Origin of the sequence: Nocardioides aquiterrae, assembly GCF_039526625.1 — a bacterium.
GTDB lineage: Bacteria > Actinomycetota > Actinomycetes > Propionibacteriales > Nocardioidaceae > Nocardioides > Nocardioides aquiterrae.
Map to the genome: position 1 here is coordinate 1 of NZ_BAAAJE010000030.1, position 55,645 is coordinate 55,645.

Annotated in this window: 47 protein-coding genes; 33 read left to right on the forward strand and 14 right to left on the reverse strand. The window is 74.0% G+C overall.

Annotated features, from left to right (window positions below; all coding sequences use genetic code 11):
- From ABD086_RS22370 to ABD086_RS22410, 9 genes are all read right to left on the reverse strand, one after another.
- The coding region (locus tag ABD086_RS22370; protein ID WP_343910355.1) for a transglutaminase TgpA family protein at nt 1-1,635 on the reverse strand (1,635 nt) is incomplete at its 3' end.
- Nucleotides 1,632-2,792 carry a DUF58 domain-containing protein gene (locus ABD086_RS22375; RefSeq protein WP_343910357.1) on the reverse strand — a complete coding sequence of 387 codons (1,161 nt, stop codon included), beginning with the start codon at nt 2,790-2,792 and terminating at the stop codon, nt 1,632-1,634. The genes ABD086_RS22375 and ABD086_RS22370, both read right to left, overlap by 4 nt.
- Nucleotides 2,793-2,804: 12 nt before the next feature.
- Nucleotides 2,805-3,794 (reverse strand): AAA family ATPase, encoded by a 990-nt coding sequence (locus ABD086_RS22380; RefSeq protein ID WP_343910358.1) that lies wholly within the window; start codon nt 3,792-3,794, stop codon nt 2,805-2,807.
- 25 nt (nt 3,795-3,819) lie between these two features.
- Nucleotides 3,820-6,165, reverse strand: a complete 2,346-nt coding sequence (locus tag ABD086_RS22385; RefSeq protein ID WP_343910360.1) for a fibronectin type III domain-containing protein — start codon at nt 6,163-6,165, stop codon at nt 3,820-3,822.
- Nucleotides 6,162-10,448 (reverse strand): type VII secretion EssC family protein, encoded by a 4,287-nt coding sequence (locus ABD086_RS22390; protein WP_343910362.1) that lies wholly within the window; start codon nt 10,446-10,448, stop codon nt 6,162-6,164. Before ABD086_RS22390 ends, ABD086_RS22385 begins: the two co-directional genes overlap by 4 nt.
- Nucleotides 10,449-10,495: 47 nt before the next feature.
- Complete coding sequence (locus tag ABD086_RS22395) at nt 10,496-10,759, reverse strand: hypothetical protein (RefSeq protein ID WP_343910364.1); 264 nt, start codon at nt 10,757-10,759, stop codon at nt 10,496-10,498.
- 59 nt (nt 10,760-10,818) lie between these two features.
- Complete coding sequence (locus tag ABD086_RS22400; RefSeq protein WP_343910366.1) at nt 10,819-12,435, reverse strand: peptidoglycan-binding domain-containing protein; 1,617 nt, start codon at nt 12,433-12,435, stop codon at nt 10,819-10,821.
- Between the two features lie 234 nt (nt 12,436-12,669).
- Nucleotides 12,670-12,939, reverse strand: coding sequence for a hypothetical protein (locus ABD086_RS22405; protein WP_343910368.1), 270 nt, complete (start codon nt 12,937-12,939; stop codon nt 12,670-12,672).
- A gap of 57 nt (nt 12,940-12,996) precedes the next feature.
- On the reverse strand, nt 12,997-13,845 hold the full coding sequence (locus ABD086_RS22410) for a hypothetical protein (RefSeq protein ID WP_343910370.1): 849 nt from the start codon (nt 13,843-13,845) through the stop codon (nt 12,997-12,999).
- Between the two features lie 73 nt (nt 13,846-13,918).
- Between ABD086_RS22410 and ABD086_RS22415 the strand changes: the two genes are divergently transcribed.
- The 7 genes from ABD086_RS22415 to ABD086_RS22445 all read left to right on the forward strand — a co-directional run bounded on the left by ABD086_RS22415 (nt 13,919) and on the right by ABD086_RS22445 (nt 19,691).
- Nucleotides 13,919-15,016 carry a lipase family alpha/beta hydrolase gene (locus tag ABD086_RS22415; protein WP_343910372.1) on the forward strand — a complete coding sequence of 366 codons (1,098 nt, stop codon included), beginning with the start codon at nt 13,919-13,921 and terminating at the stop codon, nt 15,014-15,016.
- Entirely contained in the window at nt 15,013-15,489 is a 477-nt protein-coding gene (locus ABD086_RS22420; RefSeq protein ID WP_343910374.1) for an SRPBCC family protein, read from the forward strand. The genes ABD086_RS22415 and ABD086_RS22420 overlap by 4 nt, the downstream gene beginning before the upstream one ends.
- The gene (locus ABD086_RS22425) at nt 15,486-16,016 is read left to right on the forward strand and encodes a hypothetical protein (RefSeq protein WP_343910376.1); all 531 of its coding nucleotides are present in this window, start codon (nt 15,486-15,488) and stop codon (nt 16,014-16,016) included. The genes ABD086_RS22420 and ABD086_RS22425 overlap by 4 nt, the downstream gene beginning before the upstream one ends.
- Before the next feature lie 95 nt (nt 16,017-16,111).
- Nucleotides 16,112-16,699 (forward strand): ATP-dependent Clp protease proteolytic subunit, encoded by a 588-nt coding sequence (locus tag ABD086_RS22430; protein ID WP_343910903.1) that lies wholly within the window; start codon nt 16,112-16,114, stop codon nt 16,697-16,699.
- A 14-nt stretch (nt 16,700-16,713) separates the two neighbouring features.
- Nucleotides 16,714-17,325: an ATP-dependent Clp protease proteolytic subunit gene (locus ABD086_RS22435; protein WP_343910905.1), complete on the forward strand. Its 612-nt coding sequence runs from the start codon at nt 16,714-16,716 to the stop codon at nt 17,323-17,325.
- Nucleotides 17,326-17,479: 154 nt separating this feature from the next.
- Nucleotides 17,480-18,763 (forward strand): ATP-dependent Clp protease ATP-binding subunit ClpX, encoded by a 1,284-nt coding sequence (clpX, locus tag ABD086_RS22440; RefSeq protein ID WP_343910378.1) that lies wholly within the window; start codon nt 17,480-17,482, stop codon nt 18,761-18,763.
- A 124-nt stretch (nt 18,764-18,887) separates the two neighbouring features.
- A complete protein-coding gene (locus ABD086_RS22445) occupies nt 18,888-19,691 on the forward strand; it encodes a hypothetical protein (RefSeq protein WP_343910380.1) in 804 nt (267 codons plus the stop codon).
- 44 nt (nt 19,692-19,735) lie between these two features.
- On the opposite strand, the gene valS is transcribed toward ABD086_RS22445, so the two are convergent.
- A complete protein-coding gene (valS, locus tag ABD086_RS22450; RefSeq protein WP_343910382.1) occupies nt 19,736-22,378 on the reverse strand; it encodes a valine--tRNA ligase in 2,643 nt (880 codons plus the stop codon).
- A 77-nt stretch (nt 22,379-22,455) separates the two neighbouring features.
- Here valS and ABD086_RS22455 point away from each other — a divergent pair, with 77 nt between their 5' ends.
- The 3 genes from ABD086_RS22455 to ABD086_RS22465 are packed head-to-tail and all read left to right on the forward strand — an operon-like array spanning nt 22,456 to nt 25,105.
- Complete coding sequence (locus tag ABD086_RS22455) at nt 22,456-23,328, forward strand: GNAT family N-acetyltransferase (RefSeq protein ID WP_343910384.1); 873 nt, start codon at nt 22,456-22,458, stop codon at nt 23,326-23,328.
- Nucleotides 23,329-23,351: 23 nt separating this feature from the next.
- The gene (folC, locus tag ABD086_RS22460) at nt 23,352-24,725 is read left to right on the forward strand and encodes a bifunctional tetrahydrofolate synthase/dihydrofolate synthase (RefSeq protein ID WP_343910386.1); all 1,374 of its coding nucleotides are present in this window, start codon (nt 23,352-23,354) and stop codon (nt 24,723-24,725) included.
- Nucleotides 24,722-25,105 (forward strand): DUF4233 domain-containing protein, encoded by a 384-nt coding sequence (locus tag ABD086_RS22465; protein ID WP_343910388.1) that lies wholly within the window; start codon nt 24,722-24,724, stop codon nt 25,103-25,105. The genes folC and ABD086_RS22465 overlap by 4 nt, the downstream gene beginning before the upstream one ends.
- Here the strand turns inward: ABD086_RS22465 and ABD086_RS22470 are convergent.
- Complete coding sequence (locus ABD086_RS22470) at nt 25,094-26,419, reverse strand: aminotransferase-like domain-containing protein (protein WP_343910389.1); 1,326 nt, start codon at nt 26,417-26,419, stop codon at nt 25,094-25,096. The genes ABD086_RS22465 and ABD086_RS22470 overlap by 12 nt on opposite strands.
- A gap of 70 nt (nt 26,420-26,489) precedes the next feature.
- Here ABD086_RS22470 and ABD086_RS22475 point away from each other — a divergent pair, with 70 nt between their 5' ends.
- The 7 genes from ABD086_RS22475 (at nt 26,490) to rodA (ending at nt 33,633) form a co-directional block, all read left to right on the forward strand.
- Nucleotides 26,490-27,161, forward strand: a complete 672-nt coding sequence (locus ABD086_RS22475) for a pyridoxamine 5'-phosphate oxidase family protein (RefSeq protein WP_343910390.1) — start codon at nt 26,490-26,492, stop codon at nt 27,159-27,161.
- 9 nt (nt 27,162-27,170) lie between these two features.
- The gene (gene ndk, locus ABD086_RS22480; RefSeq protein ID WP_343910392.1) at nt 27,171-27,575 is read left to right on the forward strand and encodes a nucleoside-diphosphate kinase; all 405 of its coding nucleotides are present in this window, start codon (nt 27,171-27,173) and stop codon (nt 27,573-27,575) included.
- 307 nt (nt 27,576-27,882) lie between these two features.
- Nucleotides 27,883-28,914 carry a rod shape-determining protein gene (locus ABD086_RS22485; RefSeq protein ID WP_343910393.1) on the forward strand — a complete coding sequence of 344 codons (1,032 nt, stop codon included), beginning with the start codon at nt 27,883-27,885 and terminating at the stop codon, nt 28,912-28,914.
- Nucleotides 28,911-29,822, forward strand: coding sequence for a rod shape-determining protein MreC (mreC, locus tag ABD086_RS22490; RefSeq protein ID WP_343910395.1), 912 nt, complete (start codon nt 28,911-28,913; stop codon nt 29,820-29,822). The genes ABD086_RS22485 and mreC overlap by 4 nt, the downstream gene beginning before the upstream one ends.
- A 10-nt stretch (nt 29,823-29,832) precedes the next feature.
- Entirely contained in the window at nt 29,833-30,369 is a 537-nt protein-coding gene (gene mreD, locus ABD086_RS22495) for a rod shape-determining protein MreD (RefSeq protein WP_343910397.1), read from the forward strand.
- Nucleotides 30,370-30,382: 13 nt separating this feature from the next.
- On the forward strand, nt 30,383-32,455 hold the full coding sequence (mrdA, locus tag ABD086_RS22500) for a penicillin-binding protein 2 (RefSeq protein WP_343910399.1): 2,073 nt from the start codon (nt 30,383-30,385) through the stop codon (nt 32,453-32,455).
- Nucleotides 32,455-33,633: a rod shape-determining protein RodA gene (rodA, locus tag ABD086_RS22505; RefSeq protein WP_343910401.1), complete on the forward strand. Its 1,179-nt coding sequence runs from the start codon at nt 32,455-32,457 to the stop codon at nt 33,631-33,633. The genes mrdA and rodA overlap by 1 nt, the downstream gene beginning before the upstream one ends.
- Here the strand turns inward: rodA and ABD086_RS22510 are convergent.
- Nucleotides 33,623-34,711, reverse strand: coding sequence for a calcium:cation antiporter (locus tag ABD086_RS22510; RefSeq protein WP_343910403.1), 1,089 nt, complete (start codon nt 34,709-34,711; stop codon nt 33,623-33,625). The genes rodA and ABD086_RS22510 overlap by 11 nt on opposite strands.
- Before the next feature lie 50 nt (nt 34,712-34,761).
- Between ABD086_RS22510 and ABD086_RS22515 the strand changes: the two genes are divergently transcribed.
- The 3 genes from ABD086_RS22515 to ABD086_RS22525 all read left to right on the forward strand — a co-directional run bounded on the left by ABD086_RS22515 (nt 34,762) and on the right by ABD086_RS22525 (nt 38,613).
- Nucleotides 34,762-36,411 carry an MDR family MFS transporter gene (locus ABD086_RS22515; RefSeq protein WP_343910405.1) on the forward strand — a complete coding sequence of 550 codons (1,650 nt, stop codon included), beginning with the start codon at nt 34,762-34,764 and terminating at the stop codon, nt 36,409-36,411.
- Nucleotides 36,412-36,428: 17 nt separating this feature from the next.
- Nucleotides 36,429-36,587: a hypothetical protein gene (locus ABD086_RS22520; RefSeq protein WP_343910407.1), complete on the forward strand. Its 159-nt coding sequence runs from the start codon at nt 36,429-36,431 to the stop codon at nt 36,585-36,587.
- A 73-nt stretch (nt 36,588-36,660) separates the two neighbouring features.
- Nucleotides 36,661-38,613 (forward strand): TIGR03960 family B12-binding radical SAM protein, encoded by a 1,953-nt coding sequence (locus ABD086_RS22525; protein WP_343910409.1) that lies wholly within the window; start codon nt 36,661-36,663, stop codon nt 38,611-38,613.
- A 56-nt stretch (nt 38,614-38,669) separates the two neighbouring features.
- Here ABD086_RS22525 and ABD086_RS22530 read toward each other — a convergent pair whose 3' ends face one another.
- Entirely contained in the window at nt 38,670-39,869 is a 1,200-nt protein-coding gene (locus ABD086_RS22530) for an MFS transporter (protein ID WP_425571686.1), read from the reverse strand.
- A 43-nt stretch (nt 39,870-39,912) separates the two neighbouring features.
- Between ABD086_RS22530 and ABD086_RS22535 the strand changes: the two genes are divergently transcribed.
- The 3 genes from ABD086_RS22535 to ABD086_RS22545 all read left to right on the forward strand — a co-directional run bounded on the left by ABD086_RS22535 (nt 39,913) and on the right by ABD086_RS22545 (nt 45,108).
- On the forward strand, nt 39,913-41,094 hold the full coding sequence (locus ABD086_RS22535) for a winged helix DNA-binding domain-containing protein (RefSeq protein ID WP_343910413.1): 1,182 nt from the start codon (nt 39,913-39,915) through the stop codon (nt 41,092-41,094).
- Nucleotides 41,095-41,103: 9 nt separating this feature from the next.
- Nucleotides 41,104-41,820 carry a TIGR03936 family radical SAM-associated protein gene (locus ABD086_RS22540; RefSeq protein WP_343910415.1) on the forward strand — a complete coding sequence of 239 codons (717 nt, stop codon included), beginning with the start codon at nt 41,104-41,106 and terminating at the stop codon, nt 41,818-41,820.
- A gap of 282 nt (nt 41,821-42,102) precedes the next feature.
- Nucleotides 42,103-45,108: an Rne/Rng family ribonuclease gene (locus ABD086_RS22545; protein WP_343910417.1), complete on the forward strand. Its 3,006-nt coding sequence runs from the start codon at nt 42,103-42,105 to the stop codon at nt 45,106-45,108.
- Here the strand turns inward: ABD086_RS22545 and ABD086_RS22550 are convergent.
- Nucleotides 45,080-46,285 (reverse strand): MFS transporter, encoded by a 1,206-nt coding sequence (locus tag ABD086_RS22550; RefSeq protein WP_343910419.1) that lies wholly within the window; start codon nt 46,283-46,285, stop codon nt 45,080-45,082. The genes ABD086_RS22545 and ABD086_RS22550 overlap by 29 nt on opposite strands.
- A gap of 59 nt (nt 46,286-46,344) precedes the next feature.
- Here ABD086_RS22550 and ABD086_RS22555 point away from each other — a divergent pair, with 59 nt between their 5' ends.
- The 10 genes from ABD086_RS22555 to ABD086_RS22600 all read left to right on the forward strand — a co-directional run bounded on the left by ABD086_RS22555 (nt 46,345) and on the right by ABD086_RS22600 (nt 55,639).
- Nucleotides 46,345-47,343 carry an ArsR/SmtB family transcription factor gene (locus ABD086_RS22555; protein ID WP_343910421.1) on the forward strand — a complete coding sequence of 333 codons (999 nt, stop codon included), beginning with the start codon at nt 46,345-46,347 and terminating at the stop codon, nt 47,341-47,343.
- A 113-nt stretch (nt 47,344-47,456) separates the two neighbouring features.
- Nucleotides 47,457-47,765, forward strand: coding sequence for a 50S ribosomal protein L21 (rplU, locus tag ABD086_RS22560; RefSeq protein ID WP_343910423.1), 309 nt, complete (start codon nt 47,457-47,459; stop codon nt 47,763-47,765).
- Between the two features lie 54 nt (nt 47,766-47,819).
- Complete coding sequence (gene rpmA, locus ABD086_RS22565; RefSeq protein WP_343910425.1) at nt 47,820-48,074, forward strand: 50S ribosomal protein L27; 255 nt, start codon at nt 47,820-47,822, stop codon at nt 48,072-48,074.
- A 93-nt stretch (nt 48,075-48,167) separates the two neighbouring features.
- On the forward strand, nt 48,168-49,727 hold the full coding sequence (gene obgE / locus ABD086_RS22570) for a GTPase ObgE (RefSeq protein ID WP_343910427.1): 1,560 nt from the start codon (nt 48,168-48,170) through the stop codon (nt 49,725-49,727).
- Complete coding sequence (proB, locus tag ABD086_RS22575) at nt 49,724-50,839, forward strand: glutamate 5-kinase (protein WP_343910429.1); 1,116 nt, start codon at nt 49,724-49,726, stop codon at nt 50,837-50,839. The genes obgE and proB overlap by 4 nt, the downstream gene beginning before the upstream one ends.
- 314 nt (nt 50,840-51,153) lie before the next feature.
- On the forward strand, nt 51,154-51,801 hold the full coding sequence (locus ABD086_RS22580) for an endonuclease/exonuclease/phosphatase family protein (protein WP_343910431.1): 648 nt from the start codon (nt 51,154-51,156) through the stop codon (nt 51,799-51,801).
- 13 nt (nt 51,802-51,814) lie between these two features.
- The gene (locus ABD086_RS22585; protein WP_343910433.1) at nt 51,815-53,002 is read left to right on the forward strand and encodes a cysteine desulfurase family protein; all 1,188 of its coding nucleotides are present in this window, start codon (nt 51,815-51,817) and stop codon (nt 53,000-53,002) included.
- A 7-nt stretch (nt 53,003-53,009) separates the two neighbouring features.
- The gene (gene mnmA, locus ABD086_RS22590) at nt 53,010-54,089 is read left to right on the forward strand and encodes a tRNA 2-thiouridine(34) synthase MnmA (protein WP_343910435.1); all 1,080 of its coding nucleotides are present in this window, start codon (nt 53,010-53,012) and stop codon (nt 54,087-54,089) included.
- Entirely contained in the window at nt 54,086-55,069 is a 984-nt protein-coding gene (locus ABD086_RS22595; protein WP_343910437.1) for a uroporphyrinogen decarboxylase/cobalamine-independent methonine synthase family protein, read from the forward strand. Before mnmA ends, ABD086_RS22595 begins: the two co-directional genes overlap by 4 nt.
- 33 nt (nt 55,070-55,102) lie before the next feature.
- Nucleotides 55,103-55,639, forward strand: a complete 537-nt coding sequence (locus ABD086_RS22600) for a type 1 glutamine amidotransferase domain-containing protein (RefSeq protein ID WP_343910439.1) — start codon at nt 55,103-55,105, stop codon at nt 55,637-55,639.
- Nucleotides 55,640-55,645: the final 6 nt, after the last annotated feature.

Consider the following 55,645-nt stretch of genomic DNA (forward strand, 5'->3'; position numbering starts at 1 on the left):
GGGCGGGTCCGCCGCCGCGGCCACGGGCTCGGGCGTCGGCGTGGGCTCGGGCGGCTCGGTCGCCGGGCCGCGGTCGGCGGCCGGCGCGTCGCCGAGGTCGGCGTGGCCGCGGGTGAACGTGTCGTCGTTCGGCGTCGGCGCGAACGGCACCCAGCCGAGCCGCTGGAAGTAGACCTCCGGCCACGCCAGCGCGTCGCGGCCGCGCACCACGCGGGTGCCGTCGGGCTGGCGGTGCCCGGGGCGGAAGCCGACGACGACGCGGGTCGGCAGGCCGGCCTGCCGGGCCAGGATCGCGAACGCCGTCGCGAACTGCTCCGACGTCCCGACCCGGGCGCCGGGGCCGGAGCCGAGGAGGAACCGCTCGATCCGCCAGAACGCCGAGCCGGAGATCGCCCGGGGCGACAGCCGCCGCCCCTCGCGGACCGCCGCCTCGATCGCGAGCGCCTGCTGGTACGGAGCGGCGTCCGGGGTGACCTTCGCCGCGTAGTCGGCGAGCTCGGCCGGGAGGTCGGGCTGCTCGACGTACCGCAGCGCCGGCCCGGACGTCGGCACGGTCGCGCCGATCAGGTCGGCGGGGTCCGGGAGGTCGACGACGCCCGTGACGTCGTACGTCGTGTGCGCGTCCGCCTCCGGGTCGTAGAGCGTGCCGGTCGCCGTGTCGACCACGGCGCCGGGCGCGCTGACCGAGGTCGGGTCGCCGGGCGACGGGAGCCAGTGCCCGCCGAGGCCGGTCAGCGCCACCGAGACCGTCGAGGTGCGCCGGCGCTCGCCGGTGAGCGGCGCGGCGGAGACGGTGCCCAGCGGCGCGTACCTGGTCGCGGCCCGCCACTGCGAGCCGTCGTACTCGTCCAGGGTCACCAGGCGCAGCGGTACGTCGTCGCCGGTGACCCGGAGCAGCTCGGCGTCCGGGTTGGCCGCCCACGCCCCGAGCTGGGGGAGCGGGCTGGACGTCTCGACCACCGTGACCGGAGGGTCGACGACGGTGCGCGGGTCGAACGGGCTGGTCGCCGGCAGCAGGGCGGCCGCGGCGAGGGCGCCGACCAGCACGACCAGGCCGGGGGCGGCCACCACGAACCGGCGCCCGGTGGGCTCGGTGTGCTCGTCGAGCAGCACCCAGCCGAGCACGGCCAGCACGACGACCAGCACGGCGAGCAACCCCCAGGGGTCGCTGCCGCCGGTGGTGAGCAGCGCGCCGGCGGCGTACAGGACCGCCGCCCCGGCGACGGGGCCGACGCGGGACCGGGTGTCGGCGGTGAGGCCGGCGAACAGCGACACCAGGCCGGTCAGCAGCACCGGCGGGACGAGGAGGTGGGCGTCGAGCGGGTACGGCTGGGGGGAGGTGAGCAGCAGCGGCACGGCGTCGGTGACCGTCCCGGTGAGCGAGGTGCCGCTCCGCGCCGACATCAGGTACGCCGTCAGCACCAGCAGCAGGGCCAGCACCGTGGTCGTGGCCCACCGGGACACCCGGAGCGAGAGCGCCGCGCGCAGCAGCAGCATCGGGGCGATCGCGGCGAGCAGCAGGATCGCGACCGGCCGCCACCCGGGCCACGCGCCGGCCAGCGCGACGCCGGCCACCCCGACCAGGCCGGCGGCCCAGGTGGTGAGCAGCCAGGGCGACCGCGCGGTCGTGCTCATCGGCCGGCCGCCCCGTCCCACGCCGCCGCCAGGGACATCGACCCGGCGCCGCGCAGCAGGAGCACCCCGGCGCGCTGCTCGGCGGCGACGAGCGGCAGCGGGTCGACGACCGCGACCACCCGGGTGGTGGCGTCGCCGAGCAGCAGGCCGAGCCGGTGCTGGTCGGCACCGGCCCCGGTCACGACCACGGCGACGTCCGCGCTCGGGCCGAGCTCGGGGTCGACCGCGCGCCCGTCGGTGAGCGTGATCTCGGCGAGCAGGAAGTCCAGGTCCTGCGCCTCCCGCAGCGGCGCCCGCGTGGGGGAGCCGGGCACGGTGACCGCGTGCCGGCCGCTGAGCGTCGCGAACCGGAGCGGGTGGCCGCGCTCGGTCGCGGCCCGGCAGAGCGCGGCCGCCATCTCGACGGCCTCCTCGAACAGGCCGCCGGCGTCGTCGGAGCCGTCGTAGCTCTGCCCGCGGTCGTCCAGCAGCACCTGCACGTGCGGCTCGGCCGGGTCGGCGTCCTCGCGGACCATCAGCGTCCCGGTGCGGGCGCTGGTGGCCCAGTGCAGCCGGCGCAGGTCGTCGCCCATGGCGTACTCGTGCAGGCCGACCAGGTCGGTGCCGCCGTGCTCGAGGCTGGTGTCGATGCCGGCCGGCGCACGCCGGTGGCCCGGCATCATCGACCCGAGGGGGATCCGGCGCGGCAGCACGCGGACCCGCTCGACCCGGCCGCTCGCGGTCGAGGTGGCGGCCATGCCCGCCAGGCCGTAGCGGCGCAGCCGCACCGGGCCGACGGGGAGCAGGCCGCGGCGCGGCGTCGGGATCGGGTAGGTCACCGCGACCGTGCCGTCCGCGCCGTCGTCCGGGAGGTCGACCGGCACCAGGGTGCCGTCGACCTCGTCGAGCGCGTCGAGTCGCACCAGGCCCCGGCGCCGCCGACCGGTGATCGTGAGGGTGCCGGTGCAGGCCTCGTGGCGCACGACGACGGTGGGCCGGACCTCGCGGTGCACCGCGACGTTGCCGGTGGCCAGCACCGCGACCACCTCGGCCACCACGACGGCGAGCAGCGCGGCGCCGAGCGCGGCGAGCATCGGGTAGTGCCAGGCGAGCCCGGCCGCCAGGGTGAGCACGGCGAGGACGCCGGTCGCCCGGCCCCGGGCCGTGACCACGCGCACCGTCAGGCTCCGCTAGTCATGGTCGGGCTGCGGCGGCGGGACCGTCTCCAGCGCCTCGTGCACCACGGCGGTGGAGGTGTGGCCGGCCAGCACCGCGTCGCGGGTGAGCAGCGTGCGGTGGGCGAGCACCGCCTCGGCCAGCCGCTGCACGTCGCTGGGGACGACGTAGTTGCGCCCCTGCGCGGCGGCGTACACCTGCGTGCAGCGGACCAGCGCCCGCAGCCCGCGGGTGCTGGCGCCGAGCCGGACCCGCGGGTCGGTCCGGACCGCGACCCCGAGGTCGCGGACGTAGCGGAGCAGCAGGTCGGCCACGTGCAGCCCCGAGAGCCGCTCGGCGAGCGCGGCGGCCTCGTCGGTCGACGCGACGACCGGGACGTCGGCGACCCGTCCCGCGGTGCTGCCGGGGCGGAGCACCTCGATCTCGTGCTCGGCGTCCGGGTACCCGAGGGAGGTGCGGACCAGGAACCGGTCCAGCTGGGCTTCGGGCAGCCGGTAGGTGCCGTCGAGGTCGACGGGGTTCTGGGTCGCGATCACCACGAACGGGTCCGGCACCGGGTGCGCGGCACCGTCGACGGTCACGGTCCGCTCCTCCATGACCTCGAGCAGCGCGGACTGGGTCTTGGCCGAGGCGCGGTTGATCTCGTCGGCGAGCACGACGTTCGCGAACACCGGCCCGGGCCGGAACCGCACCTGCCCGTCGCGCGGGTCGAACACGGTCGTGCCGGTGACGTCGGAGGGCAGCAGGTCGGGGGTGAACTGCACCCGGCGCACCTGCCCGCCGAGGGCGCGGGCGACGGCCCGGGCCAGGGTGGTCTTGCCGGTGCCCGGCACGTCCTCGAGCAGCACGTGGCCGCCGGCGAAGGTCGCCACCAGCACCAGGTCGATCGCGCCGCGCTTGCCGTGCACGGCGGTCTCGACGGCGTCGCCCAGGCGCCGGTGCAGCCGGCGGAACTCGGCGATGTCGTCCTCGGTCGGGCTGAACGGCGAGGCCACGGCGGTCATCGCACCCTCCTGGGTCGGTCAGGGGTCAGAAGCAGCGGTCGCACAGGGCCTCCTGCCGGGTCTCCCACTGGAACGGCTGGCTCTGCACGGTCTCCACGCCGTTGCTGGCGGTGAACACGATCGAGTGCTGGCGCACGCCGTTGTCGGCGCCCCGGATCACGCCGGTGTCGATCGGCACCGACAGGCTGGTCGCGTCGCAGCGGACCTCGCCGGACTCCTCGCCGCCGCGGTTGCCGGTGTGCGTCCACGTGCAGGTGCCCTGGAACGAGCGCCAGTCGGACGGCGGGGCCAGCGTGAGCCGGGTCGTGCCGCGGCCCCACCACGAGCGCCCCACCCAGCTGTGCGTGAAGGCGGTGACCAGCTGCTTGCCGGCGGCCGGAGGCGCGGGCGGGACGGGGCCGTCGTAGGACAGCTGCGCCTGGCGCGCGGGGCCGTCGCCCTTGGTGTTGGTCGGGGTCACCTGCACGACCACCGGGCTGGGGTTGCAGTACGTCGTGGTGCAGGTCGACGTGAACGAGGCGGTGGTCGTCGCCACGGTCTGGGTCTGCGAGCCGTAGGCGTCGGTCATCACGACCGTGTAGCTGACGACCGGCGAGCCGTTGTCGGCCGGCGGGCGCCAGCTCACGGTGACCGCGGCCGTGGTGTCGTTCGGGTTGCCGGACACGTGGCCGACGATGTCGGTGACGGGTCCGGGACGACCGGACGTGGTGACCGGGTTGGACGGCTCAGAGGTCTCGTAGGGCTCGCCGGGGCGGATCGCGGTCACCGTGAAGCGGTGGGTGCCCGGCGCGACGGTCACGGTCGTCTGCCGCTCCCGGCCGTCGACCTCGACGAGTGTCTGGCCGCCCTCCTCCTGCACGGTGAAGGTCTTGGCCGGGTCGCCGGCGTGCTGCCAGGTGACCTGGACGCTGCCCGACTGGAGCTCGGCCGCGGTCACCCCGTGGGGCGCCTGCAGCGGTTGGGGCACGTTGGGGTTCACCGACGGGGGCGGCGATCCCGAGGGGCCGTGGTCGCCGGCGCCCGGGCCCTCGGACGGGGCCACGCCGCCCCGGGGGCCGGAGCCGACGGCCCCGTCCGCCGGCCCGCCGGCCGCGGGCTGGTCCGCGGCCTGGGGGGCGGCGGGGGCGGCGGGAGCGGGGTGGGCGGCGGGGGCCGCGGGGGCGTGGTCGCCCACCGGCACGAGCGGCTGGGCGGGTGCGCTCGGAGGCGCCAGCGCGTGCGCCGCGCCGCCCGCGGGCGGCAGCGAGTCGTCGTACCGGACGATGCTCGAGACGGTCCCGTCGGCGTGCACGACCGCGCCGTGGACCGCGCCGGGGACGTTGATCAGGAGGTTCCCGTCGTCGAGCACGAGGTCGGGGTCGCCGTGGGCGTCGGACACCTCGATGTCCGCGCCGGCGCGGTGGCCGTCCGCGGTCAGCCGGATCACCCGGCCGGCGCCGTCGCAGGGCACGTAGACCAGGCCCTCGAACACCTCCGGCCGGCCGGGCTCCGCGCAGCCGATCGCGCCCACCTCGACCTCGCGCACCATGCCGTCGCCGACGATCGCGACCGTGCCGGTGCCGGGGGAGGAGACGGGGACGAGGTCCGCCGGCGCGGAGGCGGGTACGGCGAGCTCGCCGGCCAGCCGGATCGCGTCCGCGACCAGCTCGTGGCCGGTGCCGACCTGGACGACGATGCCCTCCTCGGGCCCGAACACCGTCACGCCGTGCTCGTGGCCGACCAGGACCGACCGGGCGCCGCTGTGGTCGATCCGGCGGGCGTCCTGCTCGACGAACCGCTGGCTGCCCTGCGACCAGCGCAGCTCGGTGAGCAGGCCCTTCGGGTCGATCGTCCAGATCCGGCCCGCGCCGTCGATCGCGGCGTCGGCGATCCCGGTGGGGGAGCTCCACATCTCGCCGATCGCGTCGGCGGTGACCGGGTCGACGTTCGCGATCGTGCCGCGGTCCCGGTCGAGCAGGAAGACGACGCCGTCGTGGTGCAGCACGTCGGTGGCGCCGCCGGGGCTGATCCGCTGCTGGCCGGAGGCGAGCAGGCTGGACAGGTCGAACGACGTGAGCTGGCCGGTGGTCCGGTTGGTGACGATCAGGCGCCCGGCGTACTGCGCGATGTCGAGGGTGTCGCCCTCCGCGCCGACGGGGATCCGGGCCTCGGGGTGGCCCGTGGCCGGGTTGACCTCGATGACCTCCCCGGTCGGCCCGTCGGTGAACCAGGTGAGGCCGTCGGCGATGTCGACGGCGGTGCGGGTCGCGCCGCTGCCGAACAGCACGCCCGCGACCAGCGAGCCGGCCACGACGACGACCGAGAGCTCGGCGGCCCCGCGCGAGGAGCGCGAGCGCGTGAACAGCCCGCGCAGACGCTTCGACCCGTTCATTCCGCCTCCCGAGTGTGCGGTCCGCCGTCGTGGGTCAGGAGCTGCGCGACCCACGTGGAACCGGCCTCGCACCAGAGGCCCCGTCCGGGACCCGAGAGCGGCTCGGTGGTCTTGCTCGGCACCGTCACCCCGACGACATCGCCATCGTTCCACTCCGGCTGGAGGATGAAACCCCGGCGACCCTGTCGGGCGGCGGTCACCAGACCGTCCGGTCCGCCCCGTTGCCTGGCCTGCGCCACGTCAGCGGTGACGACCGCTCCGAGCCGGCTGCCCGGGTCGGCCATCGCCCTGTGCAACGACGCGACCGCGGTCCGGGTCACGTCGTCGGACGCCGCGGCGGCGTCCCACCGGTGCGCGTCGTCGACGAGCAGCAGCGCCCAGTCCGCGGGGTCCCGCTCCGCGGCGGTCCACTGCTCGACCTGGGCGGCGGCGGCCGCCGGGTCGTGGCTGCGGATCACCCGCGGCGGGCGGGGGGAGCGCGCGACCAGCGCCTCGATGCCGTCGAGGGCGGTCGTGCGGCCGGAGCGGGCGCGACCGGCGATGAGGACCGGCGCGCCGAGCAGGTCGACCTCGACGACCGCGACGGCGTCGGCGTCGACCGCGAGCGCGACCCGGCTGCCCTGCGGTGCCGGCAGCTGCTGCTGGTCCAGGCGGGTCGGCATGCTCGGCACCGGAGCCGCGCCGCGGCCGGCCACCCGGGGCCGCAGCAGCTCGCCGATCGCGCGGACCCGCTCGGCCTGCACCGGCGTACCCGCCCCGCCGGTGGTGGCCACCTGCACCATGGACCGGTTCATCAGGCCGGCGCCCGGCGCGCTGTCGGCGTCCAGCACGTTGGCGGGGACGCCGAGCATCAGGTAGTCGTCGGTCGTCGTCATCCGCAGCACGATCCGGCGGCCGAACGTCGCCGCCAGCGCGGTCGGTACGCCGGTCCGGCCCGGCGCGGTGGCGATCACGTGGATCCCGACGCGGCGGCCGTTCTGCAGCACGTTCTGGACGTGCTCCAGGTGCTCGCGGGCGACGCCGCCGGCGGACTCCAGGCCCTCGACCAGCGCCGGCAGGTTGTCGACGACGACGTACACCCGGGGCAGCACGGTGCCCATCCGGGCCAGGTCGTCGAGGTCGGAGCAGCCGGCGCCCGCGAGGGCCGACGTGCGGTCGGCCACCGTCCTGCGGAGCAGGCGGAGCAGGCGCAGCACCCGGCCCTGGTGGCTCTCCGGCACGATCGCCTCGACGGTCGGCAGCCCGGCGACCGCGGACAGTCCGCCGCCGGCGTAGTCGAGCCCGTACACGTACGGCGCGACGCCGCTGGCTCCGAACGCGTCGCCCAGCGAGGCCGCCAGCACCACGCTCCGCAGCAGCTCGGTCTTGCCGGAGCCGCTGGCGCCGTACACGAGGACGTGCCCGACCGACGCGAAGTCGACGAGCAGTTCGGGCTGCTGCTGGTTCGCGGGCTCGTCGACCCGGCCCAGCACCACCCGGCCGCTGGGCCGCTCGCCCGCGTCGGCCATCAGCCGGTCGGGCTCGAGCAGCAGCTCGGGCGGCAGGGGTGGCAGCCAGGGCTGCTTGGGCGGGCCGGCCTCGGTGCGCGCGAACGCCGTGCGGATCGTGGTGACGCAGCGGACCAGGTCGGTCCGCGGGTCCAGCCGCACCTCCTCGCCGAGCCCCGCCTCGAGCGAGCCCGCCGCCGAGAACGCCTGCACGCGCACCGGGTTCTCGGTCGCGTCGACCGGCTGCCGGGCGCCGGTCCAGGCGGACTGCACCAGCTCGGCGGTGCCGTGCCCGGTGCGCCGGATCCAGGCGCGCCCGGGCGTGCGGCGGGAGATGCGGGCGGCCTCCGGGGAGTCGATGACGTCGCGGGAGTCGTCGGCCGACGAGACCCGCAGCGCGATCCGCAGGTCGGTGTTCGCGCGGATCGGCCCGGTCACCACCCCGGCCGGCCGCTGGGTGGCGAGCAGCACGTGCAGGCCGAGCGAGCGGCCGCGCTGGGCGAGGTTGACCATGCCGTCGACGAACTCGGGCACCTCGCTGGTCAGCGCCGCGAACTCGTCGACGCAGATCAGGATGGAGGGCACCGCCGCCTCGGGGTGCTCCCGCTCGAGCTGCACGAGGTCCTTGACGCCGTACTCGCCGAGCAGGTGCTCGCGGGCGGTGATCTCGGCGCCCAGGGAGGTCAGCGCGCGCTGCACCAGGGCGGGGGTGAGGTCGGTGATGTAGCCGACCGTGTGCGGCAGGTCGGCGCACTCGCGGAACGCCGCGCCGCCCTTGTAGTCGACCAGCAGGAAGTTCAGCCGGCTGGGCGGGTTGTTGAGCGCGAGCGAGCAGATCAGCGACTGGAGCAGCTCGCTCTTGCCGGAGCCGGTGGTGCCGGCCACCAGCCCGTGCGGGCCGTCCTCGCGCAGGTCGATGGTGACGACGCCGTCGATCCCCGCGCCGATCTGCGCGCGCAGCCCCGACGACTGGCTCCACCGGCGCAGCACGGAGACGATGTCGTCGAGGTCCTCGAAGTCGCTGCTCACCTCGGGCAGCCGCACCACCGCCGGGATCGCGGTCGAGGCCGGCAGCACGGCCGCCTCGTCGACGTACCCGGTCATCGAGCGGGCGCTGCGCCACGCGTGGTCGAGCGTGACCGCGTCGGGCGTCTCGACCCGGCTCGTGCCGCCCCGGTCGCGGACGCCCACCTCGCCGGTGGTGAGGTCGACGCGCAGCCCGGTGGCGGCGGGCACCTCGTCGGGATCGGCGCCGAGCCAGACCAGGTGCAGGTTGCGCTCGGGTGCGGCGGCGGCGACCGCCTCGACGGTACGGCGGGGGATGCCGGCGTGCTCGTCGACGAAGCAGATCGTGTGCCCGCTGTTGCCGTCCTCGGCGACCAGGCTCTCCAGCAGCGCCGTCGCCGGCCGCGCCCCGATCGCGACCGGTGGCTGGCCGCCGATCCGGGTGGTCGCGTGGGGGAGCCAGCGCAGCCAGGCCTCGTGGTGACGGCGGCCGGTGCCGAAGCACCCCGCGACGCTGACCTCGGCGGGGGAGTGGTCGAAGCCGATCCGCAGCAGCATCGCGCGGGCCAGCGCGTCGACCGCGGCGTCCGGGCCGGTGAGCGCGAGCACCGTGTGCTGCGACAGGTCCGCGAGCACCGGCATGTCGTCGAGGGTGTCCCGCTCCGCGAGCTCGGCGGCGACCTCGCGCCGGGACGGCCGGTCGCCGCCGTCCTTGATCGTCCCGCGGAGCATCGCCGGCACCGTGCCGATGCCGAGCCGGGTGACGAGGAACGCCGCGCGGTCCTCGGCGCGCGCCCACAGGTACCGGTCCCGGGAGGCCGCCCGTGCGCGGACCGTCTCGGCGTCCGGGTAGTCGTCGTGCAGCTGCCGGCGCTGGCGCACGGCGTGGTCGTCGAGGACGGTCAGCAGCTCGTCGACGTCCTGGCGCCACTCGGCCTTCTCCTCCTCGAACTGCTTGCGCGCCTGGCGCTTCTGCTGCCACCAGCCCAGGCCGCCGAGGACCGGCCAGGCGAACATGTAGACGAGCCCGTACAGGCTGTGCGACCGCATGAGGATCGCGAAGCCCATCACCATCGGCAGCATGAGCATCGCCCACGGCAGCGGCGACGGGCGGTTCTTCGTGGGCGGCGACGGGATGTCGAGGACCTCGTCGAGCAGCGGGTCGCCGAACCGCGGCGGCCGGAAGACCGAGACCGCGGCGTCCTCGGCGGGCACCTCGCCGGGGTCGATGACCAGCGTGCTGCGGCCGAGGGTGATCGGCGTGCCCCAGTCGACCTCGCGGGCGCTGGTCACGCGCTCGCCGGCCACGGTGGTGCCGTTGGCCGAGCCCTCGTCGTACACGGTGGGGCGGGCGCCGAGGATGATCCGGGCGTGCTGCTGGGAGACCAGCGGGTCGGTGAGCCGCAGCGTGCACGAGGGCGCGCGGCCGAGCGTGAGCGAGGTCGTCCGGACGTGCAGGCGCTGGCCGCGGTCGGGGCCGTCGGTGACGCGGAGCACGGCGCGCGGGCGGGCGGTGCTGCTGACGCGGGTCAGCCAGGCGGCGGGGGCGGAGACGAGGTCGAGGAGGTCGCCGGTGCGCAAGCCGCACTCGGCGAGGGGCCGGTCGGCGGGCCAGGGGAGGTTGCCGTCCAGCGGGACCAGGTGCAGGTTCGGCTGGTCGGGGGCGACGTGCCGCCCGAAAGCCCGGGCCAGGTGCGCCACGGTCGCACCCGGCCGGGCCCGGACGTGCACGTCGACCGACGGGAGGCCCGACTCGGGAGCTGGTCGCAGCGACAGGATCCAGCTCTGCATGGGTCGGGCCTCCCTCGGTCGGCGTCAGACGCAGGGTCGGGCGCAGGTCAGTTGGAGACCTGCTCCTGCTCCTGGGCCTGGTTGTTGATGAGCGTGGAGAACTCCTGGAGCGAGTTGACGACCTGCGTCAGCATCGTGCGGTAGTCGCTCTGCCAGGACTGGCGGGTGCGCTCGGCGTCCGGGCCGATCCACTCGAAGCCCTCGATCACCTGGGTGAGCCGTCCGGTGAGCTGCTCGAGCTCGGACGCGCCCTGCGTGATCTGCTGCGCCGACTGCCGGCCGGCCTCGACGTCCATTCCCTTCATGGCCATGGTCCTTCTCCTTGTTCTCTAGCGGTTCGTCTGTGCTGGGTGGTCGTGCGGAAGGCGGGCTACTGGCCTCCCATCCGGCGGCGCACCGCCGAGGTCGCCTCGTCGGTCGTGATCCGGCCGTCGTGGTCGAAGTCGAGCGGCGCGTTCGCGGCGTACGCCGCGCTGCCCTGGCTGAAGAGCGTCTCGCCGGCGGCGTGCGGGTGGCCGGAGAGGATCGACGTGTACACGCTCTCCAGGTCGCCCAGCCGGCCGCGGAACGGCTCGAAGTAGCGCTCGACGTAGGTGAGCTGCTCGGTCGGCGTCATCCGCGCCAGGTCGGCGGTGGTGGTGCCCAGGCCGCGCGCCGTGGTGTCCATGAACTGGATCAGCCCGGTGGCGCTGCTGTGCGGGTTGCGGACGTCGGCGGCGAACGTGCCGCCGGTCTCGAAGCTCATCGCCGCCAGCAGGTGCTCCGGCCGGGCGCCCACGCGCTGGGCGACGCCCTCGACCCCGCGGAGGAACTCGGGCGTCACGTTCGCGTTGCCGCGCACGCCGGTGATCCGGTTGTAGTCGTAGCCGGACGGGCTGGTGTAGCCGCTGCCCGCCTGGACCGGCATCGGGTGGTCGGCGCGGTAGGCGTCGAACGCCGCCTGGGTGTTCGGGCCCCACTGGCCGTCGACGCCCTTGGTGTCGTAGCCGGACTCGGTGAGCCGCTGCTGGAGCTCGCGCACCTCCGCCCCGCTGCTGCCGCGGCCGTTGCGGCCGGCGATCTGGTCGATGCGCTGGTCGCCGCCCGAGCTGCGCGCGGCCAGGGCCGCTCCGCCTATGCCCGCGGCGGCCGCGCCGCCGGCGATGCCGGCCGCGGCGCCGTACGACGGGGACCCGCCGGTCGCCTGCGCCGCGTCGCCGGTGTGCCCGAGGGTGTCGGCGCCCGGGGTGGCGCCGCCGAAGCCGCCCGCGGTCGAGCCGGACTCGTGGCTGGTGGGCGTGCCGTCGGCGTTCACACCGTCGCCGCCGACGGCCGAGCCGCCGATCGTCGACGCGCCCAGGGAGCCGTGGCCGCCGGCCGGTGCGGCGGCGCCGCCCCCCGCGGCACCGCCGCCGGTCGGGGCGTGCCCGCCGCCGACGCCCTGTCCCCCGTCCGGGACGTGGGCGCGGTCGCCCGCGACGGCGTGCGCCGCGTTGGTCCCGTCGACGCCGATCGCGTGGCCGATGGTCGTCGGGCCGCTGGCCCGCTGGACCGAGTCCGCGTTGCCGGTGCCCTGGTCGCCGTCGATCGCGTCGATGGCGTTCGCGATCGCGCCGACCACGCCGATGGCGGCGACGGCCTGACCGATCACCGATCCGGTGAACGGGGTGACGCTGCTGTCGCCGGTGGTCTGCGGCGGGTACGTCGGCAGCGAGCCGAAGTCGACGCTCTGGCCGTTGCTGGCCTGGTCCTGCGCCTCCGCGTTCGCGTTGAGCACCTGGGCGAACAGGCCCAGCGCCATCGAGATCTTCTGCAGCCACGGCACCACGACGGTCTCGAGGTAGGTGGCGTACGCCGCGCTCGCGCCGCCGCTGAAGAACGACGCGGCCCGCAGGATGGCGATCAGGGCCCTGAGGTAGGCGATCACCTGGTCGGTGGTCTCCTTGCCGTCCTGGCAGACCTGGCCTGCGTCCCTGAGCTCGTCGGTGTCTGCGCCGAGGAACGACATGTGCTTCTCCTGACGAATCCGGCCACCGCCCGATCGGTGGCGTCGTCCGGACCGTAGGCACGCCGTCGCCCGGGCGTCGATGGCTCGGCGGGTGGAAGGTTCCGGCCTGTTCCGGCCCGGAATCCGGTCGTTGCGGGGTTCGGCGGTCAGCAGCCGAAACCGGCGGCCCTTGCGGACGCCACAGGGCCGCCGGGGAGCACCCGGCGGCCCTGTGCTGCGGAGCGAGCGAGAGGGTCAGCTGGAGGCGGCGTCCTGCCGGTCGGCGTGCCAGAGCAGCACCCGGCCCTGCTCGTCGAGGGTCTGCGCGGCGTTGTGGGCCTGGGGGGCGAAGCTGCCGTGCCAGTCGTTGGCGAAGTTCTCGCGGTCCGGGCCCTGCCACTTCAGGCCCTGGATCATCGAGGTGATCGCCGAGACCATGCTCGCGACCTGCCCGGCCTGCTGGCCCATGTTCTGGCCGACCTCGCGGCCGTACTCGGTGTCCATGCCCTGCATGTTGGCGCTCATGGCGGCCTCCTCGTCTGGTCGTGTGCCCGGACCGTAGGCACGCGGCCGGCCGGCGGGCTAGGGCGCGGCGGGTGGAACGTTCCGCCGTGCGGCGGCCCGTTCGACCTGCTCGAGGTCCTCGACGGTGACCAGCCGGACCTCCGCCGTCCGCCGCCCGATCGCGAAGCGGACGTTCTGCGCGCGGCCGCTGCCGGCCCGGAACGGGTCGTCCTTGGGGCCGAAGGCGAGCGCCGAGATCGAGCGGATCGCGTCGTCGACCCGCTGGGCGCGCTCGAGGTTCCACGCGTACCCGTGCCAGTGCAGGACCCGCTCGTAGATCTCCCGGTTCGACGGCGGGCGCGGGTAGTCGTCGGTGCCCGAGAGCCAGGGCTCGGCGAGCGCCAGCGCGACGTACCACTCCCGGGACTCGCGGGGGAGCGTGGGCGCCGGGGTCGTGGCGTCGAGCCCGGCCTCCGCGGGCGGCAGCGGCCGGACGGCGGGGGCCGGCTCCGAGGGCGTCACCTCGACGACGATCGAGAGGTCGTCGTAGGTGTCCGGGCCGGTCTGCCGGCCGCGCATCACGACGAGCTGGTTCTCGCCCTCGTCGAGCAGCAGCGACATGCCCTCGGCGAGCGTCACCCGCCGCGCCCCGCCGGGGGCGTCGAACAGGCTGGAGACCTGGGTCTCGCCGGACCCGTGCCACCGCAGCCGGGCGATCTCCTCGCCGACGACCAGCTCGCCGAGCAGCCGCGAGACGTGCGGCGCGCAGCGGGGCAGCGCGATCGCCGTGGTGCGCAGGTCCGCGCCGGGGTCGTCGCCGACCACGTCCGCGAGCGCCTGGTGCGGCGAGCGGCCGAAGAGCAGGGTCTCGCCCGACCCGAGCGTCACCGTGGGGAGACCCGAGCCGCGCAGCGTCACCCGGAGCATGGCGCCATCACGACCCGATCGAACCACACGAAGATGGTGTACGAGTGTTCACTCAAGTGATTAGCATCCCGCCATGGCGATGCGCACGGGACCGACCTACCTCGACGCCCTCTCGCTGCTCTCGGAGGTGGCCGACCAGCTCGTGGTGCGCAGCGTCCGCGACACCCACGACGCGTGGGCGGACCGGTTCGGCGGCTACCCCGGGCGGGGGATCGCCACGGCGGTGTACGCCGGGCTCGGGCTGGGCCTGCGCGCCGCCTCGACGGGGCTCGGGCGGCTCGCCGAGACCGATCTCGGGCCGCGCCTGGAGGACACGCCGCGCGGCCGGTTCGTGAGCTCGGCCGTCAACGGGCTGATCGGCGACCGGCTCGCGGCCGAGCGCCCGCGGATGGCGATCCGGATGGCGGTGCGGTCCGACGGCCGCGACGTCCCGCCCGCCGACCTTGCGACGACCTTCCCCGACGCCACGGGGTCGGTGGTGCTGTTCCTGCACGGGCTGTGCGAGAACGAGTCGTACTGGGACCGCGGCCCCGGGCCGACGTACGCCGAGGCGCTCGCGGAGCGCGGCTGGACGCCGGTGTTCCTGCGCGCCAACACCGGGCTCGGCCTGCGGGAGAACGGCGTCGCGCTGTCCGCGCTCGCCCAGGACCTCGTCGACGCGTGGCCGGTGCCCGTGACCCGGGTCGCGCTGGTCGGCCACTCGATGGGCGGCCTGATCGTGCGCGCGGCCGGCGCGGTCGCGACCGCCGCAGCGCAGCCCTGGACCGCGCTGGTCAGCGACGTCGTCACGCTCGGCACCCCGCACCTCGGCGCGCCGATCGCGGCCGGGATCGGCCACGGCAGCCGCGGCCTGGGCCGGCTGCCCGAGACCGCGGCGTTCGGGCGGATTCTGGACCTGCGCTCGGTGGGCGTCCACGACCTCGTGGTCGGCCTCGCGCACGACGTGCCGCCGCTGCCGCACGCCCGCTACCGGCTGGTCGCCGCCACCGTGACCACGAGCGCGCGGCACCCGGTCGGGCACGTCGTCGGCGACCTGCTGGTGCGGGTGCGGTCGGCGTACGGCGCGGGGCTGTTCCCGGACGGGACCGTGCTCCACGTCGGCCGCACCGACCACTTCGGGCTGCTCAACCATCCCGACGTCCACCGCGCTCTGCGAGAGTGGCTGGCATGACCCGCCCCCAGGAAGGTGCCCAGCGCGAGCTGCGGGCCGAGGCGTACGTCGCCGCGCCGCCGGACCGGGTGTGGGCGCTGCTCACCGACTTCTCGCGGATGCCGGACTGGAGCCCCGAGCTGGTGCGGATGGTGCCGCTCAAGGGGGGCGGGCTGCGGGTCGGGCAGTGGTACCTCGGGATCAACCGGCGCAAGGCGGTCGTCTGGCCGACCCGGTCGGTGGTCGCCGAGGTCGTGCCCGGACGGCGGCTGACCTGGGACACCACCTCCAGCGGCGCGCGCTGGATCTGGGAGCTGGTTCCCGAGGGCGACGGCACCCGGGTCGTGCACCGGCGCCCGGTGCCGACCGGCATCACCGGGATGTCGAAGGCGTTCGCGCCGCTGTTCCTCGGCGGCAGCGAGGGCCACGCCGACGAGCTGGAGGCCGGGATGGCCCGGACCGTCGCACGGCTGAAGGCGGCCGCGGAGGCGTGAGGGCGCTCCTCTCGGGACTGGCGGCGCTCCTCCTGCTGAGCGGCTGCACGGGCGGGTCCCCGGACCCCGCGGCGGCGCCCACCCCGCAGTCCCGGGGCGCTCGGCTGCTGGCCGAGGTCGGCGCGGCGCTGGACGCCGAACCCACCGACCCGGACATCGAGCACCCGATCCCGCCGGAGTGCCCGACGGCGTACCGCCGGGTGTCCGCGGGGGCGACGTACGACGGCGTCCGGATCTGGGTGGACGTGGCCCGGGGACCGTGTCCGGGCCGCGACGGCGGCTACTACGCCTGCCACGGCGTCCCGGACCTGCCGGGCCACGCGGTCGAGCTGCGCGACTGCTTCAGCCGCCGGCTCGACGACGGCCGGGTGCTGGTGGCGGGACGGCAGCGCGTCTACCAGGAGGGCACCTACCGGGTGGCGGCGCTCTGGCGACACCACCTCACCTGCACCGTGGGCGCCTCGGCGGAGGACGGACCGTCCGCGGAGGAGCTGGCGCGGGTCGCCACCGAAATCCGCTGTGAGTGAACAGGGGCACCTAGGTCGTGGAACTGTCGATCCCGGCGGCTAGGGTCGCTCTCGTGACCCAGAACTCCAGCCCCCAGCTGAACGGCGGCGGGGGCATGAACGTCCTCGACGACCACATCTACCAGCGCCTGCTGCGCGAGCGGATCGTGTTCCTCGGCTCCGAGGTGCGCGACCAGAACGCGAACGCGATCTGCGCCCAGCTGCTGCTGCTCTCGGCGGAGGACCCCGAGGCCGACATCTTCCTCCACATCAACAGCCCTGGCGGCTCCGTGGACGCGGGCATGGCGATCTACGACACGATGAACTACATCCCGAACGACGTCGCCACGGTCGGCATGGGCCTGGCCGCGTCGATGGGGCAGTTCCTGCTCTGCGCGGGCACCAAGGGCAAGCGCTACGCGCTGCCGCACGCGCGGATCATGATGCACCAGCCGTCGTCCGGCATGGGCGGCTCGGCCTCGGACATCAAGATCCAGGCGCAGCAGTCGCTGCACATCAAGAAGGTGCTGCTCGAGCTGATCGCCGAGCACACCGGCCAGAGCGTCGAGCAGGTCGAGCAGGACGCCGACCGCGACCGCTGGTTCACCGCCGAGCAGGCGCTCGAGTACGGCCTGGTCGACCAGGTCATCAAGAGCGCCCGCGAGGCCGCCGACGACGGCCGCCCGGCGCGGCAGAAGGACTGACCGGAATGTCTGAGATGAACTACTACATCCCCCAGTGGGAAGAGCGCACGTCGTACGGCTTCCGGCGCATCGACCCCTACGCCAAGCTGTTCGAGGACCGCATCATCTACCTCGGCACCCCGATCTCCGACGACGTCGCGAACGCCGTCATCGCGCAGCTGCTGTGCCTGCAGTCGATGAACCCCGACCAGGACATCAGCATCTACATCAACAGCCCGGGCGGCTCGTTCACCGCGCTGACCGCGATCTACGACACGATGAAGTTCATCAAGCCCGACGTGCAGACCGTGTGCATCGGCCAGGCCGCCTCGGCCGCGGCGATCCTGCTCGCCGCCGGCACGCCCGGCAAGCGCCTCGCGCTGCCGAACAGCCGGATCCTGATCCACCAGCCCTACACCGAGGGCACCTTCGGCCAGACCTCGGACATCGAGATCCAGGCCAACGAGATCCTGCGGATGCGCGAGCTGCTGGAGAAGATGATCAGCGACCACAGCGGCCGCTCGATCGAGGAGGTCAGCCGCGACATCGAGCGCGACAAGATCCTCACCGCCGAGGGCGCGGTCGAGTACGGCCTGATCGACGCCGTGCTCGAGTCGCTCAAGGGCACGCCCGCCGTCACCGGCTGAGACCGGACCGATGCTCGCACCGCCGGACGCCCACCTTCGTGTCTTCGCCCCCAACCGGGGGCGGCACGGGGTACCGTCGGAGGACTTGCACCACCTGCCGGACCTGCTCGAACCGTTCGACCCGCTCGACCCAATCATCGGAGGATGACCGCCCGTGGCACGTATCGGTGACGGAGGCGACCTGCTCAAGTGCTCCTTCTGCGGGAAGAGCCAGAAGCAGGTCAAGAAGCTCATCGCGGGGCCGGGCGTCTACATCTGTGACGAGTGCATCGACCTCTGCAACGAGATCATCGAGGAGGAGCTGAGCGAGGGCGCCGAGGTCGGCCTCGACGAGCTCCCGAAGCCCAAGGAGATCTTCGAGTTCCTCAACTCGTACGTGATCGGGCAGGAGCAGGCCAAGAAGTCGCTCGCGGTGGCGGTCTACAACCACTACAAGCGCGTGCAGGCGGGCCTCCAGCCGATCTCCGGCAAGCACAGCAAGGAGGAGGTCGTCGAGGTCGCGAAGTCCAACATCCTCGTGATCGGACCGACCGGCTGCGGCAAGACCTACCTCGCGCAGACGCTGGCGCGGATGCTCAACGTCCCCTTCGCGATCGCCGACGCGACCGCGCTGACCGAGGCCGGCTACGTCGGCGAGGACGTCGAGAACATCCTGCTCAAGCTGATCCAGGCCGCCGACTACGACGTCAAGAAGGCCGAGACCGGCATCATCTACATCGACGAGATCGACAAGGTCGCCCGCAAGGCGGAGAACCCGTCGATCACCCGCGACGTCTCCGGTGAGGGCGTCCAGCAGGCGCTGCTGAAGATCATCGAGGGCACCACGGCCTCGGTGCCGCCGCAGGGCGGTCGCAAGCACCCGCACCAGGAGTTCATCCAGATCGACACGACGAACATCCTGTTCGTGGTGGGCGGCGCGTTCGCCGGGCTGGAGCACATCATCGAGCAGCGGGTCGGCAAGAAGACCCTCGGCTTCACCGCGGAGGTGCGCGGCAAGGCCGAGCGCGAGGCCGAGGACCTGCTCGCCCAGGTCCGGCCCGAGGACCTCACCAAGTTCGGCCTGATCCCCGAGTTCATCGGCCGGCTGCCCCTGATCGCGAGCGTCTCCAAGCTCGACCAGGAGGCGCTGGTGCAGATCCTCACCGAGCCGCGCAACGCGCTGGTCAAGCAGTACCAGAAGCTCTTCGAGATCGACGGCGTCGAGCTGGAGTTCACCCAGGACGCCATCGAGGCGATCGCGGACAAGGCGATGGAGCGCGGCACGGGTGCTCGCGGCCTGCGCGCGATCATCGAGGAGGTCCTCCTCCACGTCATGTACGACGTGCCCTCGCGCGGCGACATCGGCAAGGTGATCGTCACCCGTGAGGTCGTCGAGGACGACGTGGCCCCGACGCTGGTGCCCCGCGAGTCCGAGGCCAAGAAGAAGAAGTCTGCCTGACGGTCTCGCTGTACGGCTCCACTGCGGCGACCTGGCCCGCGATGACTAGGAGCGCATAGTCCGTTCGGGCCATTTCTCGCCATGGGTTTGGTGGGGACCCTCAGCGACCGAAAGACTCCAGGTGATGAACGCGCGTCGCAAGTCTCGGATCTTCGCGGACCACAAGCCGCCGCTGGTGGCGTTCGTGCTGGTCGCGGTCACCTCGATGGTGCTGCTGCTGCACGTGTCCCGCAGCGAGGCCGCCCCCGCATGGCTGCGGGACGGCGTCTCCAGCGTGGTCGCCGGCGGGCTGCCGCTCGGCCAGCGGGTGGTCACCGGCACGCTGCTCGAGCGCGAGCCGGCCGTCGCCGCCGCCGCCGAGCCGACGCTCGCCGTGGCCACCCCGTCGGCCCCGTCGTCGGCCCCGTCGTCCTCCGCGTCGTCGGCCCCGTCGTCCGCTGCGTCGTCCCCGTCGGCCGGCTCGGCGCCGGGCCGGCCTCCGCGCCACCACCAGCACCCTGCGGCGCACCACGTCGCCGCCCCGGGCCCCGCACCGCACTCGTCCGGCCCGGCCGGCGAGCCCGCGCCGCCCGCGATGCCTGCCGGTCCGCGCGGCCACGGTCCCCGCGGCCACGGCGTCGACGCCCCCGGGGCGTGGGGCGGACACGGCGCGCCCCAGCACCCGGAGCACCCGGAGCACCCGGAGCACCCCGAGCACCCGGTGCGCGGGGACGGGGCCCACGAGCACGGCCAGCACCCCCGGTCGGGCGAGCCGGGCTCCGACGGCCGCGGTCACGGTCACGACAAGCACGGTCACGGGGGCCACGGCCACGGGGGCCGCGGGCACGGGGACCGCGAGCACGGGGACCGCGAGCACGGGGACCGCGGCCACGGCCACGGGGACCACGGGCACGGAGACCACGGCGACCGCGGTCACGGCCACCACTGACGGGCGCGGTCGACAGCGACCAGCCGACCAGCGACCAGCCGCGCCTACTCCGTCGGCGCCAGCTCCGCGTCGACGGTGATCTCGGTGGCGGACGGGTCCACGGTGAAGACCAGGTCGCCGGTGATCTTGCCGGTCTTGCGCAGGTCGTCGGCGGCCTGCTCGGCCGCGCGGACCAGCGCCTCCGGGCCGCGGATCTCGACCCGGGCCAGCTCGGCGCGCATCGACACCTTGGCGTTCGACTTCGCGCCGCGGATGCCGATCAGCGCGGCCGAGACGGCGTCCAGCGTCGCGGCGTCGGTCGCGGCGGCGGAGCCGAGCTCCACGACGGTCGGCCAGGCGGCGCGGTGGATGGAGCCCCCGCCGTCGGCGGCGCGCCACCACGACCAGACCTCCTCGGTCACGTACGGCAGGAACGGGGCCAGCAGGCGCAGCTGGACGTCGAGCGCGATCGCGAGCGCGGACTTCGCGGACGCGGTGGCCGCGCCGCCCGAGCCCCCCGCATCGTGGCTGGCGTACGCGCGCTCCTTGACCAGCTCGAGGTAGTCGTCGCAGAACTCCCAGAAGAACTTCTCGACGGTCTCCAGCGCGGTCGTGTAGTCGTAGGCCTCGAACGCGTCGGTCGCCCTCGTGATCACCTCGCCGAGGCGGCCGAGCAGCGCGCAGTCGACCGGCTCGGAGACCTCGAACGGGTTCACGCTGGTCGCGCCGACGCCGCCGAGCACGAACTTCGACGCGTTCAGGACCTTCATCGCCAGCCGGCGGCCGACCTTCATCTGGGCCTCGTCGAACGGCGAGTCCAGGCCCGGGCGCGCCATCGCGGCGCGCCAGCGGACGGCGTCCGCGCCGTACTTGTCCAAGATGTCGGTCGGGACGACGACGTTGCCCTTGGACTTCGACATCTTCTTGCGGTCCGGGTCGAGGATGAAGCCGGAGACCAGCGCGTGCGTCCACGGGACGGTGTGGTTCTCGAAGTGGGCGCGGACCACCCGCGAGAACAGCCAGGTGCGGATGATGTCGTGCGCCTGGGTGCACAGGTCCATGGGGAACACGCGCTGCCACAGGTCGTCGTCGGACTCCCATCCGCCCGCGATGTGCGGGGTGAGCGAGGACGTCGCCCAGGTGTCCATCACGTCGGGGTCGCCGAGGAAGCCGTGGGGCTTCCCGCGCTGGTCCTCGGTGTAGCCGTTCGGCGCGTCGGTCGACGGGTCGATCGGCAGCTCGTCCTCGCGGGGGAGGAGCGGGTGGTCGTAGTCGGGCTCGCCGTCGGCGTCGAGCGGGTACCAGACCGGGAAGGGGATGCCGAAGAACCGCTGCCGCGAGATCAGCCAGTCGCCGTTCAGGCCGCCGACCCAGTTGTCGTAGCGGTGCTTCATGTGCGGCGGGTACCACTGGATCTCCGCGCCCCGCGCCAGCAGCTCCTCGCGCAGCGCGGCGTCGCGGCCGCCGTTGCGGATGTACCACTGGCGGGTCGCCACGATCTCCAGCGGCTTGTCGCCCTTCTCGTAGAAGTTCGTCATCCGCCGGGTCGGCGTGGGCTCGCCGTCCAGGTCACCGGTCTCGCGCAGCATCGCGACCAGGGCCTCGCGGGCGGAGAATGCCGTCTTGCCCTTGAGCTCCTCGTACGCCGCCGCGGCGGGCTCGTGCGCGAGCCACTCGGGCGTCTCCCGCGACATCCGGCCGTCGCGGCCGATCAGCGTGCGGACCGGCAGGTTCAGCTCGCGCCACCACTGGACGTCGGTGAGGTCGCCGAAGGTGCAGCTCATGGCGATGCCGGCGCCCTTGTCCATCTCGGCCGCGGGGTGGGCGAGCACCGGGATCTCGACGCCGAACACCGGCGAGGTGACGGTCGTGCCGAACAGCGGCTGGTAGCGCTCGTCGTCGGGGTGTGCGACCAGCGCGACCACCGACGGGATCAGCTCGGGCCGGGTGGTCTCGATGTACACGGGTTCGCCGGACGGCCGGTGGAAGGCGACCCGGTGGTACGCGCCGTCGTACTCGCGCGCCTCGAGCTCGGCCTGGGCGACCGCGGTCTGGAACGTGACGTCCCAGAGCGTCGGCGCCTCCTGGAGGTAGGCCTCGCCGCGGGCGAGGTTGCGCAGGAACGCCCGCTGGCTGACGCCCTGCGCCTTCGGGCCGATCGTCGTGTAGTGCTGCTTCCAGTCGACCGACAGGCCGAGGATCCGCCACAGCCGCTCGAAGACCTCCTCGTCCTGGGCGACGAGCTGCTCGCACAGCTCGATGAAGTTCGGGCGGCTGATCGGGATCTGGCGCTTCGGGTCGGGCTTCTCCGGCGGCGTGAAGTCCGGGTCGTACGGCAGCGACGGGTCGCACCGCACGCCGTAGTAGTTCTGCACCCGGCGCTCGGTGGGCAGGCCGTTGTCGTCCCAGCCCATCGGGTAGAAGACGGACTTGCCGCGCATCCGCTGGAAGCGGGCGACCAGGTCGGTGTGCGTGTACGAGAAGACGTGGCCGACGTGCAGGCTGCCGCTCACCGTGGGCGGCGGCGTGTCGATCGAGTAGACGTTCTCGCGCGGCTGGGTGCGGTCGAAGGCGTAGGTGTCGTCGGCCTTCCACCGGGCTCCCCAGGTGGCCTCGAGCCCCTCCAGCGCCGGCTTGTCGGGTACCGCTACGACGCGCCGCGGAGCGGTCGTCGTCTCGGGAACCTGGTCGGCCTGGGTGTCGGTCATACGAGAAATCCTAGGGCGGGCGCTCCGCGACGGAGAAACCGGTTGTGACCGCGGACCCGGGCTGGCTGACTTTCCGCATGCCCCTGGAGTTCACCGACGATCCTGCAGCGTTCCTCGACGCGACCCGCGACCACCTCGCCGCCGACCCCGTGCAGACCACGGTGATCGCCACCGTCACCGCCCGGTACGCCGCCGGCACCGGCTCGCCCGCGCCGTACCGCTGGTGGGTGATCGCCCGCGGCGACAGGGGTCAGGTGACCGGGGTCGGGATGCGGACCGCGCCGTTCGCGCCCTACCCGCTCTACCTGCTGCCGATGCCCGACGACGCCGCCCTCGAGCTGGCCCGGGTGCTCCACGAGCGCGGGGAGGTCGTGAGCGCGGTCAACGGCGCGCTGCCCACGGCCCGGGTCGTCGCCGACGAGACCGCTCGGCTGAGCGGGCGGACCGCGGTGGTCGACGAGCACCTGCGGCTGTTCGAGCTCGGCGAGCTGGTCGTGCCGCCGGCGCCCGTGGGCCGGCTCCGCCCGGCGACCCGCGCCGACGCCGAGCTCGGACGGGCCTGGTTCCGGGCGTTCGGCACCGACGCCGCCGAGCAGGCCGGCCGCGAGGGCACGCACGCGATGGAGGAGTTCTCGCTGGAGATGATCACGGCCCGCATCGACGACGGGCTGATCTGGCTGTGGGAGGACGAGACCGGCACCCCGGTCCACCTGACCGCGGCCAACCTGCCGGCGAACGGCGTGACGCGGATCGGGCCGGTCTACACGCCGAGGGAGCAGCGCGGCCGCGGCTTCGCGAGCCGCGCCGTGGCCGAGGTCTCGCGGGGCTACCTCGAGCAGGGGATCCGCTGCTGCCTGTTCACCGACCAGGCCAACCCGACGTCGAACCGGATCTACCAGGTCATCGGCTACGAGCCCGTGGTGGACATGGTGAGTCTGCTCGTCGAGTGACCTGTCCCTAGACTCGTCGCGAGATGACTGAGACCCCCCGCCTGGCCGAGACCTTCGAGGAGGTCGAGGACGCGCTGCTGTCGCGGTGGCCCGAGACCAGGCTCGAGCCCTCGCTCGACCGCATCCGTGCGTTCACCGAGCTGCTGGGTGACCCGCAGCGCGGCTACCCGGTGATCCACCTGACCGGGACCAACGGCAAGACGTCGACGTCCCGGATGATCGACACGCTGCTGCGGGCGCTGGACCTGCGGACCGGGCGGTTCACCAGCCCGCACGTCGAGCGGATGACCGAGCGGATCTCGATCGACGGCGAGCCGCTCACCGACGAGGAGTTCGTGCGGGCGTTCAACGACGTGGCGCCGTACACGCACCTGGTCGACGAGGACCAGCCGCACCCGCTGTCGTTCTTCGAGACCGTGGTCGGCATGGCGTACGCCGCGTTCGCCGACGCCCCGGTCGACGTGGCCGTCGTCGAGGTCGGCATGGGCGGGTCCTGGGACGCGACCAACGTCGCCGACGCGGCGGTCGCGGTGGTGCTGCCGGTCGCGGTCGACCACGCGGCGTACCTCGGGGACACGCCGGCGGACATCGCGGTCGAGAAGGCCGGGATCATCAAGCCGGGCTCGACCGCGGTGCTCGCGGAGCAGGCGCCGGACGTCGCCGCGATCCTGCTCGCGCGGGCCGCCGAGGTCGGCGCGACCGTGGTCCGCGAGGGCCTGGAGTTCGGCGTCGTGTCCCGGGTGCCGGCCGTGGGCGGCCAGATGCTGTCGCTGCAGGGGCTGCGGGCGCGGTACGACGACGTCTTCCTCCCGCTGCACGGCGCGCACCAGGCGCAGAACGCGGCGGTCGCCCTGGCGGCCGTCGAGGCCTTCGCGGCCGGTGGTGAGCAGAGCCAGGCCCTCGACGACGAGGTCGTCCGCGCGGCGTTCGCCGAGGTGACCTCGCCGGGCCGGCTCGAGATCGTCCGGCGGAGCCCCACGATCGTGCTCGACGCCGCGCACAACCCGCACGGCGCGGAGGCGACGGCGGCGGCGCTCGAGGACTCGTTCGCGTTCGCGCCGCTGATCGGTGTGATCGGCGTGATGGGGGACAAGGACCACGAGGGCCTGCTCGCCGCGTTCGAGCCGCACCTCGCCCACCTGGTGTGCACGCAGAACTCCACCGACCGCGCCCTTCCTGCCGAGGAGCTCGCCGCGGCCGCCCGCGAGATCTTCGGCGAGGACCGGGTCAGCGTCGCGCGCCGGCTCTCCGACGCGATCGACCAGGCCGCCGCGCTCGCCGAGGCCGGCGAGGCGTTCGGCGACCCGCTCGGGTCCGGCGCCGTGCTGGTGACCGGGTCGGTCGTCACCGTCGGCGAGGCCCGCTCGTTGCTGGTGCGGCAGGGCGGCCGCTCGTGACCGACGACCGGACCCGCTCGCCGCGCCGGGGCATGTGCGCGGCGGTGCTGAGCCTCGAGGCGATCACCCTCGGCCTGACAACGCCGGTCCTGATCAGCATCGCGGGGGTCGACACGTCGACCGCGCTGTGGGTCGGGCTCGGCCTGGCCGTGGCGTGCCTCCTGCTCGCGGGCCTGCTGCGCGCCGAGTGGGCGTACAGCCTGGGCTGGGTGATCCAGGGCGCCGCGATCGGCCTGGGCTTCGTGATCCCCATGATGTTCGTGCTCGGCGTGATCTTCGCGCTGCTGTGGGGTTCGGCGTACTTCCTCGGCCGCAAGATCGAGCGGGAGCGCGCCGCCGCGTACGCGGCGTTCGACGCCGCGCACGACTCAGAGCGCTGAGACCAGCGCCGCCAGGGCGCGGTCGAGCTCGTCGTCGGTGACACCGCCGAAGCCCACGACCAGCCCGGTGAGCGTCGCGGACCGGCAGTAGTCCGCGAGCAGGGGCACCTCGAAGCCCGCCCGGCGGGCCGCGGCCCGCGCCCGGAGCGCGTCGGCCTGGGGGAGCAGCCAGGTGGAGTACATCCCCGCGACCGGGCCGGCCGGCTCGGCGTACGGCGCGAGCGCGGCGGCGACCCGGGGCGCGCGGTCGGCGTACACGCGCCGCGCCGTGCGCACGACCTTGTCGACGTACCCGTCGCGCAGCAGCGCGAGGAACGCCCGCTGCACCGGCCACGGGGCGCCCTCGTGGGTGACCAGCCGCCGCGCGTTGATCGCGTCGAGCAGGTCCGGCGGCGGCACCAGCCAGCCCAGCCGCAGCGACGGCGCGACGGACTTGGCGGCGGTGCCGAGGTAGGCCACCCGCCCGCGGTCCAGGCTGGCGAGCGCCGGCACCGGTGCGACGTCGTAGCGGAACTCGGAGTCGTAGTCGTCCTCGACCACGACCGCGGCCGCCGCCCGGGCCGCGGCGAGCAGCGCCACCCGGCCCGGGCCGGGCAGCACCCGGCCGAGCGGGTGCTGGTGCGCCGGCGTGACGTACGCGGCGACGACGCCCGTCAGGTCCGTGACCGCCTCGAGCGCGGGGAGGTCGCGCACCTCGCGCACCGCCCCCCGGACCGTCTCGACCGCGGCGCGGTAACCGGGGTCCTCGATGGCCACCGGTCCCGGCGGCAGCACGGTGAGCAGGTGGCGGAGGCCGTCGGTGGTGCCGTGGGTGACGACCAGCTCGTCGGGGTCGACGGCGAGCCCGCGCGTGCGGGCGAGCCGGTCCGCGAGCAGGGCGCGGAGCTCGGGGAGGCCGCGCGGGTCGTCGTACCCCCGCGGCGGCCGGGCGGTGGACACCTCCCGCCACGCCCGGCGCCAGCCCGCGGCGTGCCGCGGGTCGATCCAGGGGGTGCCGGCGTCGAGCCGGACCAGCGGGCGCTCCTCCGGCGTGGTTCGGCGGTGCGGTACGGCGGCGCGCGCCGCCCCGGTCGCGGCGACGTAGGTCCCCGACCCGCGGCGGGCCTCGAGCCAGCCCTCGGCGAGCAGCTGCTCGTAGGCCTGCTCGGTGACCGACCTGCTCACGCCGAGCTCCACCGCCAGGGCGCGGCTGCTCGGCAGCCGGTCGCCGCGGGCCAGGGTGCCCACGACGACCAGGTCGCGGATCCGGCCCGAGAGCTGTCCGCCGAGGGAGCCGGGGGCGGAGCGGTCCAGGGTGACCGGGAGCGTCGCCATCGATTGTCCTGTCGAAATGGGTGCGGATTGGCCCGTGTGCGCAGGCCACTTCTCCGCCAGGCTAGCGCTCGTGACCACGACCCCGCTCTCGCCCACGCCCCGCACGACCGTCGGCCGCGGCCGCAACCGGATGGTCGTCGACCGCGAGGTGCTGCACGGGCTGCTCGAGGACGCGCTGGTCGCGCACCTGGGCGTCGTCGTGGGCGGGCACCCGCTGGTGCTGCCGACCGCGTTCGCGGTCGACCCGGACGGACCGGACGAGGACGGGACGCTCTACGTGCACGGCTCGGTCGCCGCCGGCTGGCTGCGCGCCGCGACCGACACGACGGTCTGCGTCACGGTGACCGAGCTGGACGGCCTGGTGGCCGGCCGGTCGGCGTTCCACCACTCGATGAACTACCGGTCCGCGGTCGTGATCGGCCGGGCCCGGGTCGTCGACGACCCTGACGAGCGGCAGCGGGCGCTCGGCCTGATCGTCGACCACATGATCCCGGGCCGCGCGGCGACCCTGCGGCCGAGCACCGGCAAGGAGCTGGCGGCCACGGCCGTGCTCGCGGTCCCGCTGCACGAGGCGTCGATGAAGGCGCGCGACGGGGGGCCGGTGGACGAGCCCGAGGACGTCGCGGCCGCGGTGTGGGGCGGCCACATCCCGGTGCGCCGGGTGGCGGACGCCCCGGTCGCGGACGCGGACGCGGTCGGCGAGGTCCCGGCCGACGTCGTCCGGCGCGCCGCCTCTCTCTAGGATCGGCGCATGATCCAGCGCACGCTCGTCCTGCTCAAGCCCGACGCCGTCCGCCGTGGCCTGGTCGGCCAGGTCCTCGCCCGCTTCGAGGCCAAGGGCCTGGCCATCGTGGCGATGGAGCAGCGCACCATCACGGCCGAGCAGGCCGACCGCCACTACGCCGAGCACGTCGAGAAGGACTTCTACCCGCCGCTGCGCGAGTTCATCACCAGCGGCCCGCTGGTCGCGCTGGTGCTCGAGGGCGACGAGGCCATCGACATCGTCCGCGCCCTCAACGGCGCCACCGACGGCCGCAAGGCCGCCCCGGGCACCATCCGCGGCGACTACTCGCTCTCCAACCGCGAGAACCTCGTGCACGCCTCCGACTCCCCGGAGTCCGCCGAGCGCGAGATCGCGCTCTGGTTCCCCAGCTGACGCCGAGTCGGCGCCAGTGCAGGCCCAGGGGGTGCCGAGTCGGCGCCAGTGCAGGCCCAGGGGGTGCCGAGTCGGCGCCAGTGCAGGTCCTGGGGGTGCCGAGTCGGCGCCAGTGCAGGTGACCGATCTGCATTCGCGCCGACTCGAGGGTCTCGCGACCTGCAGTAGCGCCGACTCGCGGGTGAATCTGCTGGTCGCGCCGCGTGTCGTCCCCGGAGCCCGCGCGGTCCCTTCGTAGCCTGTTGTCACTTCTTCCCCACCTGCACCACCGACCCCAGCGGTGGCGCACCCAGCGACAGGGCGACACATGGCGAACAGCTTCATCGGCCGCGACATGGCCGTGGACCTCGGGACCGCCAACACCCTCGTGTACGTGCGCGGCAAGGGCGTCCTGCTGGACGAGCCCAGCGTCGTCGCGCTGAACGACGCCACCGGCGAGATCCTCGCGGTCGGCCACGAGGCCAAGCGGATGATCGGACGCACGCCCGACCACATCACCGCGATCCGCCCGCTCAAGGACGGCGTGATCGCCGACTTCGACGCGACCGAGCAGATGCTGCGCTTCTTCATCCAGCAGGTGCACCGGCGCCGCTACTTCGCCAAGCCCCGAATGGTCATCTGCGTGCCGAGCGGCGTCACCGCCGTCGAGCAGCGCGCGGTCAAGGAGGCCGGCTACCAGGCCGGCGCCCGCCGGGTCTACATCGTCGAGGAGCCGATGGCCGCCGCGATCGGCGCCGGGCTTCCGGTCCACCAGGCCACCGGCAACATGGTCGTCGACGTCGGCGGCGGTACGACGGAGGTCGCGGTCATCTCGCTCGGCGGCATCGTCACCAGCCTGTCCGTGCGCACCGCGGGCGACGACCTGGACCAGGCGATCGTCGCGTGGATGAAGAAGGAGCACTCGCTGATGCTCGGCGAGCGCACCGCCGAGGAGGTCAAGATGACCCTCGGCTCGGCGTTCCCGACGCTCGACGAGCCCGAGGCGGAGATCCGCGGCCGCGACATGGTCTCCGGGCTGCCCCGCACCGTCGTGGTCTCGAGCGCCGAGGTCCGCCAGGCGCTCGAGGAGCCGCTGCACGCGATCGTGGACGCCGTGCGCGCCACCCTCGACCAGACGCCGCCCGAGCTGGCCGGCGACATCATGGACCGCGGGATCGTGCTCACCGGCGGCGGCGCCCTGCTCCGCGGGCTCGACGAGCGGCTGCGCCACGAGACCGGGATGCCGGTCCACGTCGCCGAGGACCCGCTGACCTCCGTCGCCCTCGGCGCCGGCAAGTGCGTCGAGGAGTTCGAGGCGCTCCAGCAGGTCCTGGTCAGCGACCAGAGGCGCGCCGGATGAGCCGGATGCGGGAGCGGCGCTGGCGGGGACCCGGCGGCGGGCAGCAGCCGTCGCCCGCGCTCCTGGTCGCGCTCGTCCTCGCGTCGCTGAGCCTGATGACGCTCGACGCGCAGGCGGGCGGGCCGGTCGACTCCGCGCGCCGGGCGGTCGGGGAGGTCTTCGGCCCGGTCGAGGTCGCCACGGCCACCGCGGTCCGCCCGTTCACCGCGGTGCCGGACTGGTTCCGGTCCCGCGACGACATGCAGCAGGACCTGCTGCGGCTCCAGGCGGAGAACTCCCGGCTGCGCTCGGACCTCGCCACCGAGGACTACGACAAGAACCGCCTCGACGAGTACGACGGCCTCACCGCCGCCGCCCGCAGCCTGGGGACCTCGCTGGTGCCGGCCCGTGTCGTCGGCCTGGGCCCCTCGCAGTCGTTCTCGCGGACGGTCACCATCGACGCCGGGTCCGACGCCGGCGTCCGCCCCGACCTGACCGTGCTGAACAACGACGGCCTGGTCGGCCGGGTCCTGCGCGTCACCCGCACCACCGCCACCGTGCTCCTGATCGTCGACGCCGACTCGGTCGTCGGTGCGCGGGTCGGCCGCAGCATGCAGGTGGGACTCCTGCACGGCCGCGGCGTGCTCGGCAGCGACGGCCGGCTCGACCTGGAGTTGGTCGACCAGACCGCGGTCCCGGCCGAGCACGACACCGTCGTCACCTGGGGGAGCGAGGCCGGCGGCCCGTACGTGTCCGGGGTCCCCGTCGGCAGGGTCACCCACGTCTACAGCAGCGTCCGCGAGACCACCCAGCGCGCGGTCATCGACCCGTTCGTCGACTTCGGCGCGCTCGACCTGCTCGGCGTGGTCGTCCCGTCCGGCACGGCGAGCGACCGCGCGGTCATCGAGGCGAACGGGACGCTGCGATGAAGGGGCCCCGATGACCTGGCTGCGTGCGCTGGTCGCCTTCGTCGCCGTCTCGGTGGCGTTGGTGCTCCAGGTCAGCCTGTTCCCCCACCTCGCCTGGGACGGCATCGGCCCGGACCTGTGCCTGCTGGTCGTCGTCGGCGCCGCGCTGGTCCGCGGCCCGCAGTTCGCCGCGGTGCTGGGCTTCGCCGCCGGCGTCGCCCTCGACCTGGCACCGCCGGCGGACCACCTCGCCGGCCGCTGGGCCCTCGCCCTGGTCGTGGTCGGGTACGTCGCCGGCCACGTCGTGCAGCGGGGGAGTCGGCAGGGCAGCCGGCCGGGCGACCGGCCCTCCGCCACCGCCGTGCTCGCCACCGTCGCCGCGGCCTCGTTCGTGGGCACCTCGGTCTTCGCGCTCACCGGCATCGTGCTCGGCGGCCCGGTCGGCATCCCGGAGCTGCTCGAGGTGATCGTGGTCGCGCTGGTCTGGGACGTGCTGCTCACGCCGCTGGTGCTGCCGCCCGTGATGGCGCTGTTCCGCCGCATCGAGCCCGACCGCTCGCTGGCCTGAGGTGGGTGCCCCGATGTCGACGCGCTCCGGCCGGCTCCGGCTGGTCGTCCTCCAGGTGCTGGTGTTCTCGCTGTTCGCCACGCTGTTCGCGCGGCTGTACTACCTCCAGGTCGTCAGCGGCGACCAGTACCACGCCCAGGCGGCGTCCCAGTCGGTCCGCGACATCGTGGTGCAGCCCCAGCGCGGCCTGATCGTCGACGACATGGGCCGCCCGCTGGTCGCCAACCGGCTCTCGTGGGTGGTCTCGGTCGACACGACCATGCTCGGCAAGATGACCGAGCACCAGCAGGAGGTCCTGCTGGGCCGGGTGGCCGGCGTCGTGCAGGTGCCGGTGGCGCGGATCCGGCACCAGCTGCGGACGTGGAACGGCTCGCCCTACCAGCCGGTCCCGGTGGCCACGGACGTGCGGCAGGACGTCGCCCTGCGCATCCTCGAGCAGCCCGAGGACTACCCGGGCGTGCTCGCCGAGCAGCAGAGCGTGCGGGCCTACCCGCGGCCGTACGGCGTGAACCTCGCGCACGTGCTGGGCTACCTCAGCCCGGTCACCGAGGACGAGTACGACCGCGCCCAGAAGGACGGGGACCGCTCGGTCAACGGCGCCTCGGTCGTCGGCCGGGCCGGGGTCGAGAAGGAGTACGACCGCTGGCTGCGCGGCATGCCCGGCTACAAGAGCGTCGCGGTCGACTCGATGGGCCGGGTGCTGGGCGACGACAGCGAGGTCGCGGGCCAGCCGGGCGACACGCTGGTCACGACGATCGACGCCAAGGTCCAGGGCGTGGTCGAGCGGCAGCTCGCCGAGACCATCCGGACCGCGCGGCAGACCTACGACAAGGTCACCCACAAGAACTACGTCGCCGACTCCGGCGCGGTCGTCGTGATGGAGGCGAGGACCGGCCGGATCGTCGCCATGGCCAGCCAGCCGACGTACGACCCCGGCGTGTGGGTCGGCGGCATCACCAAGCGGCAGCTCGACCGCCTGTACTCGACGAAGGCCGGCAACCCGCTGCTCGGCCGGGCGACCCAGGGCCAGTTCGCGCCGGGGTCGACGTGGAAGCCGATCATGACCGTCGGTGCGCTCAACAACGGGTACTCGCCGGACACCCGGCTGGACTGCTCGTCCGGCCTCCAGGTCGGCAACCGGTGGTTCAAGAACTACGAGTCGGCGTCCTACGGCCCGATCACGTTCGCCGAGGCGCTGCAGCTCTCCTGCGACACGTTCTTCTACCGGGTCGGCCTGCACTTCTGGCAGAAGTACGGCTCGAACCCGCAGAACGTGGACGCGAAGGACCCCCTGGTCCAGGAGGCCAAGAACTTCGGGTTCGGCAGCGAGACGGGCTCCGACCTGCCCGGTGAGGCGAGCGGCCGGATCGCGGACCGGCACTGGAAGCTCGCCTACTGGAAGGCGATGAAGGACTACTACTGCACGATGGACGAGAAGGGCACCGGGAAGACCCCGTTCCTGAGGCTGTTCGCGCACGAGTTCTGCCTCGAGGGCAGCTACTACCGGGCCGGCGACGCCGTGAACTTCTCCATCGGCCAGGGCGACACGATGGTCACGCCGCTCCAGCTGGCCCGGGCGTACGCCGCGCTGTCGAACGGCGGCACCCTCTACGCGCCGCGGGTCGCGAAGGCGATCGTCAGCCCGGACGGCACCGTGCTCAAGCGGATCGGCCCGAAGGTGGTCGGCAAGGTGGACGCCACTCCGGCCAGCCTGAAGTACGTCGACACCGCGCTGCAGGGCACGCCCAAGGTGGGCACGCTCGCGTGGAAGTTCGGCGGGTTCCCGCTCGACAAGGTCCACATCCGCGGCAAGACCGGGTCGGCCGAGGTCTACGGGAAGCAGTCGACCTCCTGGGTCGCGTCGTACGACGAGAACTACGTGGTCGTGATGATGGTCAGCCAGGCCGGCACCGGCTCGGGCACCTCCGGACCCGCGGTCCGCAAGATCTGGGAGACGCTCTACGGCATCGACGGGATGACCGTGGACCCCGCGCGGGCCGCGATCCCCGGGACCACCCCGCCCGCCGGCCTGCCGGTGTTCATGAAGGACGGATCGATCCTGCCGCCCGCCCGGAAGGACGACTGATGCTCCGGACCACCCGCCTGGCCCCGCCGCGCGCCGACTGTGCGCTGATGCTCGCGGTGCTCGCCCTGGTCACCCTGGGCAGCCTGCTCGTCTGGTCCGCCACCAGCCAGCGGCACGACCTCACCGGCGGCGACCCCACGGCGTACCTGAAGAAGCAGCTCGTGAACGTCGCGATCGGGCTGGTGCTGCTGGTCGTCGTGATGGCCATCGACCACCGGTGGCTGCGGATCGTCGCACCGCTGGTCTACCTCGGGTCGATCTGCGGCCTGGTGCTGGTGCTGACGATGGGGTCGACCGTGAACGGCTCGCGCTCCTGGCTGCAGCTGGGCGGGATGTCCATCCAGCCCTCGGAGTTCGCCAAGCTCGCCGTCGTCATCGGGATGGCGCTCTGGGTGGCCGAGCGCGCCGACGCCCGGCGCGGCCGGCCGGGGGGATCCCTCGGCGACGTCGCCGGCATGCTCGTGATCGCCGGGCTGCCGGCGTCGCTGATCGTCCTCCAGCCCGACCTCGGCACCATGCTGGTGCTGTCCGCGACGGTCTTCGGCGTGCTCGCCGTGTCCGGCGCACCGCGCCGGTGGCTCGCGCTGCTGGCGGCCGGCGGCGTCACCGCGGCCGCGGCGGCGGTCGCGGCGGGATTCCTCAAGCAGTACCAGGTGGACCGGTTCCTGGCGTTCACCAACCCCGACCTCGACCCGCGCGGGGCCGGCTACAACGTCGAGCAGGCACGGATCGCGGTCGGCAACGGCGGCCTGTTCGGCCAGGGCCTCTTCGACGGTTCGCAGACCCGGGCGGGTTTCGTGCCCGAGCAGCACACCGACTTCGTGTTCACGGTCGCGGGGGAGGAGCTCGGCCTGGTCGGGGCCGGCGTGCTGATCGCGCTGCTGGCCGTGGTGATCTGGCGCGCGCTGCGGATCGCCGCCCACAGCGACGACGTCTTCGGCCGGCTGGCCGCGGCCGGCATCGCCTGCTGGTTCGGGTTCCAGGCCTTCCAGAACGTCGGCATGTGCCTGGGCATCATGCCGGTCACCGGCGTACCCCTGCCGTTCGTGTCGTACGGCGGCAGCTCGATGTTCGCCGGCATGCTGGCGATCGGGCTGCTGCAGAACATCCACCTGCGCTCGACCGAGACCGTGCCGAACCGGTTCACGATGCCGGCCCGGACGCCGGTCAGGGCTTGATCGACAAGAACACGAACGCCGCGAGCAGCACCAGGTGCACCAGGCCGTGGAGGGTCTTGGCGCGGCCCGGCACGACCGTCAGCACGGCGGTGATCACCGAGACCACCAGCAGCACCATCTGCATCGGCTCGAGGCCGAGGACCAGCGGGCCGTCCAGCCAGATCGACGCCACGGCGATGACCGGGATGGTGAGCCCGATGCTCGCCATCGCCGAGCCGTAGGCCAGGTTGAGGCTGGTCTGCACGCGGTTCCGGGCGGCCGCGCGCGCCGCGGCGATCGACTCCGGCAGCAGCACCACCAGCGCGATCACGACGCCGACGAACGACTCCGGGAAGCCGACGGCCGCGACGCCGTCCTGGATCGGGTACGACTCGACCTTCGCGAGGCCGACGACCGCGACCAGGCCGAGGAGCAGCAGCACCAGGCTGGCCAGCGCGGCCCGGTCGTCGGGCGGGTCGGCGTGGCCGTCGCCGTCCTCGTCCGCGGGCCCGCGGCCGTCGTCGACCGGCAGGAAGAAGTCGCGGTGCCGCACGGTCTGGGTGAACACGAAGATCCCGTAGAGCGCCAGGGACGCGACCGCGGCGAACGCCAGCTGCGACGAGGAGAACTCGGGGCCGGGCTCGCTGGTGGTGAAGCGGGGCAGCACCAGGGTGAGCGCCGCCAGCGCGACGACCGTGGTCAGCGCGGAGCCGGCGCCCTCCGGGTTGAACACGGCCATGCGGTACTTCACCGCGCCGATCACCAGCGCCAGGCCGGCGATGCCGTTCACGGTGATCATCGCGGCCGCGAACACGGTGTCGCGCGCCAGCGCGGACGTGTCGCCCTCGCTGCCGACCATGAGCGACACGATCAGGCCCACCTCGATCACCGTGACGGCCACGGCGAGCAGGAGCGAGCCGAACGGCTCGCCGACCCGGTGCGCGACCACCTCGGCGTGGTGCACGGCGCTCAGCACCGCCCCGACCAGGAACACGCCGATCCCGGCCGCGGCGACCACCCCGGGGTGGCTGCCCCACGTCAGCCCGAGGACGACGAGGGCGGCGACGGGCGTGACGGTCGTCCAGGACGGGCGGCTCATGGGGAAACCCTACGGAGCGCCCGTGGGAACAGGTTCTAGGCTGGCTGACGATGAGCGCGAACCCGGCCGCGGGCCACTCCGGCTCCCACTCAGGCGAGTACACGCACCGCCAGGTGCTCACCATCCTCTCCGGCCTGATGCTCGGCATGTTCCTGGGTGCCCTCGACCAGACGATCGTGTCGACGTCGATCCGCACCATCGCCGACTCCCTGAACGGGCTGTCGGTCCAGGCGTGGGTGACGACGGCGTACCTGATCACCGCCACGATCACGACGCCGATCTACGGCAAGCTCGGCGACCTGTACGGCCGCAAGAAGCTGTTCATGTTCGCGATCACCGTCTTCATCGTCGGCTCGGCGCTGTGCTCGTTCACGACCTCGATGTACCAGCTCGCGGCGTTCCGCGCGTTCCAGGGCATCGGCGCCGGCGGCCTCTTCACGCTGGTGCTGGCGATCATCGGCGACATCGTGTCCCCGCGCGAGCGCGCCCGCTACACGGGCTACTTCATGGCGATGTTCGGTACGTCGAGCGTGCTGGGCCCGCTGATCGGGGGGTTCTTCGCCGGCCAGGTCACGATCCTCGGCCTCACCGGCTGGCGGTGGGTGTTCCTCGTCAACGTGCCGATCGGCATCGCCGCGCTGGTCGTCGTGTTCCGCACCCTGCACGTCCACCACGACGGCCCCCGTGATCGGCAGAGCGTGCGGATCGACTGGTGGGGCGCCGCCGCGCTCGTCGTCGGCCTGGTGCCGTTGCTGACGGTGGCCGAGCAGGGCCGGATCTGGGGCTGGGGCTCGCCGCGCTCCGTCGCGTGCTTCGTGGTCGGCGCGCTCGGCATCGTGGCGTTCTTCCTGGCCGAGCGGGCGATGGGCGACGCCGCGCTGATCCCGCTGCGCATCTTCCGGATCCGGGCGGCGTGGGTCACGATCGCCGCCAGCGTGATCGTGGGCGTCGCGATGTTCGGCGGCATCATGCTGCTGCCGCTGTACATGCAGATCGTGCACGGCGCCTCGCCCACCGAGTCGGGACTGCTGATGCTGCCGATGGTGGTCGGGATGATGGCGGCCTCGATCGGCTCCGGCCAGGTGATCTCCCGGACCGGCCACGTCCGGCTGTTCCCGGTCGTCGGCTCCGCGATCATGGTGGCGGGCCTGCTGCTGCTGTCGTTCTGCGGGGCGGACACCGCGCTGGTGTGGGTGAGCGCGTCGATGTTCGTGCTCGGCATCGGCCTCGGCAACTGCATGCAGCCGCTGCTGCTGATCGCCCAGAGCGCCGTCCCGCCCACCGAGATCGGCGTCGCCACCAGCTCGGCGACGTTCTTCCGGCAGATCGGCGGCACCCTCGGCGTCGCGGTGTTCCTCTCGGTGCTGTTCAGCAGCGTCGGCGCGAACATCGCGGACGCCATCCGGGAGGATGGCCGGACCGCCGCCTGGCAGCAGGCGGTCGCGGAGGGCCACGGGCCGGACCCGGCGCTCATCGCACAGGTCCAGGACGACTCCTCGGTGATCGACCGGATGGACCCGGTGATCGCGCACCCCTTCAAGGTCGGGTTCGCGGAGTCGATGGACACCGTGTTCCTGCTGGCCGCGGCCGTGGGCGCCCTCGGCTTCCTGCTCCTCCTGCTGCTGCCGCCCGTCGAGCTGCGGGCGACGTCCGCCAGCGTCGCGGCACGCCAGGCGGAGACCACCGAGCCGCCGATCTGATCTGTTTGGATGGGCACATGGACGACGTGACGATCGAGCCGGACATCGCCGAAGCCGTTCACCACGTGGCCAACCGCTTCGGCGCGCGCGGCCTCGAGGACATGATCGAGCTCGCCCAGGAGGAGCTCGTCGAGGCCCGCCGGGCGCTCGAGGAGCTGGCGGCGGACACCGACTGACGGTTCGGCGGGCGGGCCGTCGGCGACGTACGCTGGTCCCTTGCCCTGCCCCCTGTCCCTGTGAGGTCCCTGCATGTCCGCGCCCGCATCGGTCTTCCCGCGACTCGAGCCCCGGCTCCCGTCGGTGTCGAAGCCGATCCAGTACGTCGGCGGCGAGCTCAACTCGACCGTCAAGGAGTGGGACGCGGCCCCCGAGGGCGAGACGGTCCGCTGGGCGCTGATGTACCCGGACGCGTACGAGGTCGGCCTGCCCAACCAGGGCGTGCAGATCCTCTACGAGGTGCTGAACGAGCGTGACTGGATCGTCGCCGAGCGCACCTACGCCGTGTGGCCCGACATGGAGCGGGTCATGCGAGAGGCGGGCATCCCGCAGTTCACCGTCGACGCGCACCGGCCGGTGCGCTCCTTCGACGTGTTCGGCCTGAGCTTCTCGACCGAGCTCGGCTACACGAACATGCTCAACGCGCTCGACCTCGCGGGCATCCCGCTCCACTCCGCGGACCGCACCGACGACGACCCGATCGTGCTGGCCGGCGGCCACGCGGCGTTCAACCCCGAGCCGATCGCCGACTTCCTCGACGCGGCCGTGCTCGGCGACGGCGAGGAGGTCGTGCTCGCGATCTCCGAGGTGGTCCGCGACTGGAAGGGCGAGGGCCGTCCCGGCGGCCGCGACGAGCTGCTGCGCCGGCTCGCGGTCAGCGGCAACATCTACGTGCCGCGGTTCTACGACGTCGCGTACGCCGAGGACGGGACCATCGAGGCCGTGGTGCCCAACCGTCCCGGCATCCCCTTCCGCGTCCGCAAGCACACGCTGATGGACCTCGACGCGTGGCCGTACCCGGCCAAGCCGCTGGTGCCGCTCGCCGAGACCGTGCACGAGCGCTTCTCCGTCGAGATCTTCCGCGGCTGCACGCGCGGCTGCCGCTTCTGCCAAGCCGGCATGATCACCCGCCCGGTCCGGGAGCGGTCCATCAAGACCATCGGCGACATGGTCGAGAACGGCATCCGCAAGACCGGCTTCGAGGAGGTCGGCCTGCTGTCCCTGTCCAGCGCCGACCACACCGAGATCGGCGAGGTGGCCACGGGCCTGGCCGATCGGTACGACGGCTCCAACGTCTCGCTGTCGCTGCCCTCGACCCGCGTGGACGCCTTCAACATCACGCTCGCCAACGAGTTCTCGCGCAACGGCCGGCGATCCGGCCTGACGTTCGCCCCCGAGGGCGGCTCGGAGCGGATGCGGAAGGTGATCAACAAGATGGTCACCGAGGAGGACCTGATCCGCACGGTCGCGACGGCGTACTCCCACGGCTGGCGGCAGGTGAAGCTCTACTTCATGTGCGGCCTGCCCACCGAGACCGACGAGGACGTGCTCGCGATCGCCGAGCTCGCCAAGAAGGTGATCGCCAAGGGCCGCGAGGTCTCCGGCCGCAACGACATCCGGTGCACGGTCTCCATCGGCGGGTTCGTGCCGAAGCCGCACACGCCGTTCCAGTGGGCCGCCCAGCTCGACCACGAGACGACCGACGAGCGGCTCAAGAAGCTGCGCGACACGGTCCGCGAGGACAAGCGGTTCGGCCGGGCCATCGGCTTCCGCTACCACGACGGCAAGCCCGGCATCATCGAGGGCCTGCTGTCCCGCGGCGACCGCCGGGTCGGGCGGATCATCGAGGCGGTGTGGCGCGACGGCGGCCGCTTCGACGGGTGGAGCGAGCACTTCTCCTTCGACCGCTGGGTCGAGTGCGCCGACCGGGCGCTGGACGGCACCGGCGTTGACCTCGCCTGGTTCACGACCCGCGAGCGGGACTACGACGAGGTGCTGCCCTGGGACCACCTCGACTCCGGCCTCGACAAGGACTGGCTCTGGGCCGACTGGGAGGACGCCCTCGCGGCCGCCGACGGCGCCGACATCGAGGTCGAGGACTGCCGCTGGACCCCCTGCTACGACTGCGGCGTCTGCCCCGAGATGGGCACCGAGATCCAGATCGGCCCCACGGGCCAGAAGCTGCTGCCCCTGTCGGTGGTGTAGCCCGGGACGTCATCCGGTCGGAGCAGGGGGACACACCGTCCGTATGACGTCCGCGGTCAGCGCTCCGGCAGCTGGTCCTCGATCATCACCGGCCGCGACACGTAGGCGGCCAGCGGGAAGAGCGGGAGCGCCAGCGCGAGCAGCAGCACGAGCGGCCAGGTCCAGCCGCCGCTGGTGTCGTGGACGACGCCGACGAGGAACGGCCCGAGCGCCGCGACCAGGTAGCCGGTCGACTGGGTGAACGCCGACAGGGCCGCGGTGCCCTCCGGTGTGCGGGCCCGCAGCCCGATCAGCGTGAGGATCAGCGGGAACGTCACGGTCGCGACGCCGACGACGACCGCCCAGACGATCGCCAGGTCGTGCGGCGCGAGCATCAGCCCGAGGAAGCCGACGGGGTACGCGGCGATCACGGCGTACAGGACCCGGCGGGGGTCCTCGCGCCGGGCGACCACGTTCGGCAGCCACAGCGTCAGCGGGATCGCCGTACCGGCGAGCAGCCCGGCGAGCAGCCCGGCGACGGTCGCGGAGTAGCCGCTGTCGCGCCAGAGCTGGGCGAACCACCCGAAGATCGCGTACGCCTGCAGCGACTGCAGGCCGAAGAAGAGCGCCATCGCCAGGCCGAGCGGGGTCCGCGCGACCTGGCCGAAGGTGATCGTCCGCGGGGCCCGCTCGAGGTTGCGGTCGTGGGCGACGAGCGAGAGCCACGGCAGCGCGGCGACGATCGCGAGCGCCGCCCAGGCGCCGAGCCCCCAGCGCCAGCCGCCGAACGCGTGCGCGACCGGGACCGTGAGCACCAGCGCCGCGGTCAGACCGACCGACAGGGCGGTCGTGTAGATCGCGGTGACCCGGCCGATCCGGTCCGGGAAGTGCAGCTTGACCAGCGACGGGAGGAGGACGTTGGCCATCGCCATGCCCCCGAGCGCGAGCAGGGACAGCACCAGGAACAGCGCCTCGCTGCCGGTGACGGCGCGGCCGAGGAGGCCGGCGACCGCGGCGAGGATCGAGAGCAGGGTGACCCGGTGGATGCCGATCCGCCGGGCGGCGGCCGGCGCGAGCGCCCCGAACACCGCGAACGCGACGACCGGCAACGAGGTCAGCAGCCCGGCGACGGGGCCGGACATCGAGAACGCGTCCCGCACCTCGGCGAGGACCGGACCCACGCTGACCGCCGTCGGGCGCAGGTTGGACGACAGCAGGACGATGCCGACCAGGACCAGGATGGTCGCCCGGCGCGCGGAGGTGCTCACTCGCGCCATCGTCTCAGGAGCGCTGTCGGTGGTCTTCGGCAGGATGGGCCACATGCGGACGGTGACCGACGTCGAGAGACGACATCGGCTGGCGCGCCGCCACGCCCTCGCGCCGGGGCACCACGCGACCGACCCGGTCGCGGCGACCCGGGCGATGACCGTCCTGCACGCGACCGAGGCCCCGACGGTCTACGTCTCGCTCTGGGCGCGGGTCGACGGGCTCACCGTCGCAGACGTCGACCGCGCGCTGTACGACGACCGCACGCTGGTCAAGCAGCTCGCGATGCGCCGGACGCTGTTCGTCTTCCCCCGGGAGCTGCTCCCGGCCGCGTGGGGCAGCGCCTCCGCGCGGGTGGCCGCCGCGCACCGGGTCCGCCTCGCCAAGGACGCCGAGCGCGCCGGGATCGCCGACGACGGCGCCGCCTGGATCGACGCCGCGGAGCGGGCGACGCTGGCGCGGCTGGCCGACGGCGCCGAGCTCTCCGCCCAGGAGCTGCGCGAGCAGGTGCCGGAGCTCACCGGCCACCTCCACGTCTCGCCGGGCAAGAGCTACGGCGGGCACTTCCCGATCGCGCCGCGGGTCCTCACCCAGCTCGGTGTGGAGGGCAAGATCGTGCGCGGCCACAACGGCGGCCACTGGCGCACCGCCCGGCCGCGGTGGACGGCGATGGAGACCTGGCTGGGTGAGCCGCCCGAGCCGGCGAAGGAGCGTGAGGGCTTCGCCGAGCTCGTCGGCCGCTGGCTTGCGACCTTCGGCCCCGGGACCGAGGCGGACCTCGTCTGGTGGCTGGGGGGCACCAAGGCCGCCGTCCGCGGCGCCCTCGCCGACGTCGGCGCGGTGGAGGTCGCGTTCGAGGACGGGCGCCCGGCGTACCTGCTGCCCCAGGACGACGCCGAGGTCCCGTCGGTCGAGCCGTGGGCGGCGCTGCTGCCGGTGCTCGACCCGACGGTGATGGGCTGGAAGGAGCGCGACTTCTACCTGGGCCCGCACGGCCCGCTGCTGTTCGACAGCAACGGCAACGCCGGCACCACGGCCTGGTGGGACGGCCGGATCGTGGGCTGCTGGGCGCAAGACCCCGACGGCGTGGTTGTCCTCAACGTCCTCGAGGACGTCGGCGCGGACGCGCGGAGCGCCCTCGAGGCCGAGGCGGCCCGGCTGACGGCCTGGCTGGGCGGTCACCGGGTGAGCACCGTGTACCCCTCCGTTGCCATGAAGGAGGCCGTGCGGCCGTAGCCTGGACCGGTGCGTGACCAGCCCGAGCAGCAAGCCCCGCCCGTCCAGCGGCTGCGGATCCGCTACGCCAAGCGCGGCCGCCTCCGCTTCACCAGCCACCGGGACTTCAGCCGGGCGTTCGAGCGGGCGATCTTCCGGGCGCGGGTGCCGATGGCGTACTCCTCCGGCTTCAACCCGCACCCCCGGATCTCGTACGCCGGCGCGGCTCCGACCGGGTCCGCCAGCGAGGCGGAGTACCTCGAGATCGGCCTGGCCGAGACGGTCGACCCCGACCTGGTCCGGGCGCAGCTGGAGGAGGCGCTCCCGGACGGGCTGGACGTGCTCGAGGTCGTCGAGTCGCCGGGCGGGTCGCTCGCCGACCGGCTCGAGGCGAGCCACTGGCTGCTCGACGTCGACGCCCCCCTCGCGGCGGCCGCGGCCGCGGTCGCGGCGTTCCTCGCCGCCGACGCCGTTCCGGTCGAGCGGATGACCAAGAAGGGCATGCGGCAGTTCGACTGCCGCGCCGCGGTGGTGTCGCTGGCCGCCGAGGACCGCGAGGGCGGCAGCCGGCTGGACCTGGTGCTGCGGCACGTCGAGCCGGCGGTCCGCCCGGACGACGTGCTCTCGGGCCTGGCGTCCGTCGGCGCCCTGGCGCTCGGGGGAGCGCCGCTGCTCACCCGGCTCGCCCAGGGCCCGCTCGACGAGGCGACGGGGGAGGTCGGCGACCCGCTGCGTGTCTCGCGGTGAGGGATCCTCGGGGGTGGTGTGCGATACTCGCCGTGGTCGCACCGGGCAGCCGTCCGGGACGACTCGATGACGTACCCACGTACGACGCCAGACCGCGACGCGGCCCGGTAGGTCGGTGACAGCGACCCACCACAGTTCCTGACTGAGGGCCCGGCGACCGCGGCAGGTGGCGCACAGAGCGTCGTCGCCACACGAAGGCTTTGCGTCACCCCGCCTTGAGGACCCGGGCTGGTGACGTCGGACCGCCCGGGCGCACAGCGCGGGGCGCTAGGAGTGCAACACATGGCCGACGACCTCCGGGCCGGAGCAGAAGACACCACCCCCGAGACCGCCGCGGCGCCCCCCGAGGCCGCCGCCGCCGAGAAGCCGGCGAAGAAGGCGGCCGCCAAGAAGGCCACCGCCAAGAAGGCGGCCGCGAAGAAGACCACGGCCAAGAAGGCGGCCGCGAAGAAGGCCGCCCCCGAGGCCGCCCCCGCCGAGGCCCCCTCCGCGGACACCCTCGACGTCGAGCTCCCCGCCGCGGACGACGCCGCGCCGCCGGCGAAGAAGACGGCCGCCCGCAAGTCCGCGGCCAAGAAGGCCCCCGCGAAGAGGACGGCGAAGAAGAAGCCGGCCGAGGAGGCCGTCGAGGCCCCGCAGGGCGACGCGCTCGCCGACGGCGGCACCGACTCCGACGGCGGACCGGCGGCGCCCGCGGTGCTGTTCCAGGCCCCGGAGACGCCCGGGGAGAAGCCCGCGAAGAAGGCCGCCGCCAAGAAGGCCCCGGCCAAGAAGGCCGCCGCGAAGAAGACCACGAAGAAGGCCGCGCCGGAGCCCGAGGCGCCGGCCGAGGAGCCCCCCGCCGAGGCGGAGGACACCGAGACCGCCACCGAGACCGCCGCCGAGGGCGAGGGTGCCACCGAGACCGCCGCCGAGGGCGAGGGTGGCGGCGAGGGATCCGGCAACGCCCGGCGCCGCCGGCGCCGCGGTGGCCGCCGCCGGCGCAAGTCCGGCGGCGACGCCGAGGGCGCCGACACGCAGGCCGACGCCGACGAGGCGGAGGAGGGCGCCGAGGACGGCGCGGACGAGACCGCCGAGGCGTCCGCTCCGGCCGAGGAGGGCCAGGGCGAGAGCACCTCGACCCGCCGCCGGCGCCGCCGGCGCCGGTCGGGCGACGACGGCGGGGACAGCTCCGACGACCCGGACAACACCGTCACCCGCGTCCGGAGCCGCCGGTCCGCCGAGGACGAGATCACCGCCGTCTCCGGCTCGACCCGCCTGGAGGCCAAGAAGCAGCGCCGCCGCGAGGGCCGGGAGGCCGGCCGCCGCCGCGCCCCGATCGTCAGCGAGGCCGAGTTCCTGGCCCGCCGGGAGTCCGTCGACCGGGTGATGGTGATCCGGCAGCGCGAGGACCTCACCCAGATCGGCGTGCTCGAGGACCGCGTGCTCGTCGAGCACTACGTGGCCCGCGAGTCCCAGACCTCGCTGATCGGCAACGTCTACCTGGGCCGGGTGCAGAACGTGCTGCCCTCGATGGAGGCCGCGTTCGTCGACATCGGCAAGGGCCGCAACGCGGTGCTGTACGCCGGCGAGGTCAACTGGTCCGCGCTCGGCCACAAGGACGGCCAGCCGCGCAAGATCGAGTCGGTGCTCTCCTCCGGCCAGACCGTGCTGGTGCAGGTCACCAAGGACCCGATCGGCCACAAGGGCGCCCGGCTCACCAGCCAGATCAGCCTGGCCGGCCGGTTCCTCGTCTACGTCCCCGACGGCACCACCAGCGGGATCTCCCGCAAGCTCCCCGACACCGAGCGCAACCGGCTCAAGGCGCTGCTCAAGGAGATCGTCCCGGACACCGCCGGCGTCATCGTCCGGACCGCGGCCGAGGGCGCCAGCGAGGAGGAGCTGACCCGCGACGTCGAGCGGCTCAAGGCCCGCTGGGAGGACATCGAGCGCAAGGCCAAGGGCAGCGCGCCGCAGCTGCTGTACGGCGAGCCGGACCTGACCCTCAAGGTGGTCCGCGACCTGTTCACCGAGGACTTCGCCAAGCTGGTCATCCAGGGCGACGACGCCTGGGACACCGTCCAGGGCTACGTCCAGCACGTCGCGCCGGACCTCGAGCCGCGGCTGGAGCGGTACGAGCCGGGCGAGCACGGCCGGGGCGGCAAGGCCGACGTGTTCGCGGAGTACCGCATCGACGAGCAGATCGCCAAGGGCCTGGACCGCAAGGTCTGGCTGCCCTCCGGCGGCTCGCTGATCATCGACCGTACCGAGGCGATGACCGTCGTCGACGTCAACACCGGCAAGTTCACCGGCTCCGGGGGCAACCTCGAGGAGACGGTCACCAAGAACAACCTGGAGGCGGCCGAGGAGATCGTCCGCCAGCTCCGGCTGCGCGACATCGGCGGCATCATCGTCGTCGACTTCATCGACATGGTGCTGGAGTCCAACCGGGACCTGGTGCTGCGCCGCCTGGTCGAGTGCCTGGGCCGGGACCGCACCCGCCACCAGGTCGCCGAGGTCACCTCGCTGGGCCTGGTGCAGATGACCCGCAAGCGGATCGGCACCGGGCTGCTCGAGGCGTTCAGCGAGACCTGCGAGCACTGCCAGGGCCGCGGGCTGATCGTGCACGAGCACCCGGTCGAGGCCAAGCGTGGCGGGGACGACGAGTCCCGTCGCGGCGGCCGCCGCGGTCGCCGCGGTCGCAGCGACTCCGGCCAGCAGGAGTCCCCGAAGGCGGCGCCGTCGCCCAAGGACGTCGCCGCGATGGCCAAGCCGGAGCCGGAGCCGGAGGCGGCCGAGGCCTCGGTCGAGCCGGTCGAGGCCGCCGCGCCGGTGGCCGAGCCCGCCGAGCCCGCCGAGACCCCCGCGCCGGTGGCCGAGCCCGCCGAGCCCGCCGAGGCCGCCGAGAGCCCCGAGCCGGAGGCGCCGAAGGTCACCACCCGCAGCCGCCGCCGGAGCGCCAGCCGGCCGGCCGGCGAGCCGGAGCACGTGACCGCACCGGTCGAGCCCGTCGAGATCACCGCACCCGTGGCCGAGCCCGCCGAGACCGCGGAACCGGTCGCGGAGGCACCGGCCGCCCCGGAGCCGCCGAAGGTCGTGACGCGCACCCGTCGGCGCGCGGCCAGCCGGCCCGCCGGACCGCCGGCGACCGACGAGCTGCCGCCGCCGGTCGGCACGGCCGGCAGCGTCGGCGCTCCGCCGCAGGACGGGATCGTGGAGCCCGGGACGGGCGCCGCCGAGCCGGGTACCGACGAGGAGCACCACGTCGAGCACGTCCCGATCAAGAAGAAGGGCGCGCGGAAGCGCTGAGCTCCGGCTGCGGCGCCGAGCGCCGCAGCCCCGGCGTGTTCGCGGCGGTGACCACCACGGACGCGACGGCCATCGCCCCCATCGCGTGCGCGGGGGAGACCGCCGTCGCGACCAGGCCGCCGATCAGCGCGCCGACGGCCTGCCAGACCATCAGCCCGGTGCCGTAGAGCCCCATCGCCTGGCCGTGCACGGCGGCGTCGGTGTGCGCGAACAGCCGCTCCTGCAGCGGCAGGCTCGCGGCGTACCCGACCGACGCGACGAACGCGACGACCACGGTCACCGCCGGGGGCGGCGCCAGCAGCAGGAGCAGGTACGGCGCCGCCAGCGTGATGCGCAGCGGCCCGATCAGGCGGTCCCGCAGGCGGTGCGGCACGAACCGGCCGACGACCAGGTCGCCGAGCATCATCCCCGCGGCCGCGGCGGCGAACAGGTAGCCCGCGACCGGGCCGTGGCCGTAGGGGACGTACAGCGCCTCCGCCCCGACGACCAGGCCGTTCGGCACCCACATCGCGACGTACAACGGCCGGGTGACGGCCGAGCCCAGCAGCGCCCGGTTCACCCGCACGGTGCACCGCACGACGTTGCCGGCGCCCCGGCCGCGGGCCGGCCGGTCCCGCAGCCCGAGCCGGACGTTGACCAGGCAGGCCGCGTCGGCGAGCGCCGCCACCAGGAACAGGTCCCGCGGCGAGAGCCACAGCAGCGCCAGGCCGCCGAGGCCGTACCCGACCACCTGCATCCCACCGACGGCCAGGTTCAGCGCCGACCGGGCGAGCACGAACGAGCCCTCCGGCACCACGTCGCGGACGACGACCCACTGGGTGCCGGAGAACATCGCGTTGACGACGTACGGGATCGCCAGCAGCGCGAACCGGCCTTGCCACGGCATCCCGGGGACGGCCTGCAGGCCGTTCGCGACCGCCGGCGCCGCCATCTGCCACATCAGCGCGGTGCGCGGCCGGACCGAGTCCGAGGACGCCAGCAGCAGCTGGGAGGCGACCAGCGAGACGAGCGGGCCGCCGAACATCGCCAGGGCGGTGAGCACCGGCGAGCCGGTCGCCCGGTAGGTGATCGTGCCCAGCGCGAGGCCGGACGCGGCGACCGACAGCATCACCACGCACCGGTTCACGAACAGCACCCGGAACTCCGGGATCGAGAACAGCTCGCGGTAGGTCGGCACGACGAGGAGTCTGCGGATCCGCGGGCCGGGGGCGACAATGATTCGCGAGTAGGCGAAACATGGGGACGTGGGTGGTGCCGGCGGACCTGCTCGCGCGGAGCAGGTTCCAGGTCTCGCCGCTGGCCGAGACCGTCGCGGCGCTCACCGTGCTGAGCGCTCCCGACCCGCCCGGGGTGCCGTGGCAGCGGGCGTTCCGCGCCGCCCACCAGGAGGCGTACGCCGAGATGATCGACGGCGACCCGGTCCGCGCCGCGCTGTCCGGCTGGCTGTGGCGGCCCCGGCGCGGGAGCGTCCCCGGCTGGATGGGTGACTTCCTGACCCCGCCGCCCGTCGGACCCGGAGCGCCCTTCGACGCCGAGCTCGCGCAGCTCGACGCGTGGGACGACGGCCGGATCCGGGCCGAGATCCGCACGATGCGTCCCGGCGTACCGCTCCCGGCGGTCCTGGAGCGTGGCGGCCTGCGCCGGGCGACCGGCGAGATCCTCACCTGGGTGTGGACCGCAACCGTCGCCGCCGACTGGCCCCGGCGGCGCCGCGTGCTCGAGGCGGACATCGTCTCGCGCACCGCGCGGCTGGCCACCCAGGGCTGGGCGGGCGTGGTCCCCACGCTGGGCCGCCGGATGGAGTGGCGCGGCGGGGGCCACCTCCAGATCAACGCCTACGACCTGCCCACCCGCGACCTCTCGGACGCCCGGGAGCTCTCCTTCGTGCCGGTGCACGGCCACGGCCAGTGGGTGGCGTGGGACCTGCCCGAGCGGTTCGCGATCGTCTACCCGGTCACCGGCGCCCAGGCGGGGGCCGACGGCCCGGCCGCGGACGGCCTGTCCCGGCTCGTCGGCCCCAACCGGGCCCGGGTGCTGGTGCTGCTCGACGAGCCGCGCTCGACCACCCAGCTCGCCGCGATCACCGGGCTCCCGGTCGGGGCGGTCGGCAACCACCTGCGGGTGCTGCTGGACGCCGGCGCGGTGGTGCGTCGGCGTTCCGGCCGGGAGGTGCTGTACTGGAGGACGTCCCTCGGGGACGCCCTGGTCGCCGCCGGTTTTGCCGAGCGACCGTGAGCCCCTAGTATTGATCCTCGGCGCGCGCTCTCGAGCGCGCCCAGTCTGTGCGGCGCCGCCGGAGCGTTGCGCCCCAGAACCCGAACAGCTTGGAATCGACGAAGGAGACCGCGGTGTACGCGATCGTGCGCGCAGGCGCCACCCAGCAGAAGGTTGCCGTCGGCGACGTCATCGAGATCGACAAGATCGCGACGGAGGTCGGCGGATCGGTGACCCTCCCGGTGGTCCTCGTCGTGGACGGCGAGACGGTCACCTCGGACGCGGCGAAGCTCGGCAAGTCCTCCGTGACGGCCGAGGTCCTCGGCGGCACCAAGGGCCCCAAGATCGTCATCCAGAAGTACAAGAACAAGACCGGCTACAAGAAGCGCCAGGGTCACCGCCAGAAGTACACCCAGGTCAAGGTCACCGCGATCAACGCCTGATCGCAGCGCACGACGATCCCCGACGATTCCTGACGATTACTGAGGACTGAAGAGATGGCACACAAGAAGGGCGCGGCGTCCACCAAGAACGGCCGCGACTCCAACGCGCAGCGGCTCGGCGTCAAGCGGTACGGCGGCCAGGTCGTCAACGCCGGTGAGATCATCGTCCGCCAGCGGGGGACGCACTTCCACCCGGGCAGCGGCGTCGGCCGCGGCGGCGACGACACCCTGTTCGCGCTGGTCGCGGGTGCCGTCGAGTTCGGCACGCGGCGCGGTCGTCGCGTCGTGAACATCGTTCCGGGCGAGTGATCTGACGCTCGCACCCAGCTCCACCACAGCACGGGCGTCCCATGCGGGGCGCCCGTTCTGTCATTTCCCCAGAGTTCCGAGAGAGTAGGCACCATGGCCGTCCCGACCTTCGTCGACCGCGTGACGCTGCACGTCAGCGCCGGGCGCGGCGGCAACGGTGTCGCGTCGGTGCACCGCGAGAAGTTCAAGCCGCTGGGCGGCCCCGACGGCGGCAACGGCGGCCCGGGCGGCTCGGTGATCCTGCGCGTCGACCCCGACGTCACCACGCTGCTGGACTACCACCACAGCCCCCAGCGCCGCGCCGAGCACGGCGGGCACGGCGCCGGCGCGCACCGCAACGGCGCGCACGGCTCCGACCTGGTGCTCCCCGTTCCGGACGGCACCCTGGTGACCGACACGGCGGGGACGGTTCTCGCCGACCTGGTCGGCCCCGGCACCGAGCTCGTGGTGGCCCAGGGCGGCCGGGGCGGGCTCGGCAACGCCGCGCTGGCCTCGTCCAAGCGCAAGGCGCCCGGCTTCGCACTGCTCGGCGAGCCGGGCGACGAGCTCGACATCGTCCTCGAGCTGAAGGTGGTCGCCGACATCGGCCTGGTCGGCTTCCCGAGCGCGGGCAAGTCCAGCCTGATCGCCGCGATCTCGCGCGCGAAGCCCAAGATCGCCGACTACCCGTTCACCACGCTGGTCCCGAACCTCGGGGTGGTCACCGCCGGCGACACCACGTTCACCGTGGCCGACGTGCCCGGCCTGATCGAGGGGGCGAGCGAGGGGCGCGGCCTCGGCCACGACTTCCTGCGCCACATCGAGCGGTGCGCGGCGATCGTGCACGTCATCGACACCGCGAGCATCGAGCCGGGCCGCAACCCGGTCGACGACCTCGACGTGATCGAGAACGAGCTGGGCCGGTACGGCGGGCTCGAGGACCGTCCGCGGCTGGTGGCGCTGAACAAGGTCGACGTCCCGGACGGGCGCGACATCGCGTCGTTCGTCGTGGACGAGCTGACCGGGCGCGGCCTGCGGGTCTTCGAGGTCTCTGCGGCGTCGGGCGAGGGCCTGCGCGAGTTGACCTTCGCGATGGCCGCCATCGTCGAGGCCGCGCGCGCCGCGAAGCCGACGGTGGAGGCGACCCGGATCGTGCTGCGGCCGCCCTCCGCGGACGGCAGCGACGAGTTCACCGTCAAGCACACCGGCGACCCTTCGACAGGCTCAGGGCAGCGGGCCTGGCGGGTGCGCGGCGAGAAGCCCGAGCGCTGGGTGCGCCAGACCGACTTCAGCAACGACGAGGCCGTGGGGTTCCTCGCCGACCGGCTCAACCGGCTCGGCGTCGAGACGAGGCTCGTCGAGCTCGGCGCGGTGGAGGGCGATACGGTGCTGATCGGCCACCCGGACAACGCGGTGGTGTTCGACTTCAAGCCGGGCATCGACGCCGGCGCGGAGATGCTGGGCCGCCGCGGCGAGGACCAGCGCTTCGACGACTCCCGCCCCGCCGCGCGCCGGCGCCGCGCGATCGACGAGGCGATGGACGAGCGCGGCGAGGGCGAGACCCGCGCCGACGTCGCGCGGCGGCTGGACCGCCCCGACGAGTACGGCCCGTCGTCGTACGAGATCGGCGGCGCCGACGACCCGGACTGGGCCGAGGACGACCCGGGGGAATGAGCGTGCGCACCGAGGTGACCGGGGCGAAGCGGGTCGTCGTCAAGGTCGGGTCCTCCTCCCTCACCACCGCCGCGGGCGGCATCGACCCCGGCCGCGTCCGGGAGCTCGTCGACGTCCTCGCGAAGCTGCGGACCGGCGGGGCCGAGGTGGTGCTGGTGTCCTCGGGCGCGATCGCCGCGGGCCTCGCGCCGCTCGGGCTGAAGAGGCGGCCGCGCGGCCTGCCGGCCCAGCAGGCGGCGGCGTCGGTGGGCCAGGGCCTGCTGGTGCACCGCTACACCGAGGAGCTGGCCCGGCACGGCGTGATCGCCGGCCAGGTGCTGCTGACCGTCGACGACGTGACCCGTCGCTCGCACTACCGCAACGCCTACCAGACCTTCGCCAAGCTCCTCGAGCTCGGCGTGCTGCCGATCGTCAACGAGAACGACACGGTCGCGACCAGCGAGATCCGGTTCGGCGACAACGACCGGCTGGCGGCGCTGGTCGCCCACCTCGTGCACGCCGACCTGCTGGTGCTGCTCTCGGACGTGGAGGGCCTGTACGACGCCGACCCGGAGCACCCCGACAGCTCCCTGCTGCCCGAGGTGATGTCGGTCGACGACCTGTCCGACGTCCGGATCGGCAAGAGCGGCTCGGCCGGGGTCGGCACCGGCGGCATGCAGACCAAGGTCGACGCCGCCCGGATCGCCACCGGCGCCGGCATCCCCGTCGTGCTGACCTCCGCCGACCGCGCGGGCGCGGCGCTGGCGGGGGAGCGGGTCGGCACGCTGTTCCACCCCACGGGCCGACGGCGCCCCACCCGGTTGCTGTGGCTCGCGCACGCGACCGAGCCGAAGGGCACCCTGGTGCTGGACGCCGGTGCGGTCAAGGCCGTGGTCGAGCGGCGCGCCTCGCTGCTGGCGGCCGGGATCACCGGGGTGGAGGGCACGTTCCACGCCGGCGAGCCGGTCGACCTCGCGGCCCCCGACGGCACCCCGGTGGCGCGCGGGATCGTCAACTTCGACGCCGAGGAGATCCCGGCCCTGCTCGGGCGCTCCTCGCACGAGCTCAAGCGCGAGCTCGGGGCGGAGTACGAGCGCGAGGTCGTCCACCGCGACGACCTCGTCCTGCTCTGAACGGGCGCCGGGCGGCCTTCTGGGCCGCCGTCGCGCTGGTCCTGCTACCGGCGCTCGCCCTGACCTTCGCCCGGGTCGCCGAGCCGCACGTCTCCTTCTGGCTGCTGGTCGAGGGCTGCACGCCGCTGGCGATCGTCCTGTACGGCGCGGCCGCGGCGCTGCTCGGCGTCCGGCTGCTGCTGGCGCGTCGCTGGTGGACGGGGGCGCTGGCCGGCGTCGCCGTCGCCGGGCTCGCCCTGCACTGCTGGTGGTTCGCCCCGCAGGTGACGGGCGCGAACCCCCCGCCGCCCGACGGTGCGGACCGGCTCGTGGTGATGACCGCGAACATCGCGCAGGAGGACGGCGACGCGATCGAGCTGGTGCGGATCGCGGGGGAGGAGCACGTCGACCTGCTGGTCGTCGAGGAGGTCAGCGCCGCCGACCTGGCCGACATGGAGCGGTCCGGGATCGCGGGCCTGCTGCCGTACCGCGTCGGCCGGCCGGCGAGCGGGGGCGCCGGGACGATGGTGTTCTCGCGCACCGAGCTGGGCCCGGCGGAGCGGACCGGCACGTGGCACGACGGCTGGATCGTGGCCTGGGGCGACCTGACCGTGGTCGCCGCGCATCCGCAGGCACCGACCCAGCCGGACATCTGGAGCGACGACCACGCGGCGCTGCTCGCGGCCGTGGAGGACCACGAGGCCGACCTGGTGCTCGGCGACTTCAACGCCACCGGGGACCACGCCCCGATGCGGACCCTGGCCGCGGCCGGCTACCGCGACGTCGGCGAGCTCCTCAACCAGGGCTGGCAGCCGACCTGGCCGGCCACCGACCGCTGGTCGGTGATCCCCGGGGTGGCCTTCCCCGTGGCGCAGGTCGACCACGTCCTCGTGGGGCCGCGGCTGGCCGCGCTCGGCCAGCACACGGTCGCGATCCCGGGCAGCGACCACCGGGCGGTCGTTGCCGTGGTGGCCCGCAAGTAGGCTGGAGGACGCGATGACTGAGCACGACACCGGCCGCACCGTCTACCTCGACCACGCCGCGACCACCCCGATGGTCCCCGCGGCGGTCGAGGCGATGACGGCGCACCTGCTCGAGGTCGGCAACCCCAGCTCGCTGCACGCCTCCGGCCGGCACGCACGCAGGATCGTCGAGGAGTCCCGCGAGACCATCGCACAGGCGCTGAACTGCCGCCCGGGCGAGGTCGTCTTCACCTCCGGCGGCACCGAGGCCGACAACCTCGCGGTCAAGGGCATGTTCTGGGCCCGACACGCCACGGACCCGCGCCGCAGGCGCATCCTGAGCACCGCGATCGAGCACCACGCCGTGCTCGACCCGCTGCACTGGCTGGCCGACACCGAGGGTGCCGAGGTCGAGCTGCTGCCGGTCGACGAGCGGGCCCGGCTCGACGTCGACGCGCTGCGCGGCTCGATCGAGCGCGACCCCGGCTCGGTCGCGCTGATCTCGGTGATGTGGGCGAACAACGAGGTCGGCACGCTCCAGCCGATCGACGACGTCGTGGCGATCGCCGCCGAGCACGGCATTCCGGTGCACACCGACGCGGTGCAGGCGGTCGGCCACGTGCCGGTCGACTTCGCCGCCTCCGGGGTCGACGCGCTCACGCTCACCGGGCACAAGCTCGGCGGTCCGTACGGCGTCGGCGCGCTGGTCGTGCGGCGCGAGGTCGAGGTCAGCCCGCTCGTGCACGGCGGCGGCCAGGAGCGCGACATCCGCAGCGGCACGCTGGACACCCCGGCGATCGCCGGGTTCGCGGCCGCGGTCGAGCTCGCCGTGAAGCAGCAGGCCGAGCATGCGGCGCGCATCGGCGCGCTCCGCGACGACCTGGTGCGGCGGGTGACCGCGGCGGTGCCGGAGGCGCACCTGCACGGGCACCCGACGCTGCGGCTCCCCGGCAACGCCCACCTCGGTTTCCCCGGCTGCGAGGGCGACTCGCTGCTGATGCTGCTCGACGCCCGCGGCATCGAGTGCTCGACCGGATCGGCCTGCTCGGCCGGCGTACCCCAGCCCTCGCACGTGCTGCTCGCGATGGGCTGCGACGAGGACCAGGCCCGGCACTCGCTCCGGTTCACGCTCGGCCACACCACCACCCACGCCGACGTGGACGCGGTCGTCGAGGCGATCGTCCCCGTGATCGAGCGGGCGAGGGCAGCGAGGGCGAAGTGAGGGCGAAGTGAGAGTCGTCGCGGCCATGTCCGGCGGCGTCGACTCGGCCGTCGCCGCGGCGCGCGCCGCGGAGGCCGGGCACGACGTCACCGGGGTCCACCTCGCGCTGTCGCGCAACCCGCAGTCGTACCGCACCGGCGCGCGCGGCTGCTGCACGATCGAGGACGCCAACGACGCGCGCCGGGCCGCGGACGTGATCGGCATCCCCTTCTACATCTGGGACCTCAGCGACCGGTTCCACGCGGACGTGGTCGAGGACTTCATGGCCGAGTACGCCGCCGGCCGCACCCCCAACCCGTGCCTGCGGTGCAACGAGAAAATCAAGTTCGCCGCCGTGCTGGACCGGGCGCTCGCGCTCGGGTTCGACGCCGTCGCCACCGGTCACTACGCGCAGCTGCGCGCGGGGGCCGACGGGGTGGTCGAGATGCACCGCGCCGCCGACCACGGCAAGGACCAGTCCTACGTCCTCGGGGTGCTCGACCAGCAGCAGCTCACGCACTCGCTGTTCCCGCTCGGCGGGTCGACCAAGGCCGAGGTCCGCGCCGAGGCCGCCGCGCGCGGGCTGCTGGTCGCCGACAAGCCGGACAGCCACGACATCTGCTTCGTCGCGGACGGCGACAACGCGGGCTGGCTGCGCGAGAAGCTCGGCGACCGGGCGCCCAACCACGGCGGGACCATCGTCGACGAGGCCGGCGAGGTCGTCGGCACCCACGAGGGCAGCTACGCGTTCACGATCGGCCAGCGCCGTGGCCTGCGGCTGGGCCGGCCCGCACCGGACGGCAAGCCCCGCTTCGTCCTCGACATCGAGCCGGTGTCGGGCACGGTGACCGTCGGGCCGCGCGAGCGGCTCGCGGTGCGCCGGCTCACCGGCGTCCGCCCGCGGTGGTGTGGCACCGCGCCCACGGACCTGAGTGGCACCGTCCAGCTCCGCGCCCACGGCGCCGAGCTGCCGGCCCGGGTGCGGGTCGGGGACGCGGTCGAGATCGAGCTGCTCGAGCCGGCGTACGGCGTCGCTCCCGGCCAGGCCGCGGTCCTGTACGACGGGACCCGGGTGGTCGGCTCCGCGACGATCGCGGCGACCGCATGACGGTGGCGACGGGTGTCGGGTCCTACCCCGGCGAGGACTTCGACGAGACCCTGCGCCTCGTGCTCGGGGAGCTCCCCGACCTGCCGCACCTCCCCGAGCTCCCGGCGCGCGGGCCGGCCGCCACCATGACCGGCCGCGGGCTGGCCGTGGTCGCCGAGCTCGGGGCGGACCTCCAGCCGGCCGGGTGGCGGCTGACCGGGAGCGGCCCCGGCCTGGACCACCGCCGCGCCCGCAGCCTGCTCGCCCAGGACCTCGACGCGCTGGAGGAGCGGGCCGAGGGGCTGACCGGTGCGTTCAAGATCCAGGTCGCCGGCCCCTGGACGCTCGCCGCGACCGTCGAGCGGCCGCGCGGCGACAAGGTGCTCGGCGACCGGGGCGCCCGGCGCGAGCTGGCCCAGGCGCTGGCCGAGGGGCTGCGCACGCACGTGGCCGACGTACGGCGCCGGCTGCCCGGCGTCGACCGGCTCGTGGTGCAGGTCGACGAGCCGGCCCTGGCGGCCGTCCTGGACGGGCGGGTCCCCACGGCGTCCGGGTTCCACCAGCACCGCAGCGTGGCGCACCCCGAGGCGTCCGCGGCGCTCGAGTGGGTGCTGGAGGCCGCCGCCGAGGAGGGCGCCGAGCCGTGGGTGCACACGTGCGCGCCCGGCACGCCGCTCGGCCTGCTGCGCGGCGCCGGGGCGCGGGGGCTGTCGGTCGACCTCGCCGTGCTCTCGGCCGCCGACCACGACACGCTCGGCGAGGCGCTCGAGCGCGGTGAGACCGTTGCCCTCGGGGTGGTGCCCGCGACCGATCCGGCGCAGGACCCCACCGACGCCGAGGTGACCGAGTCGGTGCTGCGCTGGCTGGACATGCTCGGCCTCGACCCGCACGAGGTGGGGGAGCGGCTGGTGCTGACCCCGGCGTGCGGGCTCGCGGGCGCCACTCCCGGCTGGGTACGCCGGGCGCTCCCGCTCCTGAGGGCGGCCGCCGGCCACCTCTGATTCCCGGCCCGCCCGGCTGGGTACGGGCCCGCCATGAGCGACCTGACCGGCAAGACCGTGGCCATCATCGCGACCGACTTCGTCGAGGAGCCCGAGCTCGTCGAGCCGCGCGACGCGCTCCGCGAGGCGGGCGCGACCGTGCGGATCTACTCGGACACGGGCGAGTCCATCCAGGCCGTCCAGGGCGACACCGAGCCGACGCAGAAGGTCGAGGTCGACGGCTCGTTCGACGACCTGGACGCCGGTGGGATCCACGCGCTCGTCGTCCCCGGCGGCACCGTGAACGCCGACCGGATCCGCATCGACCGGACGGCACAGGACATCGTGCGCCGGGTCATGGAGGACAAGAAGCCGCTGGCGGTCATCTGCCACGGCCCCTGGCTCCTCGTGTCGGCGGGGCTCGCCCGCGGCCGCAACCTCACCAGCTTCCACACCCTCGCCGATGACGTCCGCAACGCGGGTGGCACCTGGACCGACGAGGAGGTCGTCGTCGACGGCAACCTCATCACCAGCCGCAACCCGGACGACATCCCCGCCTTCGTGAAGGCGCTGGAGGACGCGCTGTCCTGAGCGGGA

What these genes read in the sequence shown, in the direction of transcription:
- ABD086_RS22415 (WP_343910372.1), top strand. Translation starts at nt 13,919, where the DNA reads ATGGCGATGCGCACGGGACCGACCTACCTCGACGCCCTCTCGCTGCTC.
- ABD086_RS22410 (WP_343910370.1), bottom strand. Translation starts at nt 13,845, where the DNA reads ATGCTCCGGGTGACGCTGCGCGGCTCGGGTCTCCCCACGGTGACGCTC.
- ABD086_RS22585 (WP_343910433.1), top strand. Translation starts at nt 51,815, where the DNA reads ATGACTGAGCACGACACCGGCCGCACCGTCTACCTCGACCACGCCGCG.
- rodA (WP_343910401.1), top strand. Translation starts at nt 32,455, where the DNA reads ATGCTCCGGACCACCCGCCTGGCCCCGCCGCGCGCCGACTGTGCGCTG.
- ABD086_RS22435 (WP_343910905.1), top strand. Translation starts at nt 16,714, where the DNA reads ATGAACTACTACATCCCCCAGTGGGAAGAGCGCACGTCGTACGGCTTC.
- ABD086_RS22400 (WP_343910366.1), bottom strand. Translation starts at nt 12,435, where the DNA reads ATGTCGTTCCTCGGCGCAGACACCGACGAGCTCAGGGACGCAGGCCAG.
- valS (WP_343910382.1), bottom strand. Translation starts at nt 22,378, where the DNA reads ATGACCGACACCCAGGCCGACCAGGTTCCCGAGACGACGACCGCTCCG.
- ABD086_RS22555 (WP_343910421.1), top strand. Translation starts at nt 46,345, where the DNA reads ATGGGGACGTGGGTGGTGCCGGCGGACCTGCTCGCGCGGAGCAGGTTC.
- rpmA (WP_343910425.1), top strand. Translation starts at nt 47,820, where the DNA reads ATGGCACACAAGAAGGGCGCGGCGTCCACCAAGAACGGCCGCGACTCC.
- ABD086_RS22445 (WP_343910380.1), top strand. Translation starts at nt 18,888, where the DNA reads ATGAACGCGCGTCGCAAGTCTCGGATCTTCGCGGACCACAAGCCGCCG.
- ABD086_RS22485 (WP_343910393.1), top strand. Translation starts at nt 27,883, where the DNA reads ATGGCGAACAGCTTCATCGGCCGCGACATGGCCGTGGACCTCGGGACC.
- ABD086_RS22455 (WP_343910384.1), top strand. Translation starts at nt 22,456, where the DNA reads ATGCCCCTGGAGTTCACCGACGATCCTGCAGCGTTCCTCGACGCGACC.
- ABD086_RS22535 (WP_343910413.1), top strand. Translation starts at nt 39,913, where the DNA reads ATGCGGACGGTGACCGACGTCGAGAGACGACATCGGCTGGCGCGCCGC.
- ABD086_RS22470 (WP_343910389.1), bottom strand. Translation starts at nt 26,419, where the DNA reads ATGGCGACGCTCCCGGTCACCCTGGACCGCTCCGCCCCCGGCTCCCTC.
- ABD086_RS22545 (WP_343910417.1), top strand. Translation starts at nt 42,103, where the DNA reads ATGGCCGACGACCTCCGGGCCGGAGCAGAAGACACCACCCCCGAGACC.
- ABD086_RS22390 (WP_343910362.1), bottom strand. Translation starts at nt 10,448, where the DNA reads ATGCAGAGCTGGATCCTGTCGCTGCGACCAGCTCCCGAGTCGGGCCTC.
- ABD086_RS22430 (WP_343910903.1), top strand. Translation starts at nt 16,112, where the DNA reads ATGAACGTCCTCGACGACCACATCTACCAGCGCCTGCTGCGCGAGCGG.
- mreC (WP_343910395.1), top strand. Translation starts at nt 28,911, where the DNA reads ATGAGCCGGATGCGGGAGCGGCGCTGGCGGGGACCCGGCGGCGGGCAG.
- ABD086_RS22525 (WP_343910409.1), top strand. Translation starts at nt 36,661, where the DNA reads ATGTCCGCGCCCGCATCGGTCTTCCCGCGACTCGAGCCCCGGCTCCCG.
- ABD086_RS22510 (WP_343910403.1), bottom strand. Translation starts at nt 34,711, where the DNA reads ATGAGCCGCCCGTCCTGGACGACCGTCACGCCCGTCGCCGCCCTCGTC.
- ABD086_RS22385 (WP_343910360.1), bottom strand. Translation starts at nt 6,165, where the DNA reads ATGAACGGGTCGAAGCGTCTGCGCGGGCTGTTCACGCGCTCGCGCTCC.
- ABD086_RS22530 (WP_425571686.1), bottom strand. Translation starts at nt 39,869, where the DNA reads ATGGCGCGAGTGAGCACCTCCGCGCGCCGGGCGACCATCCTGGTCCTG.
- ABD086_RS22580 (WP_343910431.1), top strand. Translation starts at nt 51,154, where the DNA reads ATGACCGCGAACATCGCGCAGGAGGACGGCGACGCGATCGAGCTGGTG.
- mrdA (WP_343910399.1), top strand. Translation starts at nt 30,383, where the DNA reads ATGTCGACGCGCTCCGGCCGGCTCCGGCTGGTCGTCCTCCAGGTGCTG.
- mreD (WP_343910397.1), top strand. Translation starts at nt 29,833, where the DNA reads ATGACCTGGCTGCGTGCGCTGGTCGCCTTCGTCGCCGTCTCGGTGGCG.
- ABD086_RS22520 (WP_343910407.1), top strand. Translation starts at nt 36,429, where the DNA reads ATGGACGACGTGACGATCGAGCCGGACATCGCCGAAGCCGTTCACCAC.
- ABD086_RS22595 (WP_343910437.1), top strand. Translation starts at nt 54,086, where the DNA reads ATGACGGTGGCGACGGGTGTCGGGTCCTACCCCGGCGAGGACTTCGAC.
- obgE (WP_343910427.1), top strand. Translation starts at nt 48,168, where the DNA reads ATGGCCGTCCCGACCTTCGTCGACCGCGTGACGCTGCACGTCAGCGCC.
- ABD086_RS22380 (WP_343910358.1), bottom strand. Translation starts at nt 3,794, where the DNA reads ATGACCGCCGTGGCCTCGCCGTTCAGCCCGACCGAGGACGACATCGCC.
- ABD086_RS22420 (WP_343910374.1), top strand. Translation starts at nt 15,013, where the DNA reads ATGACCCGCCCCCAGGAAGGTGCCCAGCGCGAGCTGCGGGCCGAGGCG.
- proB (WP_343910429.1), top strand. Translation starts at nt 49,724, where the DNA reads ATGAGCGTGCGCACCGAGGTGACCGGGGCGAAGCGGGTCGTCGTCAAG.
- folC (WP_343910386.1), top strand. Translation starts at nt 23,352, where the DNA reads ATGACTGAGACCCCCCGCCTGGCCGAGACCTTCGAGGAGGTCGAGGAC.
- ABD086_RS22515 (WP_343910405.1), top strand. Translation starts at nt 34,762, where the DNA reads ATGAGCGCGAACCCGGCCGCGGGCCACTCCGGCTCCCACTCAGGCGAG.
- ABD086_RS22395 (WP_343910364.1), bottom strand. Translation starts at nt 10,759, where the DNA reads ATGGCCATGAAGGGAATGGACGTCGAGGCCGGCCGGCAGTCGGCGCAG.
- ndk (WP_343910392.1), top strand. Translation starts at nt 27,171, where the DNA reads ATGATCCAGCGCACGCTCGTCCTGCTCAAGCCCGACGCCGTCCGCCGT.
- ABD086_RS22405 (WP_343910368.1), bottom strand. Translation starts at nt 12,939, where the DNA reads ATGAGCGCCAACATGCAGGGCATGGACACCGAGTACGGCCGCGAGGTC.
- ABD086_RS22600 (WP_343910439.1), top strand. Translation starts at nt 55,103, where the DNA reads ATGAGCGACCTGACCGGCAAGACCGTGGCCATCATCGCGACCGACTTC.